Consider the following 56,314-nt stretch of genomic DNA (forward strand, 5'->3'; position numbering starts at 1 on the left):
TTCGGTGGCTGGGACGCGATGGGACAGGCCTGGAAGGGCCTGGCCCAGCTCGCGACCGGCCTCGCGATCAGCGCGATCCCCGGCGCCTCGACCCTGTTCTGGGCGCTGCCCGACGACAAACTCCCTTCCTGGCTGCGTGACTCGCGCACCGCGATGAAGGAGACCGGCAAGGCCCTGGTCGCGTGGGACGAGTGGGGCAAGAACCCCGGCCGGGCGGCCGGGGCCGTCACGTTCAACGTCCTGACGACCGTGTTCACCGGAGGCGCCGGCGGCGCCGCCGCAGGAGCAGGCAAAGCCGGCGCCGTCGCGAAGGTGCTCTCCGTCGCGGGCAAGGCCGGCAAGGTCATCGACCCCATGACCTACATCGCCAAGGGCGCCGGTGCGGGCCTGTCCAAGATCGGCGACATCACCAAGGGCCTCAAGGGCATCAGCAACATCGAGATCCCCAAACTCCCCGACGACGCGATCACCCTGCCCGAGGGCTCCCTCAAGCTTCCCGACGGCACCGTCCACCTCCCCGACGGCGCCCCGATCCCCGAGGGCGGGGCCAAACTCCCCGACGGCACCATCAAGTTCCCCGACGACGCGCCTCTCCTGCCCGAGAACACCACCAAACTCCCCACCCACACCGACATCCCCGTCCAGTACTTCGACCACGACGGCAACCTCCTCAACGAACACGGCGACATCGTCCAGAAGGCCGAGGACGCACCCGCCGAGACCTCCCCCGACGTCCCGCACACCGACAACCCGCACACCGGCACCCCGCACACCGACACCCCGGTCAAGGAACCGGCCCTGGTCGGTGTGGGCGCCCACACCGCGGACAACGTCGCGCACGTCGGCGCCGACGCGGGCGACAACGTCATCCACCTCGGCAGCGACCTCGGCGACACCGGCCGCATCGCCGACGACCTGCCCGGCGGCCACACCGGCGACAACCTCCCCGGCGGAAACGCGGGCAACCACCTCCCCGGCGCAGGAGCGGGCGACCACCTCCCCGGCGGCCACGCCGACGACCTCGGCCACCACCCCACCGCCGGACACGAACCACCCGCCAACAACCACACCGGCGGACACGGCGACGGACCGGGGGGACCGCACGACCCGACGCCGCCCCACCACAGCGACCACACGCCGAACAGCCATGCCGACGACGCCGCGCACCACGGCGCGGACGAGGGCGCCCCGCACCACGGGTCCGACGACGTGCTTCCCCATGACGACGGCGTCCCCCACGACCCCGACGGCCCGCACAGCCCTGACGGCCCCGACGGTCCGGATCACCCCGGCGGCGACGGCCCCGGCAACGAGCCGCACGGCAAGCCCCTGGAACCCCAGCCCGACTGGCACGGCCAGAGCGCGGACAAGATGCGTCACTACCGGCGCCCGGCCCTGGACGTCTCGCACCTTCCCCTGAAGGATCAGCTTCCTGTTCTGGAACGGGAAGCATCCGCTCTCGCCGACGACGCCCTCGACGCCCCTCCCGGAGCGGCGCACCCCGGCCAGAACCAACTCGATTCCGGCTGTGCCGGAAGCTTCCTCCACGACAACACGATCACAGCCCACTCCAGCACCACTAAAATGCACGGGCAAACTGTTCCGCACACACACAAAGTGCTGGACGGCATACTCAAGCAAATTGACGACGACGCCAAGGCGGGCATCATCGAGAAGAAGGGTAATGGCCACGGGAAGTGTGCCGAGATCTCGCTGATCAGTGACCGGCTGAGCCAACTTGACCCAACTGGGACAAGTATCCGCACCGTCGCTGATGCTCGCCAGGCTCTGGAAGGAGGCATTATGCACACCAGACGCATCGGAGATTTCGTCATGAAGAAGACAGGAGAAGTACGAGGACGACACGGCGACTTCCTGCCCCCGTGTGACACTTGTACGCATGTCCTACCTCAGCTCGGAATTCGCGTACACGCTTAAAGATCCACCCACAGAACAGGAAACGCACCATGCCTCCGACTCGACCAACCACAGAAGTACTCGATTGGCTGACTCGACATGGCTGGTTTCCTGGGCGAGACATTGGTGATTCGGCACGAGATCTTATCCAAGTGAGACTTCAGGACGCAGAGGCGCAAGGGTTTCCGCTCAAAGCCGTGGATGCGGCCGTTAGTGTTATCCACACGTACGGGCTTCTGGATTTGACGCATCCAAGAGCATCGCATTCCTCATTCGAGATGGAGCCGACAGGCGGATATGACGGCGATGCTCGATTGATTGCAGAAATTGCATCCGGCCTGGGCGTGCCGCTCTTTCCAGTGGGGTTCGAGTCGTCAGAGTTCGGAATCATCCTGGTGGATGAAATCGGCCGGTGGTTTCTTCTTCACCACACAGGTGGATATTTCCTCGGCGAAGATGAGTACGATGCATTCTCTCGATTCATCACCAACGCTGACACTCCGGACGTGGAGGACTTCTTTGTCTGAGCAATTCCCTGCCGTAGCCTCTTCCCTGCTGATCGGCGGCCAGGTGGTGAGCCACACCAGCCTGGTCGGGGAAGGCACCGCCAATCTCCATCCGGCCATCTGGTCGTTCGTCGAATCGCTGCCGACCGACGTGCGCAAGCCGTTCACCGGGCGCTGCGCCGAATCGGCCCTGGTATCCGACCAGTTGTGGGGGCTCGACTCCGCACGGAGTGACGGCCGCACGACCACCCTCGACGAAGCCGCGCCGCACTTCGCGGGATCCGCCATCATCTCCAAGATGATCCGCGGCCAAGGACACCCCGATCACGGCAAGACCACCGAACCGTGCGAGGTCTGCCGACTGCTGCTGCAGAGGTTGGGCACGCAGGTAATGTCCTGACGAAGAACTGGTCACCGCCTCGCCGAACGCACCGCCTCGGGGATGGCGGAGAAGTTGACCGCAGGCATCGAAGGGGCCGATTCTGAAATGAGTCACCCTCCGGCGCAACCAGCCCCAGAGGTGCTCGACTGGTTGACCCAAAACGGCTGGTTCCCAGGTCGCGACATCGGCGAGCAAGCCGATGAACTCATCCAGGTCCGGGTACAAGACGCCCAGCGACAAGGAATCACCGTGTCGCCCGTACCGGCCGCAGTGCGCGTTATCCACACTTACGGCTCACTCCGCCTCAATCACCCAAGAACACGCAACTTCTCCTGGATCATGAAGCCGACACTTGGATATGACGGCGACGCAAGACTTATTCAAGAATTAGCATTCAACCTGGGCACAGATCTTTTCCCTATTGGCTACGAGTCTTCCGAGTGTGGAATTCTCCTGGTCGACCAGAAAGGGCGCTTCTTCCACCTCCACCACACCGGAGGATACTTTTTGGGAGAGGGTGAAATGGATGCCTTCTCCCGGTTTCTAATGGGCATATCCGACCCCGACGCCGAGGATTTCTTTGTCTGAGCGGTGCTCATCGTCCGGGTCGGCGTAGCCGCCGTCCCTGCCCGATCGACCGCCCCCTACTCGCTCAGCCCCACGACACCCCAGCCCCGCCGGGCGGCCTCGGTGAGGATGCGTCCCCACTCCGCCAGCAGGAGGGCGAACGCGTCGAAGTCGCCGCCCCGGCCGTCGGGGACGGCGGAGTACACGGTGAAGGCCTCGCGCAAGCCTTCGAGCCGTGGCCGTATGCCCTCCCAGGTCGCGGCCAGCTCCCGGACACTGTCCGGTGACCGTGCCACCAGCAGGCCGTACGTGACTTTCGGGTCGTCGGAGAAGAAGTCCCCGTCCGTTTCCCCCGACTCGCCGTCCATGCCACCCCAGATCAGCCCGAGCAGGAAGGCGTCCAGCCCGGCCCGCAACAGCGGATCGGCGTGGTCACGGACACGCTCCCAGTAGTGCGTGGCCCAGAAGTGCGGCTTGTACGAGCCGAGGGTGTGCAGGAACTCGTAGAGGGCGAAGAAGGCGCCGTTCGGCCCCTTCGGCCACTCCCAATCACCCTCGATCACCGGGGCATCGTGGTCCCACAGGCCCGTCTCGTCGGCGTACCAGGCATTCCTCAACCGCAACAGCCGCTCGCGCTCGGGCACTTCGCCCAGCCATGACCAGTCGGCGATCATCACCGTGATGTCGAGCCCCATGGCGTGAGGCTACCGGGCGCGGTCAGGTCTCGCCGCCCCGCCCGCTTCCGCCGCCTCGGGGCCGCGCTCGGCCGCGGCGTGAGACAGTCCTGCGCATGGTGGATTCGGCGAGGACGGTCGAGGCAGTGGAGTCGTGGGGCTTTGCCGGTGATGCCGTCGCCGTGTCCGCCGACGTGGTGGCGGAAGCGCTCCGGGCGAGGATCGCCGACGGGAAGCTCGAATCGCTGCTGGAGAGTTCGACCGGGCGGGTCCTGTTCGTCGTGAGCAATGCCGAGCGGGCGATGGTGATGCTGCTCGAACACCCGGGCGACCCGGGCGAGCACGCCACGGACCCCGGGGCGGAGGACTGGAGCGACGGGTTCGTCCTCTCGAACGGGCAGGCCGACGAATACCCCGACGCGGACACCGTGCCGCTCGACGAAGCCCTCCGGATCGTCCGCCACATCCTCGCCACCGGCCGGCCCCCGGCCGACGCGGCGTGGGTGGTCGACCGCTGAACCGGCCCGTGGATCAGGGCGTCAGGACGGGCATTCCTCCAGCTTCGGCTTGTTCGGCGGGTTCGACCTGTTCAGCAGCGGGGCGAGGTGGTCGGCGTACAACTGCTCCCAGACCCCGTCGGTCATGATCTTCTTCAGCGACGAACACACCTCCCGCTTCAGCCCCTTCTCGTCCGGATTCATGGCGACGCCGTAGCCCTCCGCGCCCGGACCGCTGTCCAGCCGCTTCAGCTCGGAGGGGTTGTTCTTGACGAACCCGGCGAGGATGACGTCGTCCGTGCTCACCGCGTAGACCGACGATGTCGGGTCCAACAGGTCGCGCACGCACCTGTCGTAGCCGTTCGGCAGCGACCCCGTCATGTTGTAGCCCGCCTTGGGCAGCCACGACTCGTACGTCGAACTCCTCGCGGTACACACTTCGAACTGCTTCTTCCGCAGCATCCTGGAGTCGTCGATCGACACCCTCTTCGCCTTCTTGCGGACCATGAAGCTCCGGCTGGCCACGTAGTACGGGCCGGCGAACGCGACGCTGTAGTCGGGCGGCTTCGCGTGCTTGCGCTCCGGCGTGATGCTGTAGGTGGCGATGACCAGATCCACATCGCCCTTCTGCAGTATCGTGCTCCGGTTCTCGCTGCTCACGGGCTCGAAGGCGACCCGTTCGCGGGTGTAGCCCATGTCGTGCGCGATGGCATAGGCCACGTCGATCTCGTACCCGCGGTACTTGCCGTCCTTGGTCCTCTCGCTCAGTCCGGGCTGATCGGCCTTGACGCCCACCTTCAGGATCGGGTGCGTCTTGATGTACGGCTCCGGTTCGGAACCCTGGCCGGGCCGGCCGGCCGCGTCCGCCCCGCCGTCCCCCCGCATCCGGTCCGCGGCGAACCATCCGAGACCGGCCAGCAGGGCCCCGCACACCACGGCCGCCGAGACCTTCTGCCATCCCGGGACGCGCTTCTTCGGCACCTGGGGCGGCGGAGGCGGCGGGGGCGGTGCCTGGGGACGTACGGGGGCGGGTGATGGCACAGGCTCGGGTACGGGGTCCGGCTTCGCCGCGGAATCACGGAGGATCTTCCGCAGCATCTCCTCCGCGCTCTCGGCGCTCAGGCGCCGGCGCGGGTCCTTGTGCATCAGCCGGCCCACGACCTCGGCCAGGTCCCCGCCGTGCTCCATCGGAAGGGGGTCGGACTGGCAGGCGGCGACCAGGACCTCGTATTCGTTCGGCCGGTCGAAGGGGTGCCTGCCCTCGACCATCTCGTACAGCGTGACGCCCAGCGACCACAGGTCGGACGCGGGTGTCGCGGCGCTCTCCTGCGAGGTCTGGCCGAGCAGTTCGGGCGCCAGGTACTTGAAGGTGCCGATGAGTTCACCGGCCCTGGTGAGCGGGACGGCACCGTCGAAGGTCGCGATGCCGAAGTCCGCCAGGATCGCGAAGTCGTCCTTGGCGAAAAGGATGTTGGCGGGCTTCACATCGCGGTGGACCACCCGCGCCTCGTGAACCGCCCGCAACCCGCCCAGCACCTGGAGGCCGATCGCGGCTGTCCGCCGCAGCGGGAGCCGGTGCTCCTCGCGCATCAGGTCCGCCAGCGAACGCGCGTTGAGCAGGTCCATCACGATCCAGACCTGGTTGCCGGACTCGACCCGGTCGTGCACCGCCACCACGTTCGGGTGCCTGATCTTGGCGATGGCCGCGGCCTCCCGCCGGGCCCGCTGCATCATCTGCTCCTGCGTGGCCGCGCCGATGGCGTCCCGGCCGAGCAGGCCCTTCACCGCGACGTGACGGTCCAGGCGGGTGTCCAACGCCTCCCAGACCTCGCCCATGCCACCGCGTCCGAGGCTGTGCAGGAGTTCGTAACGGCCGTCGATCACATGGTGCGGTGCGGGGGTCGCCGCCCGGTCCGGTGACTCCGATGACTCCGGCGTCGGATGCGTGTCCGGCCACGCCTGCGCGTGCTCGGTCGAGTCGCTCCGGGGGAAGCCGCCCGCCCGACCGCCGTCGGCCCTACGGGGGGAGCCGTCGCCTTGCCCGTGGTCCGAATCGCGACCGGCCGTACCCTCGCTGTGCATGCGACCCCCTGTGGACTACATGGAGCAACAGACTAGACGCTCGGTCATATTCTCAGCGGTCCGGAGCACTTGAGATTCCGTCACCCCGCGGACCGCTCCCGGCCACCCTCGCGGCAGTCCGCGCTCACCCTTCGGCGAACCGCTCCCCGCACCGGCTGCAGAACACCGGCTCCGGGTCCTGCGAGAGCCGGCCGCACGCCGGGCAGACCCGGTCCAGCATGCAGGGGGCCTCGCCGCCCTCGTACGACAGGGCCGGGGCAACCGACGACTTGATGGTCAGGCCGGGGCGGCGGCGGTGGACGGTCAGGCAGGTGAGGCCGTCCGGGCCGGCGGCGAGGGAGCGGCGGGAGGTCCGGGGCAGCCAGGCGACGGTGCTGGGCGTCAACTCCAGCGAGCCGCCCACCGCGTCGATCCGGCCATGGCCCGCGACGACGACCAGGAGGACGTCCAGGATGTCCTCCTGGTGCGCACCGACCTCGCCGCCGGGCGGCAGGCGCACCAGGTTGGCATCCAACTCCCGGCTCTGCTCGGCCAGTTGCCACAGCGCGCCGCGATCGTCACGGCTCGCGTCGCGGAGCAGATCGTCGAGTACGGCCAGAACGCGCGGTACGGAATCCACGGCAGCCAGGCTACGCCCCGGCGGGGCGGTGCCGGTCGCCCTTGCTTCGAGCGGACTCGAAGGCGTTGGCTTGGTGTCCATGGAGTACACGCAGCTCGGACGCACCGGACTCAAGGTCAGCCGCCTCGTCCTCGGCACCATGAACTTCGGCCCGCAGACCAATGAGGTGGACAGCCACGCCATCATGGACGCGGCGCTGGACACGGGTCTGAACTTCTTCGACACCGCGAATGTGTACGGCTGGGGCGAGAACAAGGGCCGCACCGAGGAAATCATCGGCACCTGGTTCGCCAAGGGCGGCGAACGCCGCGACAAGGTGGTCCTGGCCACCAAGATGTACGGGAACATGGGCGCCGACGGCGAGGCCTGGCCCAACCACGACAAGCTCTCCGCCGTGAACATCCGGCGCTCCGTCGACGCCTCGCTGAAGCGGCTCCAGACGGACTACATCGATCTCTACCAGTTCCACCACGTCGACCGGAACACCCCCTTCGAGGAGATCTGGCAGGCGATCGACGTCCTGGTGCAGCAGGGCAAGATCCTCTACGCCGGTTCGTCGAACTTCGCGGGTTACAAGATCGCCCAGGCCAATGAACTGGCCGCCCGAAGGGGCTCGTTGGGCCTGGTCAGCGAGCAGTGCATCTACAACCTGATGGAGCGCCGCGCCGAGATGGAGGTCATCCCGGCCGCGCAGGAGTACGGCCTCGGTGTCATCCCGTGGTCCCCGCTGCACGGCGGACTGCTGGGCGGCGTGCTGAAGAAGGAGCGCGAGGGCACGGCCGGACGCTCGGCCTCCGGCCGCAGCGCGGACGCGCTGAAGGACGCGGCGCTGCGCGGGAGGATCCAGGCGTACGAGGATCTGCTCGACAAGCACGGCCTGGAGCCGGGCGAGGTCGGTCTGGCCTGGCTGCTCACCCGTCCCGGGGTGACGGGGCCGATCGTCGGACCGCGCAACCGGGAGCAGCTGGACTCGGCGCTGCGGGCGCTGGAACTCGATCTCTCCGCGGAGCTGCTGGCCTCGCTGGACGAGATCTTCCCGGGTCCGGGGCCTTCGCCGGAGGCGTTCGCCTGGTAAGGACCGTCTGACGGACCACCGGGCCGTCGCCGTCCCGTCCCCGCCGGGGGGCGCGGACGGCGGCGGCCCGTTTCCGCGTGTCCGCGAAGGTCACCCGACAGCCTCTCAGGGCGCGTCCAGCTCCTTCAGCGTCTCCCCGAGCCAGCTCAGCTCCGCCTCGCTGGTCGCGCGGGCGATCCTCAGCAGCCCCCGCCGGAACGGGTCGTCGAACGACTCGGCGCCGAGCGGCCGCTCCCCCTCGTAGAAGAAGCTGCTCGGCTCCGCCAGGAACGTGAGCCGGCGCCGCAACACGTCCGCCTGCTCGGCCGGGGACGGCAGATGACGCAGGAAGGCGAGGACCGTGAACCAGCGGTTCTCGTCGCTGATGTCCACCTCGTCGGCCTCCCGCAGGCGTCGCCGCAGCTCCTCGCGCCCCGGGCCGGTCAAGGTGAGGGTGTGGCGGGGAGCGGCCCTGCTGCCGGGTTCGGTGCGGCGCTCCAGCCATCCGGCGCGCTCCAGGCGCTTGATCGCCGGGTACAGCGTGCCGTCCGCGATGGGGCGGACGTGCCCGGTGAGATGGGCGACCCGGCGCTTCAGCTCGTAGCCGTGCAGCGGTTGCTCGTACAGAAATCCAAGGATGGCCAGTTCCAGCATGTGCGTATCCTCTCCGACGATTGTTATACCTCGATGCCGATGTATAGTCGCTCCGATGGTTGGCGACGAGGAGGAGGACATGCACAACGCCCAGGTGACGGCCGACGGCGCGCGCATCAGGTGGGTGGAGCTGCCCGGCCTGCCCGGCAGTACCCGTACCCGGGTCTGTCTGCACGGGCTCGGGGCCTCGTCCGGCCCGTACTTCACCGCGAGCGCCACCCACCCCCTGCTGGCCGGCAGCCGGACGCTGCTCATGGACCTGCTGGGCTTCGGGATCAGCGACCGCCCCACGGATTTCGGCTACACGCTGGAGGAGCACGCCGACGCGGTGGCGGCGGCGCTGGAGGCGGCCGGCGCGTACGACACGGACGTGATCGCGCACAGCATGGGCGGCGCGGTGGCCATCGTGCTCGCGGCGCGCCATCCGCGCCTGGTGGCCCGGCTGGTCCTGGTCGACGCCAATCTGGACCCGGTCGCCCCCGGGCCCGCGCGGCCGGGCAGCAGCGGCATCGCGGCGTACTCGGAGGAGGAGTTCCTGGCGCACGGCTGGGCGGAGGTACGTGACCGGGTGGGGCCACACTGGTGGGCGACCATGCGCCTGGCGGGCCGCGAGGCGCTGCACCGCAGCGCGGTGCAGCTCGCCCGCGGGACGACGCCGACGATGCGTGAACTGCTGCTCGACCTGAAGATTCCGCGCACCTTCCTGCGGCCGCGGAGCGACGGGCCGCTGCCCGGCGAGGAGACACTCGTCGAGCACGGGGTACGGGTGGTGGCGGTCCCCGAGTGCGGGCACAACATCATGCTGGACAACCCGGAGGCGTTCGCCGAGGAGACCGCGCGGGCGCTCGCCGTCTGAGGAGGGGGTGCGCCAGGTCCCGGTCCTGTCGCCGGACGAGGCCCGGCGGCCCCGGCCGCGTCACGCCCCGACGGCGGCCGCCACGGCGACGACGACGAACATCAGCACGAGCACGGCCGCCATGATGCGGTTTCTGGTCTTCGGATCCACCCTCCGAGCGTAACCGCCGGCCTCAGTGCCCCAGCGACCAGGATGCGACCACCTCGTACCTGGGCCGCTCGCCCGGCACCCCCGAGACCGGCAGATCGCTGCGTACGAGGGCCAGCTCGCCGACCTCCCACCCGGTGCCCTCGAAGCTTCCGAGCGCCTCGACGCAGGGGCGCAGGTCCACCTCGGCGTGGCGGCTGCGGGCGAGAGTGAGGTGCGGGCTGTAGCGGCGGTGCTCGTCCATCGGGATGCCGGTGCGGCGGGCGGCGGCGTCGGCGCGCTCGGCGAGGAGCCGCAGCGTGTCGAGCGCGCCCGCGGCTCCCGCCCAGAGCGCCCGCCCGCCGAACCGGCCGGCGCCGTGGATGCGCAGCGGGAAGGGGTCGGTGCGGTGGGCGGCCCGTGCGAGGCGCTCCTCCAGTTCGGGCAGCAGCTCCTCGTCCACGGCCCCGAGGAAGGCGAGCGTGAAGTGCCAGTCGGGCACACCGGTCCAGCGAAGCCCCTCGGCCTCGGGCAGCGCGTGCAGCGGGGCGACGGCACGGCGCAGTTCCTCGACGGCGGGGGCGGGCGGCAGCACGGCAACGAAGAGTCTGAGACGGCTCATGGGCCGAGTGTCGCACCGTACCGGCGTGTCTCGGCCTCCGTACGTATCGTTGTACTACGCGGCTGCCCGCGCCCGCGCGGCAGCGGGCAGGAGCGCCACGATGACCGTCGTAGAGACCGACAGGATCGAGATGGCCGACAGCAGCGACGAGCGCACTCTGGACATGATGTTCGAGTGGCTTGAGCCCACCCCCGAGGGATTCAAGGTCGAGATCGTCGAGGGGAACATCTACATGTCGCCGCAGCGGCGCACACACTGGCGGATCATTCTCGACATCATCGAGCAGTTGCGCGCAAGGTACCCCCGGGAGCGCTTGCTGTCCGATGTGCGCATCGACTTCCCGGGGCTGCTCAACGGTTTCGCCTCAGATGTCGTGGCATTGACCGACGGCGCCACCGAGGACACCAACGGCCGGTGCCGCTACCAGGACATCGAGTTCGTGGCCGAGGTGGTCTCGAAGAGCACCGCCGCCAACGACTACGGATCGAAGAAGGCCACCTACGCCACCGCCGGTGTGCCCGTGTACCTCATCGTCGACCCGTACACCGGTACATGGCATCTCCACACGCTGCCGAAGGAAGACGAGTACCGCAGCGTGCTGAGCCTCGACTTCGGCACCCCGGTCGACCTCACCTCGACCGTGGTGGGCCTCGCTCTGGAGACCGGCGACTTCCCCCGCGACTGACGCTCCCCGACACAAGGCGGCCCCGACCGGTGCTCACCGGTCGGGGCCGTGCCCATGTGCTTCGGCCGTGCCATGTGCTTCGCCGGACGGCGCTCACGCCGCCGTGGCCAGCTCCTCCCGTGGGACGAGCCGGACGTGCGGGCGGCCCGGTCGCAGGTCGACGCGGAGGCGCAGGCCTCCGACACGGGCCAGCATCAGGCCGACGCCGAGCGCGGCCACCAGCGAGAAGGCGCCGCCGACGGCCATGCCCGTACGGACCCCGTAGGCGTCGCTGATCCAGCCGACGATCGGGGCGCCCACCGGCGTACCACCGGCGAAGACCATCATGTACAGGCTCATGACCCGGCCGCGCATGGCCGGGTCGGCGGCCATCTGGACGCTCGTGTTCGCGCTGATGTTGGTCGTCAGGCCGATCATGCCGATCGGGACCAGCAGGATCGCGAAGAGCCAGACGGACGGCGACAAGGACGCGATGATCTCCAGCAGACCGAACGCCGTGCCCGCGGCCACCAGCATCCGCAGCCGGGAGGAGCGGCGGCGGGCGGCGAGCAGGGCACCGGCGAGGGAACCGGCCGCCATGAGGATGTTGAAGAACGAGTACATCCCGGCGCCGCCGTGGAAGATCTCGTCCGCGAAGGCCGTGAGCCAGATCGGGAAATTGAACCCGAACGTGCCGACGAAGCCGACCAGGACGATCGGCCAGATCAGCTCGGGGTGGCCGGAGACGTAGCGCAGGCCCTCCCGCAGCTGTCCCTTGGCGCGCGGTACGACGGTGGTCCTGTGCAGCTCGCTCGTACGCATCATCAGCAGGCCGACGAGCGGGGCGGCGAAGGACAGGCCGTTGAACATGAAGGCCCAGCCGCTGCCGACCGTGGTGATCAGGACACCGGCGACGGCCGGGCCGATGAGCCGGGCGGACTGGAAGTTCGCCGAGTTGAGACTGACCGCGTTGCGCAGCTGGGCGGGTCCGACCATCTCGGACACGAACGACTGGCGGGCCGGGTTGTCGACCACCGTCACCATGCCGAGCAGGAACGCGATGAGGTAGACGTGCCACACCTGGACCACACCGGAGAGCGTGAGCACCGCGAGCGCGATCCCGCAGAGGCCGAGTGCCGCCTGGCTGACGAGGAGCAGCTTCCGCTTCGGGAGACGGTCCGCGATGACACCGCCGTAGAGGCCGAACAGAAGCATCGGAAGGAACTGGAGGGCCGTGGTGATGCCGACGGCGGCGGCGGACCCGGTGAGGCTCAGGACGAGCCAGTCCTGCGTGATGCGGGACATCCAGGTACCGGTGTTGGAGATCACGGCGCCCGTGGCGAACAGGCGGTAGTTACGGATCTTCAGCGACGAGAAGGTCCCGCCGGGCTTGCTCTCGTGGGTGGAAGTCGGTGCGGGGGCGGAGTCTGCTCCGGATCCCGTACTCAAAAGGGTTCGCCTCCTCGGGCGTATACGTTTTTCGCTGACTGACGGGGTGCGGCGGTGCGGGCGGTGCGCCGGCTGTGGTCCGGCCCGGCCCGCCCCACTACAGGTGGGCGAGCTTCTCCAGCACGGGCGCCGCCTTGCGGAGCGTCTCCCACTCGTCCTCGTCCAGGCCCTCGGCGAGGGCGGTCAGCCAGGCGTTCCGCTTGGAGCGGCTCTCTTCGAGCATGGCTTCCGCCTGCTCGGTCTGGCTGACCACCTTCTGGCGACGGTCATCGGGGTGCGGTTCCAGTCTGACCAGCCCCTTCGCTTCCAGCAGCGCGACGATGCGAGTCATCGACGGAGGCTGCACATGCTCCTTGCGGGCCAGCTCGCCCGGTGTGGCCGAGCCGCACCTGGCGAGCGTGCCGAGCACCGACATCTCGGTGGGGCTCAGCGACTCGTCGACGCGCTGGTGCTTGAGGCGCCGGCTGAGCAGCATCACGGCGGAGCGAAGGGAGCTCACGGCGGCCGCACTGTCGCCGTCGTGGATCAGGTCAGGCATGTTTATTAGCGTAACTCATTACCTACCCTAAAGACCATTCGTGGTACACGCGCGAGAGGCACTTCACCCAATCGGTCACCCGAACGAGTGAGTCGGATCCGGAAAGTGACGCGAAACGACGCAGTGGGCCGTAACTCTGCTTGCCATGGGATCGACTGTGCTCAGCCTGCGGATAGACGGTGAGCTGCTCGACCGGCTCCGGCAGCATGCCGCCAAACGCGGAATGAGCGTCCAGGACTATGTCGTCCGGACGCTCATTCGCGATGACTTCGACGAGCGCTTCAAGGCGGCCGTCGACGAGACGGAGAGGTTCTACGGCCCGGAGGGGACCGCGGGGATCAGGGCCGAAGAGGTCACGTGAGGCCGAGGGCCGGCATCGCGTAGTAGAAGACGAAGACCGCCGACACCACGTACATGGGCACCGGCACCTCGCGCCAGCGCCCGGCCGCCACCCGCAGCACGGAGAAGGCGATGAAGCCGATACCGATGCCGTTGGTGATCGAGTACGTGAACGGCATCATCAGCATGGCGAGGAAGGCCGGGATGGCGAGCGTGTAGTCGCTCCAGTCGATGTCCCGCACCGAGCCCGAGATGATCAGGAATCCCACCGCCAGCAGCGCGGGGGTGGCCGCCTGCGACGGGACCATGGTCGCCAGCGGCGTCAGGAACAGCGCCACCGTGAACAGCAGGCCCGTCACGATGCTCGCGAAGCCGGTGCGGGCGCCCTCGCCGACACCCGCCGTGGACTCCACGAAGCAGGTGCCCGCGGAGGCGGAGCTCGCACCGCCCGCGGCGACCGCGATGCCGTCCACGAACAGCACCTTGTTGATGCCGGGGAAGTTGCCGTCCTTGTCCGTCAGCTTCGCCTCGTCGCCGACACCGAGGATGGTGCCCATCGCGTCGAAGAAGCAGGACAGCAGCACGGTGAAGACGAACAGGATGCCGGTGAGCACACCGACCTTGTCGAAGCCGCCGAACAGACTGACCTTGCCGATCAGCCCGAAGTCCGGGGTGGCGACCGGATTGCCCGGCCACTGCGGGACGGTCAGACCCCATGCCTGGCCCGGCAGATCGGCGATCGCGTCGATGATCATCGCGAGGACCGTCATCGCGACGATGGAGATCAGGATCGCGCCCGGCACCTTGCGGACGATCAGCGCGAGGGTGAGCAGCGCGCCGAGGATGAAGACCAGGACCGGCCAGCCGTTGAGGTGGCCGTCGCCGCCGAGCTGGAGCGGCACGGTGGTGTGCGCGGCGTCCGGAATGCGGGAGACGAAGCCCGAGTCGACCAGGCCGATCAGCAGGATGAAGAGGCCGATGCCGATCGCGATGCCCTTGCGGAGCGAGGTCGGCACGGCGTGCATCACGCGTTCCCGCAGTCCGGTCGCGACCAGCAGCATCACCACGATGCCCGCGAGGACGACCATGCCCATCGCGTCCGGCCAGCTCATCCGGGGGGCGAGCTGGAGGGCCACGACGGTGTTGACGCCGAGGCCGGCCGCCAGCGCGATCGGCACGTTGCCGATGACGCCCATCAGGAGCGTGGAGAACGCGGCGGTCAGCACGGTGGCGGTGACCAGCTGGCCACCGTCGAGCTGATGGCCGTACATGTCCTTTGCGCTGCCGAGAATGATCGGGTTCAGCACGATGATGTACGCCATCGCGAAGAACGTGGCGAATCCGCCGCGGATCTCGCGTGCAACCGACGACCCCCGCTCGGAGATCTTGAAGAAACGATCCAGGCCGCCTTGTGGCTGCGGAGCCGCGGGCTGACCGGCATCGACCGGAGCGGTGGCCGAGGGGGACATGTATGACCTCAGTCGTACGTAGAGGGGGAGTGAAAGTGGTCAGCTTTGGACTTTTACACGAATAATTCGAGCCAGCCGTAAGCAGATTCAGTATGAATACATAAGGCGAAGATCGCTATCTCCGCGCGTAGACCCTTGGGCCGCCTGAACCGGGAAGGCTTCGCACATGGGGGCCCCATACACTGAGGTCATGGCGAAGTGGACACCGAAGCACGAGGCACCCGAGCCCCTGGAGGGGCCCGTCGTCGCCACCATCACCGGCGGCACGATCCTCTGGTTCGTCCTCTTCCTGGTCCAGCTCCCGTTCTACGGCTGGTTCGACGACCACGGGCACCTGTGGTGGGTGTGGACCTGCCTGGCCGGCGCGGGGCTCGGCCTGATCGGCATCTGGTACGTACGGGGGCGGGACGCCGCGATCAAGCGGGCGGCCACCGAGGCCGACGGATCGTCCGGCACCGGGACGGGCGCCGAGGGCGCGCCGGGCGCCACCGCCTGACGGCGCGGCACCGGGTCCTCGTACCACCGCAGGACCATTCCCCTCCTCCCCCGGTCTGATCTTCGGACCCCTCAGTGGGTGAACCGGACCATCCCCCCGTACCGTCGAAACCATGACGCAGCGGGCATCCCATCCCTTCGGCGAGCAGACTCCCGAAACAACCGGCTCCACCGGTCACCCCGGTTCGGCCATGATCGACGCCGGGGCCGAGCTCGACCCGGTCCACCCGGTGAAGCTGCCCGCCCCGGCGGTGGACCCACGCGGGCTGACCGCGGCCGAGGTGGCCGAGCGGATCGCCCGCGGCGAGGTCAACGACGTACCCGTGCGCTCGTCCCGCTCCGTCCGAGAGATCGTCCGCGCCAACGTCTTCACCCGGTTCAACCTGATCATCGGCGTGCTCTGGCTGATCATGCTGTTCGTCGCGCCGATCCAGGACAGCCTCTTCGGCTTCGTGATCATCGCCAACACCGGCATCGGCATCATCCAGGAGTGGCGGGCCAAGAAGACCCTGGACAGCCTCGCGGTCATCGGCGAGGCGAAACCCACGGTGCGGCGGGACGGGGTCTCGGCCGAGATCTCCACCTCCGAGATCGTCCTCGGCGATCTCGTCGAGCTGGGCCCCGGCGACAAGGCCGTCGTGGACGGCACGGTCGCCGAGGCCGACAGCCTGGAGATCGACGAGTCGCTGCTCACCGGCGAGGCCGACCCGGTGCTGAAGCACCCCGGCGACCCGGTGATGTCCGGCAGCTTCGTCGTCGCGGGCGGCGGCGCCTTCACCGCCACCAAGGTCGGCCGCGAGGCCTACGCCGCCCAGCTCGCCGAGGAGGCGTCCCGCTTCACCCTCGTCCAGTCCGAGCTGCGCACCGGCATCTCCACGATCCTCAAGTACGTCACCTGGATGATGGTGCCGACCGCGATCGGCCTGATCATCAGCCAGCTCGTCGTCAACGACAACAACCTCAAGGGATCGATCGCCCGGACCGTCGGCGGCATCGTCCCGATGATCCCCGAGGGCCTGGTGCTGCTCACCTCGGTCGCCTTCGCGATCGGGGTCGTACGGCTCGGCCGCAAGCAGTGCCTGGTGCAGGAGCTCCCCGCCATCGAGGGCCTGGCCCGGGTCGACGTCGTCTGCCTGGACAAGACCGGCACCCTCACCGAGGGCGGCATGGACGTCACCGAGGTGCGGACGCTGGGCGGTGCGGACGACACGTACATACGCAGCGTGCTGGGCGCCCTCGGCTCGTCCGACCCGCGGCCCAACGCCAGCCTCCAGGCCATCGTCGACGCCTGCCCGGACGGCGAGGAGTGGCGGTGCACCCAGACGCTGCCGTTCTCCTCGGCCCGCAAGTACAGCGGCGCCGCGTTCGACGAGGGCGGCGGCCGGCAGTCGTCCTGGCTGCTCGGCGCCCCCGATGTGCTGCTGCCCGAGCAGGACCCGGCGCTCGCCGAGATCGAGCAGCTCAACGAGCAGGGCCTGCGGGTGCTGCTGCTGGCCCGCGCACAGGGTGCGCTCGACGGGCCGGGCATCGCGGCCGGGGCCGTACCGAGCGCACTGGTCGTCCTGGAGCAGCGGTTGCGGCCCGACGCCGGGGAGACCCTGGCGTACTTCGCCGACCAGCGGGTCGCCACCAAGGTCATCTCCGGCGACAACGCGGTCTCCGTCGGCGCGGTCGCGGGGAAGCTGGGTCTGCCGGGCGCCGAGCACACCCTGGACGCGCGCCGGATGCCCACCGACCCGGACGACATGGCCACGGCCATGGAGGAGAACGCGGTCTTCGGCCGGGTCACCCCGCAGCAGAAGCGGGACATGGTCGCCGCCCTCCAGTCCCGCGGCCACACCGTCGCCATGACCGGCGACGGTGTCAACGACGTACTGGCGCTGAAGGACGCCGACATCGGCGTCTCCATGGGCTCGGGCTCCGAGGCGACCCGGGCCGTCGCCCAGATCGTGCTGCTCAACAACAGCTTCGCGACGCTGCCGTCCGTCGTCGCCGAGGGCCGCCGGGTGATCGGCAACATCACCCGGGTCGCCACCCTGTTCCTGACCAAGACCGTCTACTCGGTGCTGCTGGCGGTCCTGGTGGTCTGCTTCCAGGTCGACTACCCGTTCCTGCCGCGCCACCTGACCCTGCTGTCGACGCTGACGATCGGCATCCCGGCGTTCTTCCTGGCCCTGGCCCCCAACAAGGAACGGGCGCATCCGCACTTCGTGCGCCGGGTCATGCGGTACGCGGTCCCGTCGGGCGTCATCGCGGCCGTCGCCACCTTCGTGACGTATCTGATCGCCCGGCACCACTACTCGGGTACGGGCGCCCTCGAAGCGGAGACCAGCGCGGCCACGCTCACGCTGTTCCTGGTCTCGATGTGGGTGCTGGCGATCATCGCCCGCCCGTACACCTGGTGGCGGATCGGCCTGGTGCTGGCCATGGGGCTGGCGTTCCTGGTCGTGCTGGTGGTGCCGTGGCTGCAGGACTTCTTCGCGCTGAAGCTGGTGGGAACGACGATGCCGTGGGCCGCGGTGGGCATCGCGGTGGTGGCGTCGGCCGGCCTGGAGTACGCCTGGCGGCTGGTCGGCCGACGCTTCCCGGTGTAGGGCTCCGTCCCCCGCGCCGCCGCTACTTCACGTCGACGAAGTCGCCCGCGGTGGTGACGGCCGGGGTGGTGGACGTACCCGCGAAGCTGTAGCGCCAGTAGCCGTCGACCGAGGCCTTGACCGTGGTCTTCAGGTTCCCGGTGCTGTTCGTCCTGATCGTCTTGACCGTGGTGTACGTGGAGCTGGTCTTCTTGCGGAACTGGAGCTTCACGGACTGGCTGGTGTAGCCGTGGTACGCGTGGTCCTCCCAGTTGGCCCGCGACAGCTTGCCGGCGACCGTGATCGTCTTGCCCTTCTTCACCGGCTCCGGCGAGGCGTTGACGGTCAGCTTGGACAGCCGCTGGATCCTCGCCGTGGCGTAGGAGTCGTAGTACGTGCTGGAGCCGTCCTTGGCCTCCGCACCCGTGAGGATGTGCCAGGAGCCCGCCTGCGCGTTCTTCGTGAGGTCGACCCTCGGGTCGATCGTGATGGTGAGCGAGCAGGTGCTGGTGGTGGCACTGGCGGCCTTGCAGGTCGCGTCGTCCTCGTTCGGCGTCAGCACGCCGTCCAGGCCCTCGTCCAGGTCCTTCCCGTGCCACAGGAGCAGCCAGCCGGATTCGATGCCGGAGGCGTGCGAGGCGGTGACCGAGACGGTGACGGTCTTCGGCGCCGTCGTCCCCAGGACGACGTCCTTGCCACCGTTGACGGTGACCTTGGAGATGACGGGATCGGCCGTTGCCGCGTGCGCCGCCGGAACGGCGAGGGCGGACAGGACCAGGGCGCCGGAGGCTGCGGCGACAGTGGCACGTATGCGCATGGGTTTCTCCGTGGAGAAAGGCCTTGGGGGCCGGATGGGGATGCACGGGACGGATGCGTGAACAGCGGGACCCCTCGCGGAGGGATCCCGCTGTTCACGGGTGATCACAGGTGGCCACGGATGGCCACGGGTGCGGCCTATGTGGCCTGGTGGGGCCTGGTGGGGCCTGGTGGGGCCTGGTGGGGCCTGGTGGGACTACTTCACGTCGACGAAGTCGCCGGCGGTGGTGACGGCCGGCGTGCTGGCCGTACCCGCGAAGCTGTAGCGCCAGTAACCGTCGACCGAGGCCTTGGCCGTGGTCTTCAGGGTGCCGGTGCTGCTCGTCTTGATCGTCTTGAGCGTGGTGTACGTGGAGCTGGTCTTCTTGCGGAACTGGAGCTTCACGGACTGCGTGGCGTAGCCGTGGTACTGCAGGTCGTCGAAGTTGGCCCGCGACAGCTTCCCGGTGACCGTGATGGTCTTGCCCTTCTTGACGGGCTCCGGAGCCGCGTTGACGGTCAGCTTCGAGAAGCGCTGGACCCTGGTGCTGCCCAGGCTGTCCTGGAGCGCGAACCCGATCTTGGAGGGGTCGGGGTCGTTCGGGTTCTCGCCGTTGTAGTCGACGGCGAAGCCCATCCCCTTCCACGTGGTGGCGTCGGAGTTGCCGATCAGGTCGTAGACGGGCGAGACGGCGATCCGACCCGTGCAGGTGGCGACCGTGGAGGAAACCTTCTTGCAGGTGGGGGCGACATCGCCGTACAGCTCGTTCGTCGGGGTGTCGAACGAACCGCGGTAGAGGCCGACGCCCAGCTCGAAGTTCGAGGCGAAGATGTTCACGTCGGCGCCGTGCGTCACGGTGAACGTGGTCGGCACGATCTTCGTGGCGGCGGTCCCCACGGCGATCGGCTTGCCGCCGTTGACCGTGAACTTGGAGAAGGTGAGGTTGAGCTGGCCCGCGGTGTTCGCGACCGCGAGGGAGCGTGCTCCGGACTTCGCGCCGGACTGCACGGCGGAATCGGACTGGGCCGCACGCGCGGCATCGGCGACGGAGCCGATCGCGCCGTGCGCGTCGTCGGCCTGGGCGGCCGACGGTACGACGAGGGCGGAAAGAGCCAGGGCGCCGCTGACGGCGGCCACGGTGGCACGAATGCGCATGTTCATTCCCCAAGTTGGAGAAGGGGCCCGCGGAACATGACCGCCCGCAGGCCCAAGATCGTCTGCGAAGCCTGATGGCTTCACAGACGAGACCATCCTCAAACGTGAAGGGTTGTGCGGTCATTGGGGATTTCTTGCGGACATTCCATATGCCCGGCCCCGATGTGCATCGGTCGGGGCCCCGTCAGTCGAACCAGCGGTCCCGGGCCAGCTCCTCCGTACGGGACGGATCCTCCAGCAGCGCCGCGACCTCGAAGCGGCGCGGCCACTGCCCCGCCGCCCAGGCCAGGCCCGCCGCGACGCCCTCCAGCGTGGCGGCGTGGACCGTGCCGTCGGGGGCGCGGCGCCAGTCCAGTTCGGCGCCGCCCGCGCGCAGTTCGCCGTGTTCGACGTACGCGTCCGGAGTCCCGGCGCCGAGCAGGGCCCGTACCGCGTCCGGTACGTGATGCTCCTCGCCCTCCGTCGACACCTCCGCCTCGACGCTCTCGCCGAGCCGACGCACCTGGAACAGCTCGGCCAGCTCGGCCGCGCGCGTCGGGGCGACCGGGAGCAGCGGGAGCCCGTCGGTGAGCGGCAGCAGATCGGGGGCGTCCGCGATCACGGCGTCCGCCGCGTCGACGACCCGTACCTCGCCGTCGACCACGGCCCGCAGTTCGTCCGGCAGCGTGACCTGTTCCGGGTCGAGATCGGCCAGGGCCGTGTACAGGGAGTGCAGTTGTACGGGGCCGACCGGGCGGTCCTCGTCCGCGAGCCGGCCGAGGAGCTCGGCGGCGCCGCCCGGCTCGTCCAGCAGGGCGGCCACGGACGTCCGTACGCCGAGGGCGCGCAGCACCTGCGCGTCGTCGAAGCCGGTCGCGTCGGCGGAGTCGTACAGCCCGGCCAGCCGGGGGTCGCCGCCCGCGGCCCGCAGCCCGGCGGGACGGCGGCCGTCGAGCACCGGGTGGTCGCGCAGCCACCAGGCCGTGTAGGGGCGTACCGACTGCGTGGTGCCGTCCGGCAGCAGCACCCGCACCGGCTGGGTCAGCGCGTCGCGCAGCGGCGGCCGGGCGAGCATGGCGAGCGCCTGCGGCCAGGCGTCGTCGTCGACCAGGTCCAGATCGCGGACGGCGACGATCTCGGTGGCGACCGGCGGCACGGGGGTGTCGGGCAGCTGGTCGAGGATGTCCTCGCACCACACGTCCACCGCGTCCAGCAGACCGGCGTCGTCGGGTTCGGCGAAGTCGCCCTCGCGCGGCTCCAGTTCGTCCGGGTCCAGCACCACGTCGGTGGTCCGTACGAGGGCGAAGGTGGCCAGCACGCCGCAGGCGGTGAGCGGCTGCTCGCCCCAGCGGTCGGCCAGCTCCTGGTCGCAGAGCGCCAGTTCGCCCTCCCGCATGATGGCGGCGAACGGGCTCGCGGGCAGCACGAGTTCACCGGCGGGGGCCGGTTCGCCGTCCTCGTCGGGGAGGGCGAGCGCACCGAGCCAGGGCTCGTCGCCGGGTGCCAGTTCGGCGTCCCGGACGAGGGTGAGGACGGTCTCGGCGAGCTCGTCGCCGTCCAGCGCGTCCTCGTCCCAGATCTCGCCCGCGTCCAGCGATCCGGCGACGGCGGCCCGCACCTGCGGGGTCGTCAGCACGGCGCGCGGGGTGGCGGGCAGGGCGCCCAGCTTCTCCAGCAGCGGGTGGGCGGCGTCCGGGTGGGCGACCTTCAGCCCGAGCCGGGCGAGGCGTTCCAGCACCGGCCCGGCAGCTGCGTCGGGGAGCGGGAGCAGGACCTGGCGGGGCCCGATGGTGGTGCGGGGCATGGCCGGGGCCCCGGACCCGGAGTCCGCGGCCTCCGGTGTCCCGGCCAGCGGTACGGGCAGTCCGGAGAGGCGGTCCGGGTCGATGCCGGACAGGCTGTCGTACAGCCGCCGCCACCAGCCGGGGTCGCGTTCCAGACCGGCGAGCCGGTCGATCGCCTCGGTCAGCGGGACCCGGGCGACCTGGAGCGTGCGCAGCTCGCTGCGGCGCTCCAGTCCGGCGGGCAGCAGACACGGCAGGACCTCGGCGAGCACCCGTACCGTCTCGGCGCCGACGCCTTCCAGCACTTCGGCCTCGATGGGCCGCAGCGCCGTGGTGGCCGCCTCGGTGAGGCCGTCCGCCTGCGCGTCCCAGCTGTCCCACCGGACCGCCTCGGCGGTGGTGTCGCGCGGGGCGGCGGGCGCCAGGAACGCGATGCGCGGCAGCCGCTCCAGGATCGCGCCGCGCAGTGCACCGTCCAGTTCGCCCTTGCCGAGCGGCCCCGGTACGAGGTCGATGGTGTCGACGGACACCGGCTGCCAGCCGGCGAGCAGTTCGGCGTACGCGTCGGCGGCGCGCTGCACCAGGAAGTCGGTGAGCGGTCCCGGCGCGAAGTGGCGGCGGGCGGTGTCGAGCGGCAGCGAGGCGATGAGCAACGCGGGGATGCCGAGGGGTTCGTCGGTGGGCGTCGGCGCGTGGACGACCGGGAGGGTGCGGGGGCGCACCGGGGCGCCCTCCGCGTCCACCGGGACCGCCCAGGTGACCGACCAGTGCGGGCGCAGCCGTTCCTCGCGTGGACGGTCGGCGAGCAGGGCGGGCTCGACCGGGCCGTGGTGGGTGACGGTGCGCCAGCGGTTCGTGCCGTGCGCGGAGTCCTCGACGTGGGTGTACGGGCCGTGCTCGGAGCGGCTCAGCGTCCGTACGGAGTCCGGGGTCTCGATCACGATCTCGTCGAGGCCGCGCAGGGTGAGCAGCAGGGCGTCGTCGACCGCGTCGAGCAGCCGGAGCACGAGGTCCTCGGCGCCGCCGTCGCGCAGCGGGAGGACGACGACGGTGTCGTACCCGTCGGGTGCGGTGCCCTCGGCGGGCAGCGGGAGCCGGAGCAGGGGTACGTGGCCGTCGCGGCGGCGCAGTTCGTCGCCGAGGCCGGGGCTGGCGACGGCCGCCCGTGCGGCAAGGTCGCGGGCCTCGGCGAGGGACCAGCGGATGCCGCCGTGCCGGCCGACGACGGCGGGCTCGTCGCTCACCGCGAGCACGGCGGCGAACCCGACGCCGAACCTGCCGACGGCTCCTTCGTGCCCCTCGCGCTTGGCGGAGGCGCGCAGGGTGGAGAGCGACTCCACGCCGGTGGCGTCGAGGGGCGCGCCGGTGTTGGCGGCGGCGAGGACCGCAGGGGTGTCCGGGGTCGCCGGGCGCAGGGTGAGCCGGAGCCGGCCGGGGACCTGTGCGCGGGCGGCGGCGTCGGCGGCGTTCTGGGCCAGCTCGACGACGAGGCGGTCGCGGTAGCCGCCGAGCGCGAGGTCCTCCTCGGCGTTGGCGTCCTCGCGGAACCTGGCGGGGCCGGCGCCCCAGGCGTCGAGCACACCGCGCCGCAGCCGTGCGGTCCCGAACGGATCGGCCCCCTCGGTCGCATTCATGCTCACGCTCTGACTCCGCTCTTTCCGGTTACGCACTGCCCATGCCGCCAAGTGTGCGCCCGAAGGTACCGGGTCCTCGCACCGGACGGGGGCCGCGGAACAGCGCATCGGCCGGTTCAAGCCCTTGACTCCGCCCCTAGGCCGGAGTCCGTCGCGCCGCCCACCACGGCAAGGGTTCCGTCCTCAATCCTCAATCGCCTGACGGGCTGCGATCGCCGGGCGAGCGGGAAATACCCGAACGCGCGGAAAGTCTCCGGGGGCGGGAAAAACCCCGAACGAGCGGAAAATCCCTGAACAGGCGGCAAAATCCCTGGACGGCGGGAAATTCCCTGGACGGGCGGGGAAATTCCCCAGGCGGGCGGGAAAATCCCCGGACAGGCGGCAGAATCAAGCCCGTCCGGCGATTGCGGACTGGGCGGTTCGCCGGGGCGCCCGGCATCCCGCTCAAGCCCGTCCGGCGATTGCGGACGGACCCGGTTCGCCGGAGCAGCCCGCAGCCCGCAGCCCGCAGGAAGCCACACCCCCCGGCCACCGCCTACGAGTGGCCGAGGTCCTCCGTCGGCGCGTCCGGCTCCGCCGGGACCGAGCCTGAGTCCCGGGCCGGCCGCAACGGATACTCGTCCACCTGCATCGTGTCCAGCGCGTGCGGCGCCGGCTTCGGCGGCTTCGGCATCACCGCCGCCTCCGAATGCCCACCGCACCCGTACGCCAGCGACACGACCCGCCCGTCCGCCGGACCGAACTCGTTCGCGCACACCCCGAACGCCTGCTTGAGCGAACCCGCCAGCGGCACCAGGAAGGCACAGCTGACGCACGAGGCCGGCGCCGCCTGGGCCATCGGCGTCTTCGCGCCGAACGCCTCGTCCCACCGGTCGGCCGCCGCATGCAGCCCGTACCGGGACAGCACCCGCGCCCGCCGCATGCCGAGCTCGTCCGCGACCGCCGCGATCGAGCCCCGGCTCGTCGTCGCGGGGCGCGTCGTCAGCTCCGCGTCCTCCACGTCGACGAGGTCGGCCATCTCCTGCGACACCTCGGAAACCGCGGAGTTCGGCGGCGGCTCGTCCTCACCGGTGTAGCCGGGCTCCAGGCGGATGTCGTCCGCCTCGGTGGGCAGCAGATCGCCGGGCCCCATGTCGCCGGGGCGCAGCCGCTCGCTCCACGGCACCCACTCCGGGGCGAGCAGCGCGTCACTGCCGGGCAGCAGCACCGTCTCGTCGAGGGTGACGTACTTCGCGCGGGAGGCCCGAGCGACGGTCACCGCCCAGCGCCAGCCCCGGTAGCCGGGCTCCTTGCACTCGAAGAAGTGCGTGACGACCCGGTCCCCCTCGGAGACCACGGCCACATGTTCACCGACGGCCCCCGGCGCGGCTGCCTCCTCGGCCGCCGCGCGGGCAAGGTCTACCGCCTCGGCGCACAGACGGTCGGGGACAGGGGTACGGGCCGTACGGCTTCGCGTCGTCGCAGCACTCACAGGTCTCGCTTCTCTCCTACGCCAGTCTCACGAGCGCGCCAGCACATCCATCGGTTTCGGCCATGACGGATGCGGGCGGAGCGGACCAGAGGGCCGCGTCGACGTCCACACCCGTTGCTGCCTGCCTCGGGCACACCTTCTGCAACCCATTCTGCGGGATCGCCGAGAGGCGCGCGGCCGAGAACAACCGCCGGTGGCGCGCTACGCACGCTACCCTCTCCGCCGCCCCCCGCCCACCTGCCCGTCCCAAACAAGGCCGTATCCGGTGTCGTGTCCCCGGCGGATCCCCTGCGATTCCGCGGCGAATCCGCTGCGAATCCGCTGCGGAGACCGGCCCTCGGCCGCTCACAAATGGCCACGGCTCCGAGCCGGGCCGGCCCCACCCGGCCTGGGCGGATCACTGGCCCGACAGGGCGGAGTGCACCGCGCCCCGTGCCGATGCCGGTTCGCCGCCACCGGGACTGGGGCACTATGACGAGGTGACTTCCGCCAGGTCGCACGAGGGACCCGGCCCGCTCCGCAGGACGGGCCGGGCGGTCGGACATGCCCTCCACCTGCCGTTCACCGGCACCGCCAGGGGCATCCGGAAGGTGACGCACGCCCATGGCGCCGGGGAGTCCGGGCTCGGCAAACTGATCGAACTGCATGCCGTGAACGGCGCGGGCGACGTGATGATCACGATCGCGCTCGCCTCGACGGTGTTCTTCTCCGTGCCGACGGACGAGGCCCGCGGCCGGGTCGCCCTCTACCTCGCCGTCACCATGGCGCCCTTCACCCTTCTCGCCCCCGTGATCGGCCCGCTCCTGGACCGGCTGCCGCACGGCCGGCGCGCCGCGATGGCCGGTGCGATGCTGGCCCGTGCGGTGCTCGCGCTCACCATGTCGGGCGCGGTCGCCACCGGCGGCCTGGAGCTGTATCCGGCCGCGCTGGGCGTCCTGGTCTGCTCGAAGGCGTACGGGGTCGTGCGCAGCGCGGTGGTGCCGCGTCTGCTGCCACCCCGTTTCTCCCTGGTGAAGGCGAATTCCCGGGTCACCCTGGCCGGGCTGCTGGCGACCGGTGTCGCCGCCCCGATCGGGGCGGGGCTGCAGACCGTCGGGCCCGGCTGGCCGCTGTACGGCGCGTGCGCGATCTTCATCGGCGGGACCGTTCTCGCCTTCACGCTGCCACCCAAGGTCGACTCCTCGAAGGGCGAGCGGAAGGCCCAGCTGGTGCCGCCGCACGGCACGGCGGCCCCCGTCGGGACGAAGGGACCCCGGAGGGGCAGGGCGAGGGGCCGGGAGCGGAACGGCGAGAAGCGGCCCGGTCTGCGGTCCGTGGGCCCGTCCGTGCTGAACGGGCTCCAGGCCAACACCGCCCACCGCGCGCTCTCCGGCTTCCTGATCTTCTTCCTGGCGTTCCTGCTGCGCGAGTACCCGCTCGCCGGGCAGAGCGCCGCCATCTCGCTCGGCATCGTCGGCGTCGCGGCCGGCGTCGGCAACGCGCTCGGTACGGCGGTCGGCTCCTGGCTCCGGGCCCGCGGCCCCGAGGTGATCGTCGCGTCGGTGCTGGCCCTGGCCCTGGGGGTCGCCGTGCTCACCGCGCTCTTCTACAGCACGGTCATGGTCGCCGCGCTCAGCGCCACCGCGGGTTTCACCCAGGCCCTGTCGAAGCTCTCGCTGGACGCGATGATCCAGCGCGACGTGCCGGAAGAGGTGCGCACCTCCGCGTTCGCCCGGTCCGAGACCGTGCTCCAGATGGCCTGGGTGGTCGGCGGCGGCATCGGCATCGCCCTCCCCCTCAACGGCGTACTGGGCATGTCGGTCGCCGCGGGCATCCTCGCCCTCGGTGCCGCAACGTCCGTACGGGGTCTGCTGGGCGCCGCGCGACGCGGCTCGCCGCACCCCCGCGTGGCGTGAGCCGGAGCGACCGATAGCCTTCGGCCCATGACCGTTGCGTTCTTCTCCGGTAAGGGCCGCCGAATCGGCGTCGCTCTTGGTGCCGTGTCCGCGGGACTCCTTGTCCTCTCCGCCTGCGACAAGCCGACGCCGCTCGCGACCGTAACGGTCGGCGGCAACTCGGTGAGCTCCGAGGCGACCTGCTACAACGACGGCAAGCCGCTCAAGAAGTCCGAGTACCAGAGCTGCCTCAACAAGAAGGCGGATAAGTCCGTCGAGGTCGCGATGGACGACAAGGTCCGCTTCGGCGTCGACCCCGAGATCGCGGACAACGGCTGGACCCTGTTCATCAACGGCCAGCAGGCCGAGCAGGAGCCGTACAAGAAGACCTACCGGTCCATCCCGGGCAGCGCCTTCTTCTCCAGCCAGACCGGCGAGACCACGAACAAGACGCAGATCAGCATCGTGGAGACCAAGGGCAAGGAACTGACCGGCGTCTGGCACTTCGAACTGAAGAAGTCCTCCTGACACCCTCTTGACCCCCTCCTGACCTCGGAGGCTTCCCCCGTGCGTGTGCTCGTCGTGACCGCTGTCCCAGCAGAACGGGACGCGGTCACGCGTGCGTTCGGGGACGTTTCCGAGGCGCGGGCGCATCACGTGCCGGGCGCCGAGCTCCACCGCGTGGGGCCCTTCGACGTCCTCGCGGGCGGCGTCGGACCGGCCGCCGCGGCCGGCGCGACGGCCTTCGGTCTCGCCTCCGGGCCGTACGACCTCGTCGTCTCGGCCGGCATCGGCGGCGGATTCGCACCCGTCGCCCCGGTCGGTTCGCTCGTCGTCGCGAGCGGCATCGTCGCCGCCGATCTGGGCGCCGGGACCCCCGAGGGCTTCGTACCCGTCACCGGCCTGGGCTTCGGCCGTGACCACCACTTCCCGCCCCGGTCGCTGTTCCGGGACGTGGCCGCCGCCACCGGCGCGCTCGCCGCCGAGATCCTCACCGTCTCCACCGTGACCGGCACCGCCGAACGCGCCGCCGCCCTGCTCGCCGCGCACCCGGAGGCCGGAGCCGAGGCCATGGAGGGCTTCGGGGTCGCGGAGGCCGCCGACCGCGTCGGCGTGCCCGTCCTGGAGATCAGGGCGGTCTCGAACGCCGTCGGCCCGCGCGACCGGGATGCCTGGCGCATCGGCGACGCGCTGGCCGCGCTCACCGAGGCGTTCGGGAAGCTCGTACCCGTACTGGAAGGTTGGACCCACCATGACCGAAACGACTCCTGACCCGCTGCGGAACCCGCTGCGGATCGCTTTCTCGCCGTGCCCGAACGACACCTTCGTCTTCGACGCCTGGGCACACGGAAGGGTCCCCGGCGCGCCCGCCCTCGATGTCACCTTCGCGGACATCGACATCACCAATGGGATGGCCGAGCGCGGTGAACTCGACGTCCTCAAGGTCTCGTACGCGGTGCTGCCGTGGGTGCTCGACGATTACGCGCTGCTGCCGTGCGGCGGAGCGCTGGGCCGGGGCTGCGGCCCGCTCGTCCTCACGAGGGACGGGGCGGACACGGACCTGACGGGCCGGACCGTCGCCGTACCGAGCGAGCGTTCCACCGCCTATCTGCTGTTCCGCCTCTGGGCGGCCGAGGTGGTGCCGGGCGGTGTCGGCGAGATCGTCGTGATGCCGTTCGACGAGATCATGCCCGCCGTGCGCGACGGGAAGGTGGACGCCGGTCTCGTCATCCACGAGGCCCGGTTCACGTACCAGAACTACGGGCTGCACAACCTCGCCGACATGGGCCGGCACTGGGAGAAGACGACCGGGCTGCCGATCCCGCTCGGCGCGATCATCGCCAAGCGGTCGCTGGGCGCGGACACGCTGAAGCTGCTCGCCGAGTCGGTGCGCACCTCGGTACGGATGGCCTGGGACGACCCGGAGGCGTCCCGGCCGTACGTGCTGGAGCACGCCCAGGAGATGGACCCGGCCGTGGCGGACCAGCACATCGGGCTGTACGTCAACGAGTTCACGGCCGACCTCGGCGAGGACGGCTACGCGGCGATCCGCGGACTGCTGACCCGTGCGGCGGCCGAGGGACTGGTACCGCCCCTCGGCCGCGACGCACTGTCGTTCGTCTGAGCCGCGCGTTCGCCCGAGCCGCGCCCGGGATCACACGTCGATCAGCGGGATCAGATGTCGAGCGGAATCAGACGTCGAGCAGGATCAGACATCCAGCTGGTCGGCGACCGCGCGCAGCAGGCCGCCGATCTGCTTGCCGGCCGCCTTGTCCGGGTACCGGCCGCGCTCCAGCATCGGCGTGATGTTCTCCAGCAGGGTGGTCAGGTCCTGCACGATGGACGCGAGCTCGTCCGGCTTGCGGCGCTGCGCGGCCGCGACGGAGGGGGTCGGGTCCAGGACCGCCACCGAGAGCGCCTGGTCTCCACGCTGACCTGCGACGACCCCGAATTCGACGCGCTGGCCCGGCTTGAGGGCGTCGACGCCGTCGGGGAGCACGGAGGAGTGCACGAAGACGTCGCCGCCGTCGTCGCGGGAGAGGAAGCCGAAGCCCTTCTCGCTGTTGAACCACTTGACCTTGCCAGTCGGCAAAGCACGCACCCCATCTCAACCCGTATGCAACCTGTATGCCGGAACAAAGCCTCAGCAGGTCAGGCTATCCAGTGGTGGTGCTCCCCTGCTGGCAGCAGCCTCCCCAGGGGGAGTACCCCTCGTCAAGCCTGGTCATCCGGACTCTGTCCGGAAACGGCGCTTGCTTCGTGCACCGGTTACCGCGAGGTTGACGGCGGGGTTGACGGCTGGGTTGACCACGGGGTCGGCCGCGGGGTTGTCCGCCGCTGCCGGGAACTACCCTGGCGGGGTGAGTACTACAGCTTCTGGCGCAGGTGACCGGCTGGTCCGGATCGGCGCGATCGTCTTCTTCATCGGCGCACTGTCCACCCTGGCCACGATGGCCCCCCTCTTCCTGGGCACCCACCCGCTTCCGTCCATCGCCTGGTCGCTCTGCATGCTGATGGGCGTCGGCTTCCTGATCGCGGCGGCGGGCGTGATCCGCTCGGTCCGGGCGGGGGCGGCCAAGCGGTAGCGCGGGTCGGACACCCACACCCCTCTTCCCTAGCGCAAACGCCACCCGCCTTTCCGGCCAGTCGTCCGACCACCGCCTCGCGGGGCGGCAGCAGGAGACGGGAAAGGCGGTCCCAGCTGCTCACCCGGCAGCGGGGCACGGTCCCCACGACACTCCGCCACCACGTTGCGTGTCCACTCCAACACGCGTTTGGCTTGAAGTGCGTTGCCACTGCTACGAACCCCCTGATACAGATGAAGATCCTGTCGCCCGTGACACGCATGTCGCCGGGCGCAGTTGACGCAACGTATTGGCCGGGGGACGCAGGGGGACGGCATGACGGGGTGGGACATCAGGCCGAGCGGGGTGGAGTCCGTTCTGTCGTTGGTGGGTCTGGCCGCCGAGGACCTGAGCAAGGGCGTCAGGGGCTACGGCAAGAGCGTGGAGGACGCCGCGCTGCAGGCGGGGACGATCAGCGGACCGTACTGCGGCGAGGCACCGGCGGGACCGGTCGGCGCCGCGGTGGCGAACTTCATCTCGGACACCCAGCAGCAGATCAGGTTCATGGCCGCCCGCACGAAGAAGTCGATGGACGGCACGGTCAAGGCCACACCGAGTACATCGAGGGCGATCTGGCCATGGCCGCCCGCGCCCAGCGCGAGGCAGCGAAGGCCCCGACCCCCGCCGAGATCAGGGCGTCGGGCAGAAGCCCGGCCACCGGGGCGGGGAGTAGCCGACGTGATCGAACCGGGTGGGATACCTCAGTACACCGGTGACTTCGGCCAGTTGGAGAAGACCGCGTCCGGTCTGCGTACGCATGCCACGGGCATCCGGAACGGCGGGAAGGACGTCCATTCCCGCTTCCAGGCGACGGCCGCTTACTACAAGGCGCCCGAGGCCGAGAAGCTGTTCTCCTCGACCCAGCCGGTCATGGACACGGCCGAGGAGTTCGCGGGGAACGTCGAGGCGCTCGCCGATGCCCTGGACACGTTCATCTACGAGGCCAAGCCGCACGCCGACCGGCTCAAGCAGCTGAGGCTGGACGCGATCGACTTCGTCGACGGCGTCCGGGGCGATGACGACTGGACCGAGGACAGGAACAAGACCGACCAGCACCAGGCGTTGATGGACGGCGTGGATGCGGCGCGCGCGGCCTTCCAGGAGGCCGAACGCAACGCGGCCAACAAGATCAACGCGATCAGCCCCGCTGTCTGCCGCCCCGCGTGGATCGTGGACGACGGCACCCACGGGCTCGGCATGTACGGCCAAAACGTCGGCGCGCTCAAGGACATGAAAGACCTGCCGTGGGGCAGCCCCGAAGGGCGTACCTATGAGCGCTGGAGCCTGGAGTGGTGGGGGCACGGGGCCAAGAGCTGGGCGTGGGACGGCCTGGTCAAGGACAGCATCGGGGGCGGTATCGACGGCCTGATCACCCTCGTCGGCTTTCACGGGGGCGAGGCCCGCGACCAGGCCTGGGACGGTCTGCGACGCACTGTCGTCGGAGGCTACGCGCACGGCATGGACCTGTTCGGCCAGGACGAGCACCTGTCCGACTGGCAGCGCGACAGCAAGCCGTACGCGAAGGAGTTCGGCAAGCAGTTCATCGCGTACGACATGGCGAACGAGGATCCCGCTCGCGCCCACGCCGTGCTCTCCTTCAACGTGCTCACCCTCGCCACCGGCCCCTTTGCCGCCGCCGCGAAGCTCGGCAAGGGCGGCACGATCGCGAAGGCCGCCGGCACCATGGCGAAGATCGGCGACGCCCTCGACCCACTCTCCGGCACGTTCAAGGCCGCCAAGGCGCTTTCGGGCCTGCCCAAGGTCTCCCAGGTCCTGGCCAACGTCAGCGACCACCTCCAGATACCGAAGACCAAGTTCCCCGACGGTGCGTTCGACCTCGACAGTCGCTACCGGGTCGACAAGGACGGCAAGTTCGTCCCCCTCGACCCCGACGGCAAACCCAACCTGGATCCGGCCAAGCACGAACCCTCCGCCGCCGAACGGGGCGCCGGCCAACCACACGGTGATCACGAACCGGTCGGCGTCGGAAGCCGCGCGCCCGGAGCGACCGCCCACGCGGGCGACGGCCTGCCGCCGCGCGGCGGCCATGACGCGGGTGGCGGGGGCGGTTCATCACATACAGCAGGCACTGCACGGGACGAGGCAGTGCCTGGTCACGGAATCAGTGATGGCGACCACGGGGCTGATTCCAGGCGTGAAGCCGTTGATCACGACAACGGCACGGAGTCCGGCGACGGCAACGGGCCCGCCGATCCCTCCGGTGCGGGATACCCGGGAGCGTCCACTCGCGATCTCAAAGAATTCACCGACCAGCTCCTGGCTGGGGAGCACCCCCTGTCGGAAGTCCCTCCCTCAGCACGAGGCAAGGTAGCGGAAGAGTTGTCGCGACGCTACGGAGTGCCGAAGGAGGCCATGAACCATGTTCTCTTCGGCGAGGTAAAGGACTTCAAACCACAGGGCTGGCACGCATTCGACGAAGGGATGCCCGATCGAAAAATTACCCCTGATACGATCCGAAAGAATCCCGACAACACCATCAATGCTCAAATAGTAATGCGCGCCGACAACGGGGACTGGCTGCAAAAAGTGAGCACCCAGCATACTTTCTTTCCAGAGCACTGGACGGTGAAGGACATCGCCGAGGTGGCCCGAAAACTGGAAGAGGCACCCTTGAAGAAGGGCAAAGCCAAGATCATGTATGACGGGGTGCGAGTTGTCGGATTGTTCAACAAGGGCAGCATGACTACGTTCTTCCCCGGCGGGTGAGTTAATTGAGTTTTTCAACCAAAGGCCAGTGGTCCTTCTCGTACGACGAAGACGATTTCGTCGTTGCCAACCACCCCGACTTCGACAGCTCCATCAATGAAGCTGTTTCCAATTATTTCGACGACGTGCGCAATATCCACTCCACGGAATGGCTCATGTCGGAGTGGAGGGAGATCGGGAGGCGTTATCCGGAGGAACCCAACGGCGTTTCCTTCAACGCGACCGTGGCAACACTTTCAGGTGCGGGCACAGTGACCATCGAGTCTCAGTATGGCCAATTCGAAACGATCACACTCCCGGAGTCAGAATTTCTCTGCGCTGTTCACGCTTTCCACGAGTTCCTTTCACCTGCCAGAAGTGATGACTGAATCCGGCTCACCAAGCCGAGTCTGCCCCGCTGAACCGCGCTTCAAGAGCAGCACATGACCCAGGACGTCATAGCCCTCACCCCGCAGATGCCCGACACCAGGACGCTGCTGGCCGGGCTCCTCGCCGGCGGTCCCGATCTGCTTGTGAACCGGGCCGGCGACGGGTCCGTCGCCCAGCTGTGCACGGCTGCCGGGCAGGCGCTGGTGTCGCTCGAAGCACCCCGGTACGTCCAAGTGCCGGGCGAGGTGGCCCGGTTGCTCGGGCCGGACGTGCGCGCGGAGTCGCCCGTGTGGTGGACCGAGGCGCGGGCGACCAGTTCTGTGGAGGGGGCCGCGCGGCTGGCCGGGTCCGTCGCCGGGCGGCTGGTCGCCGTGCACGGGGGCGATGTCTGGCCGCGCGAGGCCGGTCACACCGACATCGTGACCGACCTCGCCGACGCCGTCGCGGAAGCGACACCTCTGGGCGTCGACCTGCTCACCGAGAAGGCCGCCGTCGTCATCCAGGGCCGTCCCGTGATCGCTGCCACGACCTGGCTGACCGACGTGGTGCGCAACGCGGCCCGCACCGGACGCGAACTCCAGCTCGTCACCCCGCCCAGCACCCGGCTCACCTGCCCCGCCCGCACGCTGCTGGACGGGCTGCCCTCCCGCTGGGTCGTGAGCGACCCCGAGTGCGGTTACTACGACGGCCTCTCCGGATCCGTACTGCGCTGGCACGAGGGGCGATTCACCCACGCCGCCGACGACAGGCCCCAGGTTGCGGACGCCTTCCGGCCCCGACCCGGCACCGAAGGCGAACGGCAACTGCTGCTCTCCATCCGTACGGTCCACCCCGCCGACGAGCACCTCGTCCTGGGCGGCGCCCTGGAACAGGCCTGGCGCACCCTCACCGGAGCCCCGCCCGCCGGATGGGCAACCGCCGAACCCGTCAGCGTCCCGTGGTCACCACGGCAGTTGACCGACCTGGCCCGCACCCGCGCCCAGCAGTCCCTGCCCACCTGGGCCGTCGCAATCGGCACCCCCGACCACCCGGCGATCGCCACTGTGCGCACCGCCCGCACCCACCTCGGCGTCGAGGAGCACATCACGCTGGCCGTCGGCTACCGCGCCGATCAGAACGCCCCGGTGGCCGCCATGCCCGAACTGGCCGAATCCCTGGCCGCCAGGCACAACCTCGCCACGATGATCGGCCAACTGCGCACCGCACGCGCGGATCTGACCACCCCCGCCCACCACGAGCCACCCCCGGTGCCGCTCTCCTTCACCCTCGGCCCCGACGCCGTGGCCGAGCTCGACGCGGACCGCACACCCTTCGCACCGACCCGGCTCGGCCCTGCCGCCCGGCCTGCCCTGCACTACGCACTCGGCGACGGCACCGACCCCGCCGCCTGGCAACGCCTGCGGCAGATCAACGACCACGTGACCGCCGGCACCGGCGAGGGCTGAATCCCCTCACGAACCGGGTCGGCGGCCGGATGCGGGCGATGTCAGTCCTGGTGGCTGCCCTCCTTGATGGTGCGAACGAGGGCAGCCCACACACCGGGGGTAGTACGGAGTATCGCTTCGGTGGGGTCACTGCTCTCAGTGAGCTTGACGCCGCCGCCGACATCCGTGGCGACATGTACGCACGAGTCACCCTGGGCGCAGTAAGACGACTTCTGCCAATGGTCGTGTGCGGGCATGGGCATTCCTCTCATAGCTGCTGACTGATGCGGTGGATCAGGTCCCGGGTGTCCTGGGGCGACAGTGCGGCGTTCTCAATCCTGCTGAACAGGGTCCGGTAGTTCTGGAGTTGGGTCTCGGCGTCGAGGAACGCGAGGCCGTGGGACTGATCGAGGTGGACGGTGTCCAGTTCGGGGACTGGGCCGTACGCGTAGTAGATGGACTGGCCGGAGCCTGGGACCGCGCCTGCCTTGAACGGGATGACCTGGATGGTGACGTGGTCCTGCTCGCTCATCTCCAGGAGGTGCTGCAGCTGCGCCTGTGCTGCCTTGGGGCCGCCGACTTCGGTGCGGAGCGCGGCCTCGTGAACGAGTGCTTGGTACGAGGTCGGCTCGGCCCCGCACAGCACGGCCTGGCGCTTCGTCCGGAAGGAGACGCGGTGCTCGATGTCCGACGGCAGTAGCTCCGGAACGTGCTGCCGGAAGATCTCCCGCGCATGGTCGGCGCTCTGGAGCAGCCCGGGGATGTGTGCCGTGATCGCGCCGCGTAGCCGTTCTGCATGGTGCTCCAGCTCCGCAAGGTCCAGGAGAGAAGTCGGCAGGAGCTCCTGGTAATCGGACCACCAGCCGCGCTTCCGGTCCTTGACCATGTCGACCAGAGCTTCGATGAAGACGTGGTCGGAGCACTCGTAGTTCTGCGCCATGGTGCGCAGACGCTCGCCGCTCACCCCGAACCTGGCCGTCTCGATGTTGCTCAGCTGGCCCTGGCCGATGCCGTGCACGCGGGCCGCCTCGGTGGCGGTGAGACCGGCACGCTCACGCAATTTGCGCAATTCGGTAGCGATCCGGATGCGCCGACCGGTGGGGGCGGACCTGCCAGCCATGTAACTCCTCCTTTGCGGAGTCGAGTTCGACTCATCACTCACGCGAGGGAATCTGCATGCCGTTTCACACACGCACTGCAAATAGAACTTGCGGAGACCCTATTCTCGGTCTCAGGCCACCCGCCCGGAAGTACCCCGCTCGACGGAGCGGCCTCGTCACCGGGCAACTCGAAGTGCATCCTTCAACTTCCCTCCGTGAACGGAGACTTCCATGGTCAGTGCCACGGTATCCCCGCCCTGGACGTACACCCTCCAACTCCCGCAGGATCCCCGCGCCCCCGGCGTCGCCCGTGCCACCCTCCGCAACGTCCTCCGCGTGCACGGCATGCCCGAACTCACCGAGGTCGCGGAGCTGTTGGCGAGCGAGCTGGTCACCAACGCCTACCTGCACTCCTCGGGGCCGTACTCCCTGCGCCTGCGCGACGCCGGGCGCAGCCGGGTCCGGCTGAGCGTCTGGGACACCGATCCGCACATCCCCGCCCCGTTCCGGTGGGGCGCCCCTGCGCCGGAGGAACTGACCGAACGGGGGCGGGGGTTGTACCTCGTCACGCTCTGCGCGGAGTCCTGGGGCGCGTACCCGATGCGGGGCGGGCTGCCGGGGCAGGGCGGGAGGCTGCTCTGGGCCGAGTGCGCGGCCAAGGCGTAGGCGCCCCCGCAGGCCTCAGCTCGCCGCGTACGTCTCCAGCCACGACGGGAACTCCGTCAAGGACGACAGGACGACGTCCGCCCCCGCCGCCCGGAGCTCCGTCGCGTCGCACGGGCCCGTGGTGACCGCGACCGACAGGGCGCCGGCCGTGCGGGCGCCTCGTACGTCGCCGGTGTGGTCGCCCACGTAGATGTGCGCGCCGTGCTCGCGCAGGGCCTGGCCCTTGGCCTCGGCCCACAGGCCGCCGATGATCGCGTCGGGTTCGATGCCCAGGTGTGCCAGGTGGAGTTCCGCGCTCGGCCGGTGCTTGGCGGTGACGACTATCGTCCGGCCGCCCCGTTCGCGGATCGCCGCGACCGACTCCCGCGCGCCCGGCAGCGCGAGGCTCGGGTCGATGGCGTGTGTGGGGTAGATCTCGCGGTAGCGGTCGGCGGTCGCGGCCACCGCGTCGGCGGGGAACCAGTTCCGCAGCTCTTCGTCGACCGGCGGGCCGAGCCTGCTCACCACCAGGTCGGCGTCGATCGGCGTCCCCGTTTCGGCGGAGAGCGCCAGGTAGGCGGCCTTGATGCCGGGCCGGGTGTCGATGAGCGTCATGTCGAGGTCGAAGCCGACCGTCAGGGGGTGTGAGGGCATGGCATCCATTGTCGTGGGGGTGGGTGGCGTGTCCGTCCCCGGTGCGGCCTTCGGGCCTGAAACGGCGGTGCTTAGACTTAGCCAAGCCTTACCTTTGCACTGTTCTCGCCACTTGTTCTTCGCCACTTGATTGGGTCCGATGTCAGCCGCCGCTCCACGCCGCTCCAGACGCGCACTCGCGACGGCGGCGGCCGTTACGGCGCTGCTCGTGGCGGTACTACTCAGCCTGGCCGTGGGGGCCCGTTCCATACCCCCGTCCGAAGTGTTCGACGTCCTGCTGCACGGCGGGCACTCCGACAACGCCGAAGTCATCCGGAACATGCGCGTGCCGCGCACCCTGATCGGGCTGATGGTCGGTGCCGCACTGGCCCTCGCGGGCACGGTGCTCCAGGGCATCACCCGTAACCCCATCGCCGACCCCGGCATCCTCGGCATCAGTCAGGGCGCCTCGGTGGGTGTGGTGCTGGCCATCGCGTTCGCCGGGATCCACACCCTGACGGGGTACGTGTGGTTCGGCTTCGCGGGTGCGGCGATCGCCTCCGTCGCCGTGTACGCGATCGCGTCGAGCGGGCGCGGCGGCGCCACCCCCGTGAAGCTCGCGCTGGGCGGCGCCGCCATCAACGCGCTGCTGGTGTCGGTGGTCTCGGCGGTGCTGACGACCAAGGCGTCCGCGCTGGACGAGTTCCGCTTCTGGCAGGTCGGCTCGATCGCCGGGCGCGAGGCCGAGGTGGCCCAGCAGATCTGGCCGTTCCTGCTGGTCGGAGCGGTGCTCGTGCTGTCCGTCGCCCGTGGGCTCGATGCGCTGGCGCTCGGCGAGGACGTCGCGAAGGGGCTCGGGCAGAACGTCGCGACGGTACGGATCGTCGGCGGCGTCGGGGCCACGGTGCTGACCGGGGTCGGGGTCGCGGCGGCCGGGCCGATCGCGTTCATCGGGCTCGCGGTCCCGCACATCGCCCGCGCGGTCGTCGGCTCCGACCACCGCTGGGTGCTGCCGATGGCGGCACTGATCGGGCCCGTGATGCTGCTCGTCTCCGATGTCATCGGCCGCATCGTCTTCCCGCCGAGCGAGGTCCCGGCGGGCGTGATGACGGCGCTGATCGGGGTGCCGTTCCTGGTCGCCCTGGTACGCCGGAAGGCGGTGCCCGCATGAGTGCCGAAGCTGCGGTCCGGGTGCGGCCCGCCGGGTATCACGTCGTACGGATCGGGGCGCGGGGGCGGTTCCTGCTGCACCGGCGGGCGGCCCTCGTCGCCACCGTGCTCGTCGTGCTGCTGGCCGCCGTCTGTGTCGCGTACCTCTGCGTCGGCGAGAGCTTCGTCGCGCCCGGCGAGGTCGTGAAGGTGGTCCTGGGGCAGCCGTCCCCCGACGAACTGGTCGTCGGCACGCTGCGGCTGCCGCGGATGACCGTGGGGCTGCTGGTCGGCGTGGCCTTCGGGATCGCCGGCGCGCTGATCCAGACCGTCGCCCGCAATCCGCTGGCCAGCCCCGACATCATCGGCATCAGCCAGGGCGCGAGCGCGCTCACGGTCGGCGCGATGACCTTCGGCATCACCTCGTACACCGTGCTGCCGTACCTCTCCGTCATCGGCGGGGTGGCCGCGGCGGCGCTCGTGTACGTCTTCGCCTGGCGCGGCGGGCTGCACGCCACCCGCTTCGTCCTCATCGGCATCGGCTTCGCCATCGCGCTGCGGTCGGTCACCACGCTGTTCCTGACGAAGGGCGACTACCTGGTCGCCCAGCAGGCGCAGATCTGGATGACCGGCTCGCTCAACGGCCGCGGCTGGTCCGAGGCCGCGCCGATCGGCTGGACGCTGCTGATCCTGCTGCCCGCCGTCCTGTGGGCGGCCCGCGCCCAGCGCACCGTTTCGATGGACGACGACACCGCGACCGCGCTCGGGGTGCGGCTGGGGCGGGTGCGGCTCGGGCTGGTCGCACTCGGAGTGATCCTGGCGTCCGTGGCTACCGGGACGGCCGGGCCGGTCGACTTCGTGGCGCTCCTCGCCCCGCAGATCGCCCGCCGGATGACCCGCACCGCACAGATCCCGCTGTTCTGCTCGGCGCTGCTCGGCGCGGTGATCGTGGTGTTCGCGGATCTGCTGGCGCGCAGGCTCTTCTCGCCCACCGAGCTGCCGGTGGGCGTTCTGACGGCGGCGGTCGGCGCCCCGTATCTGATCTGGCTGATCATCCGCGGTCAGGGCGGCGGTCGCGGCCGTAGTGGAGGCACAGCATGAGTTCGACCCCCAGGTCCGACACCACGGCGACCGCGACGGCTACGGCGACGGCGACGGCGACCGGTCGGCTCACCGCGCGGGAGCTGACGCTCGCGTACGAGGACCGCACCGTCGTCGACGCGTTGGACCTCGACGTGCCGGACGGCCGGGTCACGGTCATCGTCGGCCCGAACGCCTGCGGCAAGTCGACCACCCTGCGCGCGCTCGGCCGGCTCCTCAAGCCGCGCGGCGGGGCCGTGCTCCTCGACGGCACCGAGCTGTCGAAGATCCCCACCAGGAAGATCGCCCAGTCGATCGGGCTGCTGCCGCAGACCCCGGTGGCCCCAGAGGCGATCACCGTCTCCGACCTCGTCGCCCGCGGACGCCAGCCGCATCAGCACTGGTGGCAGCAGTGGTCGGAGGAGGACGAGCGGGCGGTGACGGACGCGATGGAGCGCACGGACATCACCGGGCTCGGCGACCGGTCCGTGGACGAGCTGTCCGGCGGTCAGCGCCAGCGGGTCTGGATCGCGATGGCGCTCGCCCAGGAGACCGATCTGCTGCTGCTCGACGAGCCGACCACGTACCTCGACATCGCGCACCAGGTGGAGGTCCTGGACCTGGTGCGCCGGCTCACCGCCCCGGCGGCTGACGGCACCCGCGGCCGGACCGTCGTCACCGTGCTCCACGATCTCAACCAGGCCGCCCGGTACGCGGACCACCTGGTCGCCATGAAGGCGGGCCGGATCGTCGCCGAGGGCCGCCCCGAGGACATCGTCACGGCCGATCTCGTACGCGAGGTCTTCGGCCTGGAAGCGGTGATCGTCCCGGACCCGGTGACCGGTTCGCCGCTCGTGGTGCCGGGCGCTCCCTGGCAGGCCGAACCGGCTTCGTGAGCCCGCGCCCCGCCCCAGGTCCTCCCGGCGCACCCGCGACCGACGAACACCCCCATCCCTACGAAAGGCACCCCATGGCCCCCTCCACCCGCCGGCGCGGCCTCGCTCTCGGCGCGCTCTCCCTGGCCGGCGCGCTCGCGCTCTCCGCCTGTGGATTCTCGGAGTCCGGCGGGAGCGCCAGCGGCTCCTCCGACTCCGGCTCCGACTCCGGAAACGCCAGGACCCACACCGTCAAGACGGCCATGGGTGACGTCAAGGTCCCCGTGCACCCCAAGCGCGTCGTGGTCCTCGACACCGGTGAGCTGGACTCCGCGCTCACCCTCGGCGTGCAGCCCGTCGGCGCGACGCACTCGGCGTCGGAGGACAGCTTCCCCTCCTACCTGCCCGCGAGCCGGACGAAGGACATCGAGGAGGTCGGCGAGATCGCCAACCCCAACCTGGAGACCGTCGCCTCGCTGAAGCCGGACCTGATCCTCACCAGCAAGGTCCGTGACGGCGACCGCTACGAGCAGCTCCGGGCCATCGCCCCCACCGTGATGACGGAGTCCACCGGAAGCGCCTGGAAGGAGAACTTCCAGCTGCACGCGGAGGCGCTCGGCAAGCAGGCCGAGGCGAAGAAGGTCGTCGCCGACTACGACGCCCATGTCGCGAAGATGACCGAGGCGATCGGCGGCAAGGAGAAGGCCGCCGCCACCGACGTCAACTTCGTCCGCTTCGTCGAGGGCGCCGACATCCGCATCTACGGCAAGCAGAACTACATCGGCTCGATCCTCGCCGACCTCGGCGTGGGCCGCCCCGCGATCACCGACAAGGCCAAGGACGGCTTCTCGTACGACGTGTCGCCCGAGAAGATCGACCTCGCGGACGCGGATGTCGTCTTCACGTCGACGTACGGCGACCCGGCGAAGGCGGGGACGACCAAGACGATGAACAGCGGCCTGTGGCAGGGGCTGAAGGCATCCAAGGACGGGAAGGTCTTCAAGGTCGACGACCGGCTGTGGATCGCGGGCATCGGCTACACCGCCGCGGGCAAGATCCTCGACGAGTTCCAGGCGAAGATGACCGGCTGACGTTCCGGGCGAGGACGACCGGCCAACACTTCAGGGGCGACGACGACCGGCCGACGCTCCAGGCCGAGCCCGGCCGGCCGGTGACCGGCCGTCACGACCGTTGCCTCCGCGACCTCCACACCAGGTAGAGCGCGGAGGCGACAGCCGCCCCCCGCACCACCCACGGCCACATCTGGCCGATCGCGTCGCCCATCTGCCCGGTCCCGATGGGCTCGCCCCACCGGCCGTCGCTCCTGCCCCACAGCCAGACCAGGGCGCCCGCCGCGACCACGCCCGGCAGCCCCATCGCGGCCCACTTCGCCTCCGCGCGGGACATTGTGCGCGAGCTGTACGCGAGGAGCCAGCCGCCCGCCAGGGCCAGCCAGGAACCCGTCACGGCGCCGGTCACCAGCAGTACGGCGGCGAGCAGCAGCAGCGGGTGGGAGATCCCGCGCCCGCCCGCCCCGTCCTCGCGCGGCGCACGGCGGCGGAGCCGCGGAAGCCTGCGGCGTCGCGGCGCCGCCTCCTCTTCCTCCTCGGCACCGGTGTCCTCACCGGGCTCCTCGTCCAACGGCTCGTCGGCCGCCGCGCGCGGGCGCGGCACCGCGTCCCGGGACGGCGGCCTCATCATGTCCGGGATCTCGACACCGCCGGTGAACCCCGGCACATCGACCCCGTCACCGAACGGCCCCGGCTCGATCCGCCACCAGTCGGGCTCGCTGCCGGACGGCCCCAGCTCGTCCGTACCGGCCATGTGCGGCGGCGAGGGCACCCGGCCGGCCGGCGCTTCCGGCACACCGGACCCGGCCTCCTGCGGCCGCGACGCGCCCTTGCCTGAACTGTCTTTGCCGTCCTTCCGGAGCATCCCCTTACGCGGACGGGGGATGCTCCGGCCTTCCTCCGCCGCGGGCTCCGGCTGCCCCGCGATCTCCACCGTGCCGTCACCCGACGAGGCCGCGGCGGCCACCAGTTCGTCCGGTGTGCCGAGCCTCCCGATGATGCGGCGGACCGCCGCGGGACTGTCCCCGGACTGCTTCCCGCGCTGCCGGTCGATCTCGCCCCGGAGCGTCGCCACCAGCCTCATCCGGGCGGCCGAGGACAGCTGTTGCTGTTGTGCCAGGTCCCCCACCCGGCTCAGATAGTCGTAGACCAGCTGGTCGCTCTCGATCCCCACGCGATCGTTCCCCTCTACCGCCCTGCACCGACGGTAGCGCCCTCGGAGCCTCTCAGGCCTGTCCGGAGCGACTACCGTGGGACGGATGGGGATGACCACACCACCGCGGACGCTCGCCGAAGCGCTCCGCGCCCGGGACGACGAGTCGTTGGCCGGGCTGCTGCGCGCCCGCCCCGACCTCCTCAACCCGGTGCCGGGCGACATCACCCAGCTCGCGACGAGGGCCGGCACCCGCGCCTCCGTCGTACGCGCGCTGGAGCACCTCGACAAGTTCGCCCTGCAGACCGCCGAGGCGCTCGCGGTGGCCGCCGACCCCGCCCCGTACGAGACGCTGCTCGGGCTGCTCACCGGCGACGGCCGGGACGACGGCGAGCACCGCGACGACGCGGGCGCGGCGATCGTGGACGCGCTGCCCGGCGCCCTGGCCACGCTGCGCGAACAGGCCCTCGTCTGGGGCGAGGACGACCGGCTGCGGCTGGTGCGCACGGCGCGCGAGATCCTCGCGCCGTCCCCGCAGCACGCCTCCCCCACCGGTCTCGGGCCGACCGTCGCCGAGGCGACCTCCGGCATGTCCCCGGGCCGCCTCCAGGAGATCCTGGCCACCGCCGGACTGCCCGCCACGCACGACCCGGTCTCCGCCGTGTCCTCCCTGTCCGCGCTCTTCACCGACCGGGCCAGGATGGGCGAGCTGCTGGACACCGCCCCGGCCGAGGCCCTGTCCGTTCTGGACCGGCTGGTGTGGGGACCGCCGTACGGGGAAGTGACTCCGAACCCCACCCCGCCCGTGAAGTGGCTGCGCGACCACGGGCTGCTGCTGCCCGTGTCGACCCGCACCGTGGTGCTGCCCCGCGAGGCCGCCCTGCATCTGCGGGCCGGGCGCGCCCATCGCGTACCGGAACCCCGGCCGCCCGCCGTGGAAGCGGTCGCCAACCGCGATCCACAGGCTGTGGACAGCGCCGCGGCCGGTCAGGCGCTCCTGGCCGTGAACACCGTCGAGGAGCTGCTGAAGAGCTGGAACGGCGGCGGCCCCGCGATACTGCGGGCCGGCGGACTCAGCGTCCGCGAGCTGAAGAAGACCGCCGCCGCCCTGGAGGTTCCCGAGCAGGTCGCCGCGTTCTGGGTCGAACTCGCCTACGCCGCCGGGCTGCTGGCCTCCGACGGGGAGGCCGACGAACGCTACGCGCCGACCCCCGCGTACGACGACTGGGCCGAACTCCCCGCGCAGGAACGGTGGGCGGCCCTCGCCACCGCCTGGCTCGCCGCCACCCGCACCTCCGGACTGGTCGGCGGCCAGGACGCCAAGGGCCGGGCCCTGTCCGCCCTGGGCCCCGAACTCGACCGCTCCGCCGCCCCGGAGGTGCGCCACCGGGTCCTGGCCCTGCTCGCCGCCCTGGAGCCCGGCGCCGCCCCCGACCCGGAGACCGTCCTCGCCCGGCTGCGCTGGGAACGCCCCCTGCGCGGCGCCTCCGCCTCGGCCGGGGACACCATCGATCTGCGGTCCCGGATCGCCCTGTGGACGCTCAACGAGTCCGAGCTCCTCGGCATCACCGGCCGCGGCGCGCTCGCCACGCACACCCGCGCCCTGCTCGACACCGGGCCGGCCGAGGCCGCCGCGCTGCTCGCGCCGCTCATCCCGGAGCCGCTGGACCACGTACTGCTCCAGGCCGACCTGACGGCCGTCGCCCCCGGACCGCTGGAACGCCCCCTGGCGGACGTGCTCTCCGCCCTCGCGGACATCGAGTCGAAGGGCGGCGCGACGGTCTACCGCTTCACCCCCGGCTCGGTACGCCGTGCCCTGGACGCCGGGCAGTCCGCGGCCGACCTGCACGCCTTCCTCGCGGCCCACAGCCGTACGCCCGTCCCGCAGCCGCTCAGCTACCTCATCGACGACGTCGCCCGCCGCCACGGCCATCTGCGGATCGGCGCCGCCTCCTCGTACGTGCGCTGCGACGACGAGGCCGTGCTGAACGAGATCCTCGCCGACAAGCGCTCGGCCACCCTGCGCCTGCGCCGCCTCGCGCCGACGGCCCTGGCCGCGCAGGTCGACCCGGCGTCGCTGCTCGAAGGGCTGCGCGAGATGGGCTACGCCCCGGCCGCCGAGTCCGCCGAGGGCGATGTCCTGATCACCCGCGCGGGCGCCCGCCGCACCCCGCCCCGCACGGCCCCCGTCCCCGTGCCCGAGGGCCCTCCGCTGCCGGACGCCACCCTGCTCGGCGCGGCGGTACGGGCGATCCGCGCCGGGGACACGGCCGCCACGGTGGTCCGCAAGGACACCCCGGAGGCCCCCGCGGCGACGCCCGGCGCCCTGCCCCGTACGACCTCCGCCGAGACACTGGCCACGGTCCAGGCCGCCGCGATGACCGGCTCGGCGCTCTGGATCGGCTACGTGAACGCGGACGGCGCCGCCAGCCAGCGCGTCATCGCCCCGGTCCGGGTCGAGGGCGGCTTCGTCACGGCGTACGACCACACGGCGGACGAGGTCCGCACGTACCCGCTGCACCGCATCACCGGCGTCGCCGAACTGGCCGACGACGCCACGGCGTGAGCCGGCCCCGCGGCCCCGCCCCGTCCCGGCCCCGTCCCGGCCCCGTGCCCGACAACACACGCGCCATGACCGCCGGATGCGGCACACTGGACGTTTGGCCACGACCGGCTTTCCCCGGCCGTCCCCGCAGCAGAAAGGGCCGACGCGCGTGACCGGACCCCTCATCGTCCAGAGCGACAAGACACTGCTCCTCGAAGTCGACCACGAGCAGGCCGACGCCTGCCGTCGGGCCATCGCGCCCTTCGCGGAGCTGGAGCGCGCCCCCGAGCACATCCACACCTACCGGCTGACCCCGCTCGGGCTGTGGAACGCGCGCGCCGCCGGGCACGACGCCGAGCAGGTCGTCGACGCGCTCGTGCAGTACTCGCGCTATCCCGTTCCGCACGCGCTGCTCGTCGACATCGCCGAGACGATGGCCAGGTACGGCCGCCTCACCCTTTCCAAGCATCCGGTGCACGGTCTGGTGCTGACCTCCACCGACCGGCCCGTGCTGGAGGAGATCCTCCGGTCGAAGAAGGTGCAGCCGCTGGTCGGGGCACGGATCGACCCGGACACCGTGGCCGTGCACCCGTCCGAGCGCGGGCAGATCAAGCAGACGCTGCTGAAGCTGGGCTGGCCGGCCGAGGACCTCGCCGGTTACGTCGACGGCGAGGCGCACCCCATCGAGCTGGCCGAGGACGGCTGGGCACTGCGGCCGTACCAGAAGCAGGCCGTCGAGGGGTTCTGGCACGGCGGCTCGGGTGTCGTCGTACTGCCCTGTGGCGCGGGGAAGACACTGGTCGGGGCCGGTGCCATGGCCGAGGCCAAGGCGACCACGCTGATCCTGGTGACGAACACCGTCTCGGCCCGGCAGTGGAAGCACGAGCTGGTGAAGCGGACTTCGCTGACCGAGGACGAGATCGGCGAGTACAGCGGTACGCGCAAGGAGATCCGGCCGGTCACCATCGCCACGTACCAGGTGCTGACGACCCGCCGCAAAGGCGTCTATCCGCACCTGGAACTGTTCGACTCCCGCGACTGGGGGCTGGTGATCTACGACGAGGTGCACCTGCTGCCCGCGCCCGTCTTCAAGTTCACCGCCGACCTCCAGGCCCGGCGGCGCCTCGGCCTCACCGCGACGCTGGTGCGTGAGGACGGCCGCGAGTCGGACGTCTTCTCGCTGATCGGGCCCAAGCGGTTCGACGCCCCGTGGAAGGAGATCGAGGCGCAGGGCTACATCGCGCCGGCCGACTGTGTCGAGGTGCGGGTCAATCTGACGGACTCGGAGCGGCTGGCGTATGCGACCGCCGAGGCCGAGGAGAAGTACCGGTTCTGTGCGACGACCGCGACGAAGCGGAAGGTGACGGAGGCGCTGGTGCGCAAGCACCGCGGCGAGCAGACCCTGGTCATCGGGCAGTACATCGACCAGCTCGACGAGCTGGGTGAGCATCTGAACGCCCCGGTGATCAAGGGCGAGACGAGCAACGCCCAGCGCGAGAAGCTCTTCGACGCGTTCCGGGAGGGCGAACTCAACGTCCTGGTGGTCTCGAAGGTCGCGAACTTCTCCATCGACCTGCCGGAGGCGACCGTCGCCATCCAGGTCTCGGGGACGTTCGGCTCGCGCCAGGAGGAGGCGCAGCGGCTCGGCCGAGTGCTGCGGCCGAAGGCGGACGGGCACGAGGCGCGGTTCTACTCGGTGGTCGCACGCGACACGATCGACCAGGACTTCGCGGCGCACCGCCAGCGGTTCCTGGCCGAGCAGGGGTACGCGTACCGGATCGTGGACGCGGACGAGTTGCTGACCGACAGCTGACCGGCGGCCGACCGGCGCGTGTTCAGTGGGCGTGGTGGCGGCGGACGCCCGCCTCCTCCGCGTACTCACCGAGCACGAGCACGCCGAACGCGGCGCGGGCGAAGACCTTGACGGCTTGGACCGCGTCGCCGACACGGTGGGTGCGGTGGTGACCGGTGGCCGCGGTCGCGCCGTGCGCGGGGCCGGTCCTGCGGGGGTTCAGGCTGACTGTGCTCATGTGTTCCATGGTCCTGCGCCCGGCCCGTGCGGGCATCGACCCGGGGGCGGAATCCGGCGGCGGTGCGAGTAGGTCTGCGGTCGCATGCCGTCCCCTACGGGATGGACCCGGAATTAATCCGCTCGCCCCGCCGGAATTAATCCGCTCGCCCCGGACGAACGTGGTCGATACAATCGCCGGTCTGCCCGCCTCCCGCACCGTGGTACCGGCAGCCCGAGGGCCTTTCGCCCCAGGGCGCGCGCCGGCAGCCGGGGGAGCGCCGCCGACCGGACGGAAACCGGCCGACAGCCGTACGCGCACCTGCTGCGCGTACCCGTGATCGATCCCCGAGCGGACCGCATCGCCCCCGAGCACCGGCCGGGGACGAGCTGCGGTCCGCCGTCCTGCGTTGAAAAGCCGGAGGCAACACCGTGCCCGCGCACGAACACGAAAGCGACACCAACACCGATCCCCTGGCTCGCGAACGCGCCCATCTCACCGCGTCCCGCTCCGCCCTGCGGGCCATGCGTGAGGACGCCCAGGCCCTGGACATCCGCGATGTCACCGCGAACTGGGTCAACGCGGCCGTCCTGCAGACCCAGATCGACGAGCGCATCAAGTCGCTCGCCGATCTCGCCCACACCCCGCTCTTCTTCGGGCGCCTGGACTATCTGCACCGGGTCGGTGCCGAGCAGGCCGAGGGTGCGGAGGGCGAACAGTTCTACATCGGACGCCGCCATGTCCACGATGCCGACGGCGACCCGATGGTCATCGACTGGCGCGCGCCCGTCTCACAGCCGTTCTACCGGGCGTCCAGGAAGGACCCGCAGGACGTGGGCCAGCGCCGCCGCTTCGGCTACACCGGCGGTGAGCTGACCGCGTACGAGGACGAGCACCTCACCGACCCCGCCGAGGCCGAGCAGACCAGCAAGCTCCTCCAGGCGGAGATCGAGCGCCCGCGCGTCGGTCCGATGCGGGACATCGTCGCGACGATCCAGCCCGAGCAGGACGAGATCGTCCGTAGCGAGCTCGGCGGGACGGTGTGCGTGCAGGGCGGCCCCGGTACCGGTAAGACGGCCGTCGGCCTGCACCGGGTCGCGTATCTGCTGTACGCGCACCGCGAGCGGCTGGCCCGCACCGGCACGCTGGTCATCGGGCCGAACCGGTCCTTCCTCCAGTACATCGAGCAGGTGCTGCCGGCCCTCGGTGAGCTGGCGGTGAAGCAGGCGACCGTCGACGATCTGGTGACGGCCGGCATCGAGGTGCGCGGCACGGACGCGGCGGACGCCGCCGTCGTCAAGGGCGACGCCCGGATGGCCCAGGTGCTGCGGCGGGCGATCCGTTCGCATGTGACGCTCCCGACGGAGCCGGTCGTGGTGGTGCGCGGTTCGCGGCGCTGGCGGGTGCCCGCGTACGAGCTGGCGGAGATGGCCACCGAGCTGCTGGCCCGCGACATGCGGTACGGGGCCGCCCACGAAGCGCTTCCGCAGCGCATCGCGCACTCCGTCCTGGTCCGGATGGAGGAGGCGGGCGAGGCGCCCGACGACCGGGTGCAGAACGCGGTGGCCCGCAACCCCGCGGTGAAGGCGGCCGTGAAGGCGATCTGGCCGGCCGTCGACCCGGCGAAGCTGGTGCTGCGGCTGCTCATCGACGCGGAGTTCCTGGCCGCCCACGCGGAGGGGCTGCTCAGCGAGGACGAACAGAAGACGATCCTGTGGACGAAGCCTGCCCGGAGCGTGAAGTCGGCGAAGTGGTCGGCGGCGGACGCGGTGCTGATCGACGAGGCGAACGATCTGGTGGCGCGCACGCACTCGCTCGGCCATGTGGTGCTCGACGAGGCGCAGGACCTGTCCCCCATGCAGTACCGGGCGGTGGGCCGGCGCTGCACGACCGGTTCGGCGACGGTCCTCGGCGACCTCGCGCAGGGCACGACGCCGTGGTCGACGGAGAGCTGGGCGCAGGCGCTGCACCATCTCGGCAAGTCGGACGCGGTGGTGGAGGAGCTGACGGCGGGCTTCCGTGTGCCGCGCGAGGTGATCGCGTACGCCTCCCGGCTGCTGCCGGTGATCTCGCCGGGCCTCGCGGCGGTGGAGTCGGTGCGCGAGTCGCCGGGTTCACTGGAGGTGCGGGAGGCGGCCGGTCCGGCGGAGCTGGACGCGGCGGTGCTGGCGGCGTGCGAGGAGTCGCTGACGCGGGAGGGTTCGATCGGCCTGATCGCGGCCGATGCGCGGATCCCCGCGCTGGCGGAGGCCCTGATGGCGGCGGGGCACGCGTACCTCTCCCCCGGTGAGGAGACGACCGCCGAGTCCCGTCTGACCCTGGTCCCGGCGTCGCTGGCGAAGGGCCTGGAGTACGACTACGTGGTACTTGACGAGCCGGCCGCGGTGGTCGACGGCGAACCGGACGAACGCACGGGCCTGCGCCGGTTGTATGTGGCGCTGACGCGTGCGGTGTCGGGATTGACGGTGGTCCACGCGACGGCCCTGCCGGACGAACTGGCACCGCGAGCCGAATCCAGCCCCTCCGGCGTACATCCCAGCCCCTCCGGCGTTTGAGGAGCGGGGGTCCGGGGGCGGAGCCCCCGGTAACGGGAAGGGGCGGGGCGGGGAACAGGCCCGCTGCAGGCGACCCGCCCGCACCGCCTCACCCCGTCCCCGCCCCCACCCCCGCCCCCGCCCCGCTACGCGTCAAGCACCGCCCGCCACTCCCGCACCGCCGCCGCGTCCACCGGCCCCGACCACCCGTGCGGGCGCGCCGCGCCGCCGATGTGCACGGCGTCGATGCCCGCGGCCAGCAGCTCCGGCAGGTGCTCCAGGCGCAGCCCCCCGCCCACCAGGATCTGCGGCTCGTACCCGGGCTCGCCCGAGCGCGCCGCCTCGACCAGCAGCGTCGGGATGCCGTCGTCGACGCCCTTGGACGAGCCGGCGGTGAGGTAGGTGTCCAGGCCGGGCAGGTCCGCCAGCTGCTTGCGCAGGGCGTCCCGGTCGGCGGCCCGGTCGATCGCGCGGTGGAAGGTCCAGCGGCAGCCGTCCAGCTCGGCGACGAGCCGTTCGACGGCGACCAGGTCCGGGCGGCCCTCCGCGTCGAGGAAGCCGAGGACGAACTCCTCGGCGCCCTCCGCGCGCAGCTCGCGCGCCTTGGCCACGAGCACCTCGATGTCGCCGGCCGCGAAGCCGTCCGCCACCCTGAGCATCACCCGCAGCGGAATGTCCACCGCCGCCCGGATCTCCACGAAGGTCGCACAGGACGGGGTCAGGCCGTCCGCCGCCATGTCGGTGACCAGCTCAAGCCGGTCTGCACCACCCGCCTGGGCAGCGACCGCGTCCTCCGCGTCGAGAGCGATCACCTCCAGGACTGCACGGTTGCTCATGGGATCCCAATCCTCCAGGAAACATCGACAGGGAACATCGACAGGAAACGTCAATAGGTCTAGTCCAATGGCCAGCCTACGGGTCAGCACACCGAGGATGCAGCCTCAATGCCAGGTGAAGATACGTGAGGTCAGACGCACCTCGGGTGATCGAACGCGCACGTTCCGGGCTCGCACGGCATATCCGCCCTTGCGTTTCATAGGGGAGGGGGGTATACCTGAATCAGTAATGCATACCCCCTAGGGGTATCAAAATCTCCGCCAGGGAGGACATCGTGTCCGCGCACACCGCCACAACCGGCACCGGCAACGCCACCGGCACCGCCGCAGAGGTCGAGCTCGCGATCGGCGGCATGACCTGCGCCTCCTGCGCGGCCCGTATCGAGAAGAAGCTCAACCGGATGGACGGCGTCGAGGCCACCGTCAATTACGCCACCGAGAAGGCCAAGGTCAGCTACCGGGGCGAGGACATCTCCGTACAGGACCTGATCGCCACCGTCGAGAAGACCGGCTACACCGCGCACGAGCCCGCTCCCCCGGTACGCACCGGGGACGACGCCCCCGAGGCCGCGGACACCGACGAGCTGCGGCCCCTGCGCCAGCGGCTGCTGACCGCCGTCGCGCTCGCCGTGCCGGTGATCGCGATGTCCATGATCCCGGCGCTCCAGTTCGACTACTGGCAGTGGCTCTCGCTGACGCTGACGGCCCCGGTCGTCACGTATGCCGCCTGGCCCTTCCACCGCGCCGCCTGGACCAACGCCCGGCACGGCGCGGCCACGATGGACACGCTGATCTCGGTCGGTACCTCGGCCGCGTTCCTGTGGTCGCTGTGGGCGCTGTTCTTCGGCACGGCGGGCATGGTCGGCATGACACACCCGTTCGAGCTGACCATCGGGCGGAGCGACGGCGCCGGGAACATCTACCTGGAGGCGGCCGCCGGAGTCACCGCCTTCATCCTGGCCGGGCGCTACTTCGAGGCCCGCTCAAAGCGGAAGGCGGGCGCGGCCCTCAAGGCGCTCCTCGAACTCGGCGCCAAGGAAGTGACCGTGTTGCGCGGCGGCCGTGAGGTGACCGTGCCGACCGCCGAACTCCAGGTCGGGGACCGGTTCCTGGTCCGCCCCGGCGAGAAGATCGCCACCGACGGCACCGTCGTCGAGGGTGCCTCGGCCGTGGACGCCTCGATGCTCACCGGTGAGTCCGTGCCCGTGGAGGTCGGCGTCGGCGACTCCGTCACCGGGGCCACGCTCAACGCGGGCGGCCGGCTCGTCGTAGAAGCCACCCGGATCGGCGCCGACACCCAGCTGGCCCGGATGGCGAAGCTCGTCGAGGACGCGCAGAACGGCAAGGCGGCGGCCCAGCGCCTCGCGGACCGGATCTCCGCCGTCTTCGTGCCCGTCGTCATCGCCCTGGCACTCGGCACGCTCGGCTTCTGGCTCGGCAACGGCGCGGGCCTGACCGCCGCGTTCACCGCCGCCGTGGCCGTACTGATCATCGCCTGCCCCTGCGCCCTGGGCCTCGCCACCCCCACCGCCCTCATGGTCGGCACCGGACGCGGCGCCCAGCTCGGCATCCTCATCAAGGGCCCCGAAGTCCTGGAGACCACCCGCCGCGTCGACACGATCGTCCTCGACAAGACCGGCACCGTCACCACCGGCCGCATGACCCTCCTCGACGTCCACACCACCGAAGACACCGACGAAACCGACGTGCTCCGCCTCGCCGGCGCCCTGGAACACTCCTCCGAACACCCCATCGCCCAGGCCGTCGCCACCGGAGCCGCCGAACGCACCGGCACCCCCCTCCCCACCCCCGAGGACTTCACCAACATCCCCGGCCTCGGCGTCCAGGGCGTCATCGAGGGCCACGCCGTCCTCGTCGGCCGCGAGCAGCTGCTCGCCGAATGGGAGATCCACCTCCCGGTCGAGCTGGCCCGGCGCAAGGCCGAGGCGGAGGCCGCGGGCCGGACGGCCATCGCGGTCGCCTGGGACGGCGAGGCACGCGCCGTGCTCGAAGTCGCCGACGCGGTCAAGGACACCAGCGCGGAGGCCATCGAGCGGCTGCGGGCCCTGGGCCTCACCCCGATCCTGCTGACCGGCGACAACCGGGCGGTGGCCGAGGCGGTCGCGGCCGAGGTCGGGATCGAGAAGGTGTACGCGGAGGTCATGCCGGAGGACAAGGTCGACGTCGTCAAGCGCCTCCAGGCCGAGAGCCGCTCGGTCGCCATGGTCGGTGACGGGGTCAACGACGCCGCCGCCCTCGCCCAGGCCGATCTGGGCCTGGCGATGGGCACCGGCACGGACGCCGCGATCGAGGCCGGCGACCTGACGCTGGTACGCGGGGACCTGCGGGCCGCGGCGGACGCGATCCGGCTGTCGCGCAAGACCCTCGGCACCATCCGCACGAACCTGTTCTGGGCCTTCGCCTACAACGTGGCCGCTCTGCCGCTCGCCGCGGCCGGGCTGCTCAACCCGATGATCGCGGGTGCCGCGATGGCGTTCTCCTCGGTCTTCGTGGTCGGCAACTCGCTGCGGCTGCGGGGGTTCAAGGCGGCGGCGTAGGACCTGTTCTCAGCCCGCCCGCACGAACCGCACCCGGGTTCCCGGCACCGCCTGTGCCGCGCCCGCGAGTGCGGTTTCGTGCACGACACCGACGACCGGGTAACCCCCGGTCGTCGGATGGTCGTTGAGGAACACCACCGGGCGCCCGTCCGGCGGCACCTGGATCGCGCCGAGTACCATCCCCTCGCTGGGCAGCTCGCCCTCGCGGGCGCGCGCCAGGGCCGGTCCCTGGGTGCGCAGGCCGATGCGGTTGCTGTTCGGCGAGACGCGGTACGTGGCGCTGGTGAGCGTACGCAGCGCCTCGTCGGTGAACCAGGCGTGGCGGGGGCCGAGGCGCAGCGGGAGCACCAGTTCGGCGGGCACGCCCGGCCAGGGCACGGCGTCGGTGCCCGGGGGCCTCGACGCGTCCTGGCCCAGGGGCAGTACGTCCCCGTCGCGCAGGGGTGCCGGGCCGAGCCCGGAGAGCAGGTCGGCCGATCTGCTGCCCAGCACCGGTTCCGGCAGCAGGCCGCCGCCGAACGCCAGATAGCTGCGCAGACCCCGGACCGCGGGGCCCGCGTCGAGCACCGCGCCCGCCGGTACGCGCACCGGGGTGCCCCAGGCCACCGGCCGCCCGTCGACGGTGACCCGGCAGGGCGCCCCGCCGACGACGGCGAGAACGGGCCGGTCCGGGCGGACCGCGCAGCCGGTGACGGTCGTCTCCAGCACCGCCGCGTCCGTCCCGTTCCCGGCCAGCCGGTTGACGAGGCGGTGGGCGGGGGCGTCCAGGGCGCCGGCGCGCGGCACCCCGAGATGCGCCCAGCCGACGCGGCCCGCGTCCTGAACGGTGGTCAGGGCACCGGCCCGGACCACCTCGACGGCGCCGGTCACGCCCGCACCTCCGCCGCGACGAAGCGCACCCGCGCCCCGGGGCTCAGCAGCGCGGCCGGTTCACGGACCGGGTTCCACAACTCGCCCGGGTCGGGCATCCGCCCGATGAGCTGCCAGCCGCCGGGCGACGGACGCGGGTACACCCCGGTGTACGCCCCCGCGAGTGCCAGCGCACCGGCCGGGACCCGGGTGCGCGGGGTCGCGCGGCGCGGCAGGTGCAGGCGCTCGGGGAGACCGGTGAGGTAGCCGAAGCCGGGGGCGAACCCGCAGAAGGCCACCCGGAATTCGGTCCCGGCGTGGATACGGGGCACTTCGGCGACGGCGACGCCCCAGGCCGCCGCGACGTCCGCGAGGTCCGGGCCGTCGTAGACGACGGGGATCTCGACGGCCTCCCCGGTGTCGCGGCGCAGCGGCGGTATCGGCCAGGAGGCGAGTTCCCGGGCGAACCGCGCGCGGCCGTCCGGGGTGCGGTCCGCGATGCCGTCGAGGAGGACGGTCCGGGCCCCGGGCACGATCTCGCGTACGACGGGCAGTTCACCGAGCGCGCGGCGGCGCAGCAGCTCGGCGTGGAAGGCCGCGGCCTGTTCACCGGAGGCCAGCTCGACGAGCAGCGCCCCGGGGCCGGCGGGGAGCACCTCGATATCCCCGCCCGTGCGAACCCCCGTACTCATGCGAACGCCCGCACGGTCACGCCCGCCGCCTCCAGCGCGGCCCTGACCCTGCGCGCCAGCGCCGCCGCGCCCGGGGTGTCGCCGTGCACGCACAGCGAGCGCGCCGCGACGGGTATCCGGCTGCCGTCCGCCCCGGTGACGCCCCCGTCCACCGCCATCCCGACACTGCGGCGTACGACCTCGTCCTCGTCGTGCACCACCGCGCCGGGCTCGCCGCGCGGGACCAGCGTGCCCCGGGGCGTGTACGCGCGGTCGGCGAAGGCCTCCTCCACGGCGGTGAGGCCCGCGGCCCCGGCGTGGGCGAGCAGGCGCGAGCCCGGGAGCCCGAGGACCGCCAGGTCCCCGCCGGCCAGCCGGACGCCCTCGACCACGGCGGCGGCCTGGTCGTCGTCCCAGACGGCGCGGTTGTAGAGGGCGCCGTGCGGTTTGACGTACGAGACCGTGGACCCGGCCGCCTCGGCGAACACCCGCAGGGCGCCGATCTGGTAGGCGACCTCGGCGGTCAGCTCGGCGGGCGGGACGTCCATCGAGCGACGCCCGAAGCCGGCCAGATCGCGGTACGCGACCTGGGCGCCGATCCGTACCCCCCTGGCGGCGGCGGTGTCGCAGACCCGCCGCATCACGGAGGCGTCGCCCGCATGGAATCCGCAGGCCACATTGGCGCTGGTGACGCAGTCGAGCAGCGCTTCGTCATCGGTGAGGGTCCAGTGCCCGAACCCTTCGCCGAGATCCGCGTTGAGATCCATCGGGGCTGCCCGGCTCGCCGGGTTCGTCAGATCCATCACGGGCGCACGCTAGCGATCGTTCAACAATCTGACAAGACCCGGCTTGGGGAGTGAGACGCCGTACGGTTCACTGAAGCGACAGACAGCAGCACGAACAGGCGCGGCGCAACAGGCACCGGCGCGAACAGGCAGGGGACGGGGCATGGCGGGGACTGCGGGCGGCCGGACTTCTCCGGACCTCTCCGAACTGGCGGCGGACAGCGCCTCCCTGGCCCGTTCCGGCACCGCCGAGCGGGTCGCCGCCATCCTGCGCGACCGGATCACCGAAGGCTACTTCCCGCCGGGCAGCCGGCTCTCCGAGGAGAGCATCAGCGGCGCCCTCGCCGTGTCCAGGAACACCCTGCGCGAGGCCTTCCGCCTGCTGTCGCACGAACGCCTCCTGGAACACCGGCTCAACAAGGGCGTCTTCGTCCGCGTCCTCGCCGTCGACGACCTGGTGGACATCTACCGGGTCCGGCTGCTCGTCGAGTGCGCGGCCCTGCGCACGCTGGGCGAACCGCCGTACGACCTGACGGCCGTCGAGGCCGCCGTGTCGACGGGCGAGCGGGCGGCGCTGGCGGACGACTGGCCGGTCTGCTCGACCGCCAACATCCGCTTCCACCAGGCCCTGACCGGCCTCGCGAACAGCCCCCGCACCGACGAGCTGATGCGCAACGTCCTCGCCGAACTGCGGCTGGCCTTCCATGTGATGGCCGACCCGCGCCGCTTCCACGAGCCCTACCTCACCCGGAACAGGGAGATCACGGACCTGCTGGCGCAGGGCGACGCGGCGGGCGCGGAGCGGATGCTGGCCTTCTACCTGGAGGATTCGCGGCGCCAGCTGGCGGAGGCGTACGCGGAACGTCTCACCGCCCGATAGCCGGCGGCATCACACCACGCACTCTTGTGGGTTTGTTGAACAATCGCTTAATGTCTCGCGAAACACCCCGTCCGATCAGGACCTCGCAGGTCTGTGCCTGCACGTCCATGCGCGGAAGAAGGCCGACGCGTGATCGTTCTCCTCGGCGTGCTCGTGGTGATCCTCGGATTCGCCACCCGCCGCAATCCCCTCCTCGTGGTGGGTGTCGCAGGCATCGTCACCGGGCTGCTCGGCAAGCTCTCCCCGCAGGAGGTGCTGGCCACGTTCGGCAACAGCTTCGCCTCCGCGCGGTCCGTGACCGTCTTCGTCATCACGCTGCCCGTCATCGGGCTGCTTGAGCGCTACGGGCTCCAGGAGCAGGCCCGTACGCTCATCGGCAAACTGGGCAGGCTGACCACCGGCCGCTTCCTGGCCCTGTATCTGCTGATCCGCCAGCTCACCGCGTCCGTCGGTCTCACCAGCATCGGCGGCCCCGCGCAGAGCGTGCGTCCACTGATCGCCCCGATGGCCGAGGCCGCCGC

General features: G+C 70.9%; 52 protein-coding genes and 1 pseudogene (1 of these 53 cut by a window edge). 31 read left to right on the plus strand and 22 right to left on the minus strand.

Annotated elements, in window-relative coordinates; genetic code table 11:
- The 4 genes from ACFVX4_RS17405 to ACFVX4_RS17420 all read left to right on the plus strand — a co-directional run.
- Positions 1-1,938: YwqJ-related putative deaminase (locus ACFVX4_RS17405; RefSeq protein ID WP_389977604.1), on the plus strand; the 1,938-nt coding region annotated here is incomplete at its 5' end.
- A gap of 29 nt (positions 1,939-1,967) precedes the next feature.
- Entirely contained in the window at positions 1,968-2,444 is a 477-nt protein-coding gene (locus ACFVX4_RS17410) for an SUKH-3 domain-containing protein (RefSeq protein WP_266415913.1), read from the plus strand.
- Entirely contained in the window at positions 2,437-2,823 is a 387-nt protein-coding gene (locus ACFVX4_RS17415; protein WP_389977608.1) for a YwqJ-related putative deaminase, read from the plus strand. The genes ACFVX4_RS17410 and ACFVX4_RS17415 overlap by 8 nt, the downstream gene beginning before the upstream one ends.
- Before the next feature lie 42 nt (positions 2,824-2,865).
- The gene (locus tag ACFVX4_RS17420) at positions 2,866-3,393 is read left to right on the plus strand and encodes an SUKH-3 domain-containing protein (protein ID WP_389977611.1); all 528 of its coding nucleotides are present in this window, start codon (positions 2,866-2,868) and stop codon (positions 3,391-3,393) included.
- A gap of 56 nt (positions 3,394-3,449) precedes the next feature.
- Here the strand turns inward: ACFVX4_RS17420 and ACFVX4_RS17425 are convergent, their stop codons facing one another.
- Positions 3,450-4,067, minus strand: a complete 618-nt coding sequence (locus tag ACFVX4_RS17425) for a hypothetical protein (RefSeq protein WP_389977614.1) — start codon at positions 4,065-4,067, stop codon at positions 3,450-3,452.
- Between the two features lie 95 nt (positions 4,068-4,162).
- On the opposite strand from ACFVX4_RS17425, the gene ACFVX4_RS17430 reads away from it, so the two are divergent.
- Positions 4,163-4,564, plus strand: coding sequence for an Imm1 family immunity protein (locus ACFVX4_RS17430; RefSeq protein WP_389977617.1), 402 nt, complete (start codon positions 4,163-4,165; stop codon positions 4,562-4,564).
- A gap of 21 nt (positions 4,565-4,585) precedes the next feature.
- Here ACFVX4_RS17430 and ACFVX4_RS17435 read toward each other — a convergent pair whose 3' ends face one another.
- Both ACFVX4_RS17435 and ACFVX4_RS17440 read right to left on the minus strand, forming a co-directional pair.
- Positions 4,586-6,625 carry a serine/threonine-protein kinase gene (locus tag ACFVX4_RS17435; RefSeq protein ID WP_389977620.1) on the minus strand — a complete coding sequence of 680 codons (2,040 nt, stop codon included), beginning with the start codon at positions 6,623-6,625 and terminating at the stop codon, positions 4,586-4,588.
- A gap of 124 nt (positions 6,626-6,749) precedes the next feature.
- Positions 6,750-7,244, minus strand: coding sequence for a hypothetical protein (locus ACFVX4_RS17440; protein ID WP_389977623.1), 495 nt, complete (start codon positions 7,242-7,244; stop codon positions 6,750-6,752).
- Positions 7,245-7,323: 79 nt separating this feature from the next.
- On the opposite strand from ACFVX4_RS17440, the gene ACFVX4_RS17445 reads away from it, so the two are divergent.
- A complete protein-coding gene (locus ACFVX4_RS17445) occupies positions 7,324-8,319 on the plus strand; it encodes an aldo/keto reductase (RefSeq protein WP_389977626.1) in 996 nt (331 codons plus the stop codon).
- Between the two features lie 105 nt (positions 8,320-8,424).
- On the opposite strand, the gene ACFVX4_RS17450 is transcribed toward ACFVX4_RS17445, so the two are convergent.
- Positions 8,425-8,952, minus strand: coding sequence for a PadR family transcriptional regulator (locus tag ACFVX4_RS17450; RefSeq protein WP_389977628.1), 528 nt, complete (start codon positions 8,950-8,952; stop codon positions 8,425-8,427).
- A gap of 79 nt (positions 8,953-9,031) precedes the next feature.
- Here ACFVX4_RS17450 and ACFVX4_RS17455 point away from each other — a divergent pair, with 79 nt between their 5' ends.
- A complete protein-coding gene (locus ACFVX4_RS17455; protein ID WP_389978138.1) occupies positions 9,032-9,808 on the plus strand; it encodes an alpha/beta fold hydrolase in 777 nt (258 codons plus the stop codon).
- A 172-nt stretch (positions 9,809-9,980) separates the two neighbouring features.
- On the opposite strand, the gene thpR is transcribed toward ACFVX4_RS17455, so the two are convergent.
- Entirely contained in the window at positions 9,981-10,556 is a 576-nt protein-coding gene (thpR, locus tag ACFVX4_RS17460) for an RNA 2',3'-cyclic phosphodiesterase (RefSeq protein WP_389977631.1), read from the minus strand.
- A 100-nt stretch (positions 10,557-10,656) separates the two neighbouring features.
- On the opposite strand from thpR, the gene ACFVX4_RS17465 reads away from it, so the two are divergent.
- A complete protein-coding gene (locus ACFVX4_RS17465) occupies positions 10,657-11,241 on the plus strand; it encodes a Uma2 family endonuclease (RefSeq protein WP_389977634.1) in 585 nt (194 codons plus the stop codon).
- Positions 11,242-11,334: 93 nt separating this feature from the next.
- Here the strand turns inward: ACFVX4_RS17465 and ACFVX4_RS17470 are convergent, their stop codons facing one another.
- Positions 11,335-12,669: an MFS transporter gene (locus ACFVX4_RS17470; RefSeq protein ID WP_389977637.1), complete on the minus strand. Its 1,335-nt coding sequence runs from the start codon at positions 12,667-12,669 to the stop codon at positions 11,335-11,337.
- A 97-nt stretch (positions 12,670-12,766) separates the two neighbouring features.
- Positions 12,767-13,207, minus strand: a complete 441-nt coding sequence (locus tag ACFVX4_RS17475) for a MarR family winged helix-turn-helix transcriptional regulator (RefSeq protein ID WP_072485764.1) — start codon at positions 13,205-13,207, stop codon at positions 12,767-12,769.
- A 145-nt stretch (positions 13,208-13,352) separates the two neighbouring features.
- Here ACFVX4_RS17475 and ACFVX4_RS17480 point away from each other — a divergent pair, with 145 nt between their 5' ends.
- Complete coding sequence (locus ACFVX4_RS17480; protein ID WP_072485765.1) at positions 13,353-13,568, plus strand: ribbon-helix-helix protein, CopG family; 216 nt, start codon at positions 13,353-13,355, stop codon at positions 13,566-13,568.
- On the opposite strand, the gene ACFVX4_RS17485 is transcribed toward ACFVX4_RS17480, so the two are convergent.
- Complete coding sequence (locus ACFVX4_RS17485) at positions 13,561-15,015, minus strand: NCS2 family permease (protein WP_389977640.1); 1,455 nt, start codon at positions 15,013-15,015, stop codon at positions 13,561-13,563. The two genes, ACFVX4_RS17480 and ACFVX4_RS17485, sit on opposite strands and share 8 nt — an antisense overlap.
- 190 nt (positions 15,016-15,205) lie before the next feature.
- Here ACFVX4_RS17485 and ACFVX4_RS17490 point away from each other — a divergent pair, with 190 nt between their 5' ends.
- Together ACFVX4_RS17490 and ACFVX4_RS17495 are read left to right on the plus strand one after the other, a co-directional pair.
- The gene (locus ACFVX4_RS17490) at positions 15,206-15,511 is read left to right on the plus strand and encodes a DUF2530 domain-containing protein (protein ID WP_389977642.1); all 306 of its coding nucleotides are present in this window, start codon (positions 15,206-15,208) and stop codon (positions 15,509-15,511) included.
- Positions 15,512-15,623: 112 nt separating this feature from the next.
- Positions 15,624-18,104, plus strand: a complete 2,481-nt coding sequence (locus ACFVX4_RS17495; protein WP_389977645.1) for an HAD-IC family P-type ATPase — start codon at positions 15,624-15,626, stop codon at positions 18,102-18,104.
- Positions 18,105-18,126: 22 nt separating this feature from the next.
- On the opposite strand, the gene ACFVX4_RS17500 is transcribed toward ACFVX4_RS17495, so the two are convergent.
- The 4 genes from ACFVX4_RS17500 to ACFVX4_RS17515 all read right to left on the minus strand — a co-directional run bounded on the left by ACFVX4_RS17500 (position 18,127) and on the right by ACFVX4_RS17515 (position 24,902).
- Positions 18,127-18,900 carry a DUF5707 domain-containing protein gene (locus ACFVX4_RS17500; protein WP_389977648.1) on the minus strand — a complete coding sequence of 258 codons (774 nt, stop codon included), beginning with the start codon at positions 18,898-18,900 and terminating at the stop codon, positions 18,127-18,129.
- A gap of 195 nt (positions 18,901-19,095) precedes the next feature.
- Entirely contained in the window at positions 19,096-20,034 is a 939-nt protein-coding gene (locus ACFVX4_RS17505; protein ID WP_389977651.1) for a hypothetical protein, read from the minus strand.
- A 184-nt stretch (positions 20,035-20,218) separates the two neighbouring features.
- Positions 20,219-23,431: a sacsin N-terminal ATP-binding-like domain-containing protein gene (locus ACFVX4_RS17510; protein ID WP_389978141.1), complete on the minus strand. Its 3,213-nt coding sequence runs from the start codon at positions 23,429-23,431 to the stop codon at positions 20,219-20,221.
- Positions 23,432-23,966: 535 nt separating this feature from the next.
- Positions 23,967-24,902, minus strand: coding sequence for a DUF3027 domain-containing protein (locus tag ACFVX4_RS17515; protein ID WP_389977653.1), 936 nt, complete (start codon positions 24,900-24,902; stop codon positions 23,967-23,969).
- Between the two features lie 479 nt (positions 24,903-25,381).
- Here ACFVX4_RS17515 and ACFVX4_RS17520 point away from each other — a divergent pair, with 479 nt between their 5' ends.
- The 4 genes from ACFVX4_RS17520 to ACFVX4_RS17535 are packed head-to-tail and all read left to right on the plus strand — an operon-like array spanning position 25,382 to position 28,901.
- Entirely contained in the window at positions 25,382-26,797 is a 1,416-nt protein-coding gene (locus tag ACFVX4_RS17520) for an MFS transporter (RefSeq protein WP_389977656.1), read from the plus strand.
- A gap of 27 nt (positions 26,798-26,824) precedes the next feature.
- On the plus strand, positions 26,825-27,304 hold the full coding sequence (locus tag ACFVX4_RS17525) for a DUF2771 domain-containing protein (protein WP_389977659.1): 480 nt from the start codon (positions 26,825-26,827) through the stop codon (positions 27,302-27,304).
- 39 nt (positions 27,305-27,343) lie between these two features.
- Entirely contained in the window at positions 27,344-28,048 is a 705-nt protein-coding gene (locus ACFVX4_RS17530; protein ID WP_389977661.1) for a futalosine hydrolase, read from the plus strand.
- Positions 28,029-28,901 carry a 1,4-dihydroxy-6-naphthoate synthase gene (locus ACFVX4_RS17535; RefSeq protein WP_389977664.1) on the plus strand — a complete coding sequence of 291 codons (873 nt, stop codon included), beginning with the start codon at positions 28,029-28,031 and terminating at the stop codon, positions 28,899-28,901. Before ACFVX4_RS17530 ends, ACFVX4_RS17535 begins: the two co-directional genes overlap by 20 nt.
- 84 nt (positions 28,902-28,985) lie before the next feature.
- Here ACFVX4_RS17535 and ACFVX4_RS17540 read toward each other — a convergent pair whose 3' ends face one another.
- The gene (locus ACFVX4_RS17540) at positions 28,986-29,369 is read right to left on the minus strand and encodes a cold shock domain-containing protein (RefSeq protein ID WP_353791736.1); all 384 of its coding nucleotides are present in this window, start codon (positions 29,367-29,369) and stop codon (positions 28,986-28,988) included.
- Between the two features lie 268 nt (positions 29,370-29,637).
- Here ACFVX4_RS17540 and ACFVX4_RS17545 point away from each other — a divergent pair, with 268 nt between their 5' ends.
- The 5 genes and pseudogenes from ACFVX4_RS17545 (at position 29,638) to ACFVX4_RS17565 (ending at position 34,442) form a co-directional block, all read left to right on the plus strand.
- Positions 29,638-29,862 (plus strand): hypothetical protein, encoded by a 225-nt coding sequence (locus ACFVX4_RS17545; RefSeq protein WP_389977667.1) that lies wholly within the window; start codon positions 29,638-29,640, stop codon positions 29,860-29,862.
- Positions 29,863-30,177: 315 nt separating this feature from the next.
- A pseudogene (locus ACFVX4_RS17550) lies at positions 30,178-30,617 on the plus strand (DUF6507 family protein).
- The gene (locus tag ACFVX4_RS17555) at positions 30,580-32,628 is read left to right on the plus strand and encodes an EndoU domain-containing protein (RefSeq protein ID WP_389977670.1); all 2,049 of its coding nucleotides are present in this window, start codon (positions 30,580-30,582) and stop codon (positions 32,626-32,628) included. The pseudogene ACFVX4_RS17550 and the gene ACFVX4_RS17555 overlap by 38 nt, the downstream one beginning before the upstream one ends.
- Before the next feature lie 5 nt (positions 32,629-32,633).
- Positions 32,634-32,996 carry a hypothetical protein gene (locus ACFVX4_RS17560; RefSeq protein ID WP_389977673.1) on the plus strand — a complete coding sequence of 121 codons (363 nt, stop codon included), beginning with the start codon at positions 32,634-32,636 and terminating at the stop codon, positions 32,994-32,996.
- A gap of 54 nt (positions 32,997-33,050) precedes the next feature.
- Positions 33,051-34,442 (plus strand): DUF6177 family protein, encoded by a 1,392-nt coding sequence (locus tag ACFVX4_RS17565; RefSeq protein WP_389977676.1) that lies wholly within the window; start codon positions 33,051-33,053, stop codon positions 34,440-34,442.
- 41 nt (positions 34,443-34,483) lie between these two features.
- Here ACFVX4_RS17565 and ACFVX4_RS17570 read toward each other — a convergent pair whose 3' ends face one another.
- Positions 34,484-34,693: a DUF397 domain-containing protein gene (locus ACFVX4_RS17570; protein ID WP_389977679.1), complete on the minus strand. Its 210-nt coding sequence runs from the start codon at positions 34,691-34,693 to the stop codon at positions 34,484-34,486.
- Positions 34,690-35,541, minus strand: coding sequence for a helix-turn-helix transcriptional regulator (locus tag ACFVX4_RS17575; protein ID WP_389977682.1), 852 nt, complete (start codon positions 35,539-35,541; stop codon positions 34,690-34,692). The genes ACFVX4_RS17570 and ACFVX4_RS17575 overlap by 4 nt, the downstream gene beginning before the upstream one ends.
- Positions 35,542-35,752: 211 nt before the next feature.
- Between ACFVX4_RS17575 and ACFVX4_RS17580 the strand changes: the two genes are divergently transcribed.
- Complete coding sequence (locus tag ACFVX4_RS17580; RefSeq protein ID WP_389977685.1) at positions 35,753-36,187, plus strand: ATP-binding protein; 435 nt, start codon at positions 35,753-35,755, stop codon at positions 36,185-36,187.
- Between the two features lie 15 nt (positions 36,188-36,202).
- On the opposite strand, the gene ACFVX4_RS17585 is transcribed toward ACFVX4_RS17580, so the two are convergent.
- Positions 36,203-36,829, minus strand: coding sequence for an HAD family hydrolase (locus ACFVX4_RS17585; protein ID WP_389977688.1), 627 nt, complete (start codon positions 36,827-36,829; stop codon positions 36,203-36,205).
- A 130-nt stretch (positions 36,830-36,959) separates the two neighbouring features.
- Here ACFVX4_RS17585 and ACFVX4_RS17590 point away from each other — a divergent pair, with 130 nt between their 5' ends.
- The 4 genes from ACFVX4_RS17590 (at position 36,960) to ACFVX4_RS17605 (ending at position 40,994) form a co-directional block, all read left to right on the plus strand.
- On the plus strand, positions 36,960-37,970 hold the full coding sequence (locus ACFVX4_RS17590) for a FecCD family ABC transporter permease (protein WP_389977691.1): 1,011 nt from the start codon (positions 36,960-36,962) through the stop codon (positions 37,968-37,970).
- Entirely contained in the window at positions 37,967-39,049 is a 1,083-nt protein-coding gene (locus ACFVX4_RS17595; protein WP_389977694.1) for a FecCD family ABC transporter permease, read from the plus strand. The genes ACFVX4_RS17590 and ACFVX4_RS17595 overlap by 4 nt, the downstream gene beginning before the upstream one ends.
- The gene (locus ACFVX4_RS17600; protein WP_389977696.1) at positions 39,046-39,924 is read left to right on the plus strand and encodes an ABC transporter ATP-binding protein; all 879 of its coding nucleotides are present in this window, start codon (positions 39,046-39,048) and stop codon (positions 39,922-39,924) included. Before ACFVX4_RS17595 ends, ACFVX4_RS17600 begins: the two co-directional genes overlap by 4 nt.
- Positions 39,925-39,998: 74 nt before the next feature.
- Complete coding sequence (locus tag ACFVX4_RS17605) at positions 39,999-40,994, plus strand: ABC transporter substrate-binding protein (RefSeq protein ID WP_389977699.1); 996 nt, start codon at positions 39,999-40,001, stop codon at positions 40,992-40,994.
- Positions 40,995-41,085: 91 nt separating this feature from the next.
- Here the strand turns inward: ACFVX4_RS17605 and ACFVX4_RS17610 are convergent, their stop codons facing one another.
- Positions 41,086-42,147 carry a hypothetical protein gene (locus ACFVX4_RS17610; RefSeq protein ID WP_389977701.1) on the minus strand — a complete coding sequence of 354 codons (1,062 nt, stop codon included), beginning with the start codon at positions 42,145-42,147 and terminating at the stop codon, positions 41,086-41,088.
- Positions 42,148-42,232: 85 nt separating this feature from the next.
- Here ACFVX4_RS17610 and ACFVX4_RS17615 point away from each other — a divergent pair, with 85 nt between their 5' ends.
- Both ACFVX4_RS17615 and ACFVX4_RS17620 read left to right on the plus strand, forming a co-directional pair.
- Entirely contained in the window at positions 42,233-44,692 is a 2,460-nt protein-coding gene (locus ACFVX4_RS17615; protein ID WP_389977704.1) for a helicase-associated domain-containing protein, read from the plus strand.
- A 148-nt stretch (positions 44,693-44,840) separates the two neighbouring features.
- On the plus strand, positions 44,841-46,484 hold the full coding sequence (locus tag ACFVX4_RS17620) for a DNA repair helicase XPB (RefSeq protein WP_389977707.1): 1,644 nt from the start codon (positions 44,841-44,843) through the stop codon (positions 46,482-46,484).
- 22 nt (positions 46,485-46,506) lie between these two features.
- Here ACFVX4_RS17620 and ACFVX4_RS17625 read toward each other — a convergent pair whose 3' ends face one another.
- Positions 46,507-46,701: a hypothetical protein gene (locus ACFVX4_RS17625; RefSeq protein WP_389977710.1), complete on the minus strand. Its 195-nt coding sequence runs from the start codon at positions 46,699-46,701 to the stop codon at positions 46,507-46,509.
- Between the two features lie 410 nt (positions 46,702-47,111).
- Here ACFVX4_RS17625 and ACFVX4_RS17630 point away from each other — a divergent pair, with 410 nt between their 5' ends.
- Positions 47,112-49,235, plus strand: a complete 2,124-nt coding sequence (locus tag ACFVX4_RS17630) for a HelD family protein (RefSeq protein WP_389977713.1) — start codon at positions 47,112-47,114, stop codon at positions 49,233-49,235.
- A 125-nt stretch (positions 49,236-49,360) separates the two neighbouring features.
- Here the strand turns inward: ACFVX4_RS17630 and ACFVX4_RS17635 are convergent, their stop codons facing one another.
- Positions 49,361-50,050, minus strand: a complete 690-nt coding sequence (locus tag ACFVX4_RS17635; protein ID WP_389977716.1) for a copper homeostasis protein CutC — start codon at positions 50,048-50,050, stop codon at positions 49,361-49,363.
- 275 nt (positions 50,051-50,325) lie between these two features.
- Between ACFVX4_RS17635 and ACFVX4_RS17640 the strand changes: the two genes are divergently transcribed.
- The gene (locus ACFVX4_RS17640; protein ID WP_389977719.1) at positions 50,326-52,608 is read left to right on the plus strand and encodes a heavy metal translocating P-type ATPase; all 2,283 of its coding nucleotides are present in this window, start codon (positions 50,326-50,328) and stop codon (positions 52,606-52,608) included.
- 9 nt (positions 52,609-52,617) lie between these two features.
- Here ACFVX4_RS17640 and ACFVX4_RS17645 read toward each other — a convergent pair whose 3' ends face one another.
- The 3 genes from ACFVX4_RS17645 to ACFVX4_RS17655 are packed head-to-tail and all read right to left on the minus strand — an operon-like array spanning position 52,618 to position 54,895.
- Positions 52,618-53,478: a biotin-dependent carboxyltransferase family protein gene (locus tag ACFVX4_RS17645; RefSeq protein WP_389977722.1), complete on the minus strand. Its 861-nt coding sequence runs from the start codon at positions 53,476-53,478 to the stop codon at positions 52,618-52,620.
- Complete coding sequence (locus ACFVX4_RS17650; protein WP_389977725.1) at positions 53,475-54,149, minus strand: allophanate hydrolase subunit 1; 675 nt, start codon at positions 54,147-54,149, stop codon at positions 53,475-53,477. Before ACFVX4_RS17650 ends, ACFVX4_RS17645 begins: the two co-directional genes overlap by 4 nt.
- Positions 54,146-54,895, minus strand: coding sequence for a LamB/YcsF family protein (locus ACFVX4_RS17655; protein ID WP_389978143.1), 750 nt, complete (start codon positions 54,893-54,895; stop codon positions 54,146-54,148). The genes ACFVX4_RS17650 and ACFVX4_RS17655 overlap by 4 nt, the downstream gene beginning before the upstream one ends.
- Positions 54,896-55,076: 181 nt before the next feature.
- Between ACFVX4_RS17655 and ACFVX4_RS17660 the strand changes: the two genes are divergently transcribed.
- Entirely contained in the window at positions 55,077-55,793 is a 717-nt protein-coding gene (locus ACFVX4_RS17660) for a GntR family transcriptional regulator (protein WP_389977727.1), read from the plus strand.
- Positions 55,794-55,922: 129 nt separating this feature from the next.
- A protein-coding gene (locus ACFVX4_RS17665; protein ID WP_389977730.1) for a DUF969 domain-containing protein crosses the window boundary here: on the plus strand, positions 55,923-56,314 show its 5' portion. Its footprint extends 340 nt past the window's final position; the window shows 392 of its 732 coding nt (coding positions 1-392); it begins with the start codon at positions 55,923-55,925; its stop codon lies beyond the right edge, outside the window.

It is taken from the genome of Streptomyces sp. NPDC058240 (genome assembly GCF_042882135.1).
Taxonomy (GTDB): Bacteria; Actinomycetota; Actinomycetes; order Streptomycetales; family Streptomycetaceae; genus Streptomyces.

Bases quoted from the DNA above. Each gene is read 5' to 3' on its own strand.
- ACFVX4_RS17500 (WP_389977648.1), bottom strand. From the start codon at position 18,900: ATGCGCATACGTGCCACTGTCGCCGCAGCCTCCGGCGCCCTGGTCCTG.
- ACFVX4_RS17505 (WP_389977651.1), bottom strand. From the start codon at position 20,034: ATGCGCATTCGTGCCACCGTGGCCGCCGTCAGCGGCGCCCTGGCTCTT.
- ACFVX4_RS17585 (WP_389977688.1), bottom strand. From the start codon at position 36,829: ATGGATGCCATGCCCTCACACCCCCTGACGGTCGGCTTCGACCTCGAC.
- ACFVX4_RS17435 (WP_389977620.1), bottom strand. From the start codon at position 6,625: ATGCACAGCGAGGGTACGGCCGGTCGCGATTCGGACCACGGGCAAGGC.
- thpR (WP_389977631.1), bottom strand. From the start codon at position 10,556: ATGAGCCGTCTCAGACTCTTCGTTGCCGTGCTGCCGCCCGCCCCCGCC.
- ACFVX4_RS17605 (WP_389977699.1), top strand. From the start codon at position 39,999: ATGGCCCCCTCCACCCGCCGGCGCGGCCTCGCTCTCGGCGCGCTCTCC.
- ACFVX4_RS17625 (WP_389977710.1), bottom strand. From the start codon at position 46,701: ATGAGCACAGTCAGCCTGAACCCCCGCAGGACCGGCCCCGCGCACGGC.
- ACFVX4_RS17495 (WP_389977645.1), top strand. From the start codon at position 15,624: ATGACGCAGCGGGCATCCCATCCCTTCGGCGAGCAGACTCCCGAAACA.
- ACFVX4_RS17525 (WP_389977659.1), top strand. From the start codon at position 26,825: ATGACCGTTGCGTTCTTCTCCGGTAAGGGCCGCCGAATCGGCGTCGCT.
- ACFVX4_RS17565 (WP_389977676.1), top strand. From the start codon at position 33,051: ATGACCCAGGACGTCATAGCCCTCACCCCGCAGATGCCCGACACCAGG.
- ACFVX4_RS17450 (WP_389977628.1), bottom strand. From the start codon at position 8,952: ATGCTGGAACTGGCCATCCTTGGATTTCTGTACGAGCAACCGCTGCAC.
- ACFVX4_RS17425 (WP_389977614.1), bottom strand. From the start codon at position 4,067: ATGGGGCTCGACATCACGGTGATGATCGCCGACTGGTCATGGCTGGGC.
- ACFVX4_RS17490 (WP_389977642.1), top strand. From the start codon at position 15,206: ATGGCGAAGTGGACACCGAAGCACGAGGCACCCGAGCCCCTGGAGGGG.
- ACFVX4_RS17510 (WP_389978141.1), bottom strand. From the start codon at position 23,431: ATGAATGCGACCGAGGGGGCCGATCCGTTCGGGACCGCACGGCTGCGG.
- ACFVX4_RS17480 (WP_072485765.1), top strand. From the start codon at position 13,353: ATGGGATCGACTGTGCTCAGCCTGCGGATAGACGGTGAGCTGCTCGAC.
- ACFVX4_RS17475 (WP_072485764.1), bottom strand. From the start codon at position 13,207: ATGCCTGACCTGATCCACGACGGCGACAGTGCGGCCGCCGTGAGCTCC.
- ACFVX4_RS17660 (WP_389977727.1), top strand. From the start codon at position 55,077: ATGGCGGGGACTGCGGGCGGCCGGACTTCTCCGGACCTCTCCGAACTG.
- ACFVX4_RS17650 (WP_389977725.1), bottom strand. From the start codon at position 54,149: ATGAGTACGGGGGTTCGCACGGGCGGGGATATCGAGGTGCTCCCCGCC.
- ACFVX4_RS17590 (WP_389977691.1), top strand. From the start codon at position 36,960: ATGTCAGCCGCCGCTCCACGCCGCTCCAGACGCGCACTCGCGACGGCG.
- ACFVX4_RS17595 (WP_389977694.1), top strand. From the start codon at position 37,967: ATGAGTGCCGAAGCTGCGGTCCGGGTGCGGCCCGCCGGGTATCACGTC.
- ACFVX4_RS17420 (WP_389977611.1), top strand. From the start codon at position 2,866: ATGGCGGAGAAGTTGACCGCAGGCATCGAAGGGGCCGATTCTGAAATG.
- ACFVX4_RS17580 (WP_389977685.1), top strand. From the start codon at position 35,753: ATGGTCAGTGCCACGGTATCCCCGCCCTGGACGTACACCCTCCAACTC.
- ACFVX4_RS17410 (WP_266415913.1), top strand. From the start codon at position 1,968: ATGCCTCCGACTCGACCAACCACAGAAGTACTCGATTGGCTGACTCGA.
- ACFVX4_RS17570 (WP_389977679.1), bottom strand. From the start codon at position 34,693: ATGAGAGGAATGCCCATGCCCGCACACGACCATTGGCAGAAGTCGTCT.
- ACFVX4_RS17445 (WP_389977626.1), top strand. From the start codon at position 7,324: ATGGAGTACACGCAGCTCGGACGCACCGGACTCAAGGTCAGCCGCCTC.
- ACFVX4_RS17465 (WP_389977634.1), top strand. From the start codon at position 10,657: ATGACCGTCGTAGAGACCGACAGGATCGAGATGGCCGACAGCAGCGAC.
- ACFVX4_RS17615 (WP_389977704.1), top strand. From the start codon at position 42,233: ATGGGGATGACCACACCACCGCGGACGCTCGCCGAAGCGCTCCGCGCC.
- ACFVX4_RS17535 (WP_389977664.1), top strand. From the start codon at position 28,029: ATGACCGAAACGACTCCTGACCCGCTGCGGAACCCGCTGCGGATCGCT.
- ACFVX4_RS17635 (WP_389977716.1), bottom strand. From the start codon at position 50,050: ATGAGCAACCGTGCAGTCCTGGAGGTGATCGCTCTCGACGCGGAGGAC.
- ACFVX4_RS17600 (WP_389977696.1), top strand. From the start codon at position 39,046: ATGAGTTCGACCCCCAGGTCCGACACCACGGCGACCGCGACGGCTACG.
- ACFVX4_RS17485 (WP_389977640.1), bottom strand. From the start codon at position 15,015: ATGTCCCCCTCGGCCACCGCTCCGGTCGATGCCGGTCAGCCCGCGGCT.
- ACFVX4_RS17455 (WP_389978138.1), top strand. From the start codon at position 9,032: ATGCACAACGCCCAGGTGACGGCCGACGGCGCGCGCATCAGGTGGGTG.
- ACFVX4_RS17575 (WP_389977682.1), bottom strand. From the start codon at position 35,541: ATGGCTGGCAGGTCCGCCCCCACCGGTCGGCGCATCCGGATCGCTACC.
- ACFVX4_RS17655 (WP_389978143.1), bottom strand. From the start codon at position 54,895: ATGGATCTCAACGCGGATCTCGGCGAAGGGTTCGGGCACTGGACCCTC.
- ACFVX4_RS17430 (WP_389977617.1), top strand. From the start codon at position 4,163: ATGGTGGATTCGGCGAGGACGGTCGAGGCAGTGGAGTCGTGGGGCTTT.